General features: G+C 69.2%; 52 protein-coding genes (1 of these 52 running past the window's edge). 26 read left to right on the forward strand and 26 right to left on the reverse strand.

Going from position 1 to position 57,029, the window contains the following annotated elements; all coding sequences use genetic code 11:
- Window positions 1-225: 225 nt before the first annotated feature.
- Window positions 226-1,023: a metalloregulator ArsR/SmtB family transcription factor gene (locus tag AB0M48_RS43130; protein ID WP_363854399.1), complete on the reverse strand. Its 798-nt coding sequence runs from the start codon at window positions 1,021-1,023 to the stop codon at window positions 226-228.
- A 32-nt stretch (window positions 1,024-1,055) separates the two neighbouring features.
- The gene (locus AB0M48_RS43135) at window positions 1,056-2,498 is read right to left on the reverse strand and encodes a neutral zinc metallopeptidase (protein ID WP_363854401.1); all 1,443 of its coding nucleotides are present in this window, start codon (window positions 2,496-2,498) and stop codon (window positions 1,056-1,058) included.
- 183 nt (window positions 2,499-2,681) lie between these two features.
- Here AB0M48_RS43135 and AB0M48_RS43140 point away from each other — a divergent pair, with 183 nt between their 5' ends.
- The 3 genes from AB0M48_RS43140 to AB0M48_RS43150 are packed head-to-tail and all read left to right on the forward strand — an operon-like array spanning window position 2,682 to window position 4,386.
- A complete protein-coding gene (locus AB0M48_RS43140) occupies window positions 2,682-3,272 on the forward strand; it encodes a DUF6230 family protein (protein WP_266042351.1) in 591 nt (196 codons plus the stop codon).
- Window positions 3,263-3,682, forward strand: coding sequence for a DUF6114 domain-containing protein (locus tag AB0M48_RS43145; RefSeq protein ID WP_363854405.1), 420 nt, complete (start codon window positions 3,263-3,265; stop codon window positions 3,680-3,682). The genes AB0M48_RS43140 and AB0M48_RS43145 overlap by 10 nt, the downstream gene beginning before the upstream one ends.
- Window positions 3,679-4,386: a hypothetical protein gene (locus AB0M48_RS43150; protein WP_363854408.1), complete on the forward strand. Its 708-nt coding sequence runs from the start codon at window positions 3,679-3,681 to the stop codon at window positions 4,384-4,386. Before AB0M48_RS43145 ends, AB0M48_RS43150 begins: the two co-directional genes overlap by 4 nt.
- 945 nt (window positions 4,387-5,331) lie before the next feature.
- Here the strand turns inward: AB0M48_RS43150 and AB0M48_RS43155 are convergent.
- Window positions 5,332-6,702 carry a neutral zinc metallopeptidase gene (locus tag AB0M48_RS43155; protein WP_363854411.1) on the reverse strand — a complete coding sequence of 457 codons (1,371 nt, stop codon included), beginning with the start codon at window positions 6,700-6,702 and terminating at the stop codon, window positions 5,332-5,334.
- A gap of 133 nt (window positions 6,703-6,835) precedes the next feature.
- On the opposite strand from AB0M48_RS43155, the gene AB0M48_RS43160 reads away from it, so the two are divergent.
- Window positions 6,836-7,531, forward strand: a complete 696-nt coding sequence (locus AB0M48_RS43160) for a hypothetical protein (protein WP_363854414.1) — start codon at window positions 6,836-6,838, stop codon at window positions 7,529-7,531.
- Here the strand turns inward: AB0M48_RS43160 and glgB are convergent.
- Genes glgB through AB0M48_RS43180 form a run of 4 tightly spaced genes read right to left on the reverse strand, consistent with a single transcriptional unit; the run spans window position 7,454 to window position 14,765 of the window.
- A complete protein-coding gene (gene glgB / locus AB0M48_RS43165; protein WP_363854417.1) occupies window positions 7,454-9,625 on the reverse strand; it encodes a 1,4-alpha-glucan branching protein GlgB in 2,172 nt (723 codons plus the stop codon). The two genes, AB0M48_RS43160 and glgB, sit on opposite strands and share 78 nt — an antisense overlap.
- Before the next feature lie 3 nt (window positions 9,626-9,628).
- Window positions 9,629-10,939 (reverse strand): aminoglycoside phosphotransferase, encoded by a 1,311-nt coding sequence (locus tag AB0M48_RS43170; RefSeq protein WP_363854420.1) that lies wholly within the window; start codon window positions 10,937-10,939, stop codon window positions 9,629-9,631.
- A 7-nt stretch (window positions 10,940-10,946) separates the two neighbouring features.
- Window positions 10,947-12,755, reverse strand: a complete 1,809-nt coding sequence (gene treS / locus AB0M48_RS43175) for a maltose alpha-D-glucosyltransferase (RefSeq protein ID WP_266042342.1) — start codon at window positions 12,753-12,755, stop codon at window positions 10,947-10,949.
- A 33-nt stretch (window positions 12,756-12,788) separates the two neighbouring features.
- Complete coding sequence (locus tag AB0M48_RS43180; RefSeq protein WP_363854425.1) at window positions 12,789-14,765, reverse strand: alpha-1,4-glucan--maltose-1-phosphate maltosyltransferase; 1,977 nt, start codon at window positions 14,763-14,765, stop codon at window positions 12,789-12,791.
- 242 nt (window positions 14,766-15,007) lie between these two features.
- Here AB0M48_RS43180 and AB0M48_RS43185 point away from each other — a divergent pair, with 242 nt between their 5' ends.
- From AB0M48_RS43185 to AB0M48_RS43195, 3 genes are all read left to right on the forward strand, one after another.
- Window positions 15,008-16,579 (forward strand): protein kinase, encoded by a 1,572-nt coding sequence (locus tag AB0M48_RS43185; protein WP_363854428.1) that lies wholly within the window; start codon window positions 15,008-15,010, stop codon window positions 16,577-16,579.
- 121 nt (window positions 16,580-16,700) lie between these two features.
- A complete protein-coding gene (gene glgP, locus AB0M48_RS43190; RefSeq protein ID WP_319989632.1) occupies window positions 16,701-19,289 on the forward strand; it encodes an alpha-glucan family phosphorylase in 2,589 nt (862 codons plus the stop codon).
- Window positions 19,290-19,588: 299 nt separating this feature from the next.
- The gene (locus AB0M48_RS43195) at window positions 19,589-20,125 is read left to right on the forward strand and encodes a hypothetical protein (RefSeq protein WP_363854431.1); all 537 of its coding nucleotides are present in this window, start codon (window positions 19,589-19,591) and stop codon (window positions 20,123-20,125) included.
- An 83-nt stretch (window positions 20,126-20,208) separates the two neighbouring features.
- Here the strand turns inward: AB0M48_RS43195 and AB0M48_RS43200 are convergent, their stop codons facing one another.
- The 4 genes from AB0M48_RS43200 to glgX form a co-directional block, all read right to left on the reverse strand.
- Window positions 20,209-21,330: a hypothetical protein gene (locus tag AB0M48_RS43200; RefSeq protein ID WP_363854434.1), complete on the reverse strand. Its 1,122-nt coding sequence runs from the start codon at window positions 21,328-21,330 to the stop codon at window positions 20,209-20,211.
- Window positions 21,331-21,368: 38 nt separating this feature from the next.
- Window positions 21,369-21,758: a rhodanese-like domain-containing protein gene (locus tag AB0M48_RS43205; RefSeq protein ID WP_363854437.1), complete on the reverse strand. Its 390-nt coding sequence runs from the start codon at window positions 21,756-21,758 to the stop codon at window positions 21,369-21,371.
- Window positions 21,755-22,342, reverse strand: a complete 588-nt coding sequence (locus AB0M48_RS43210) for a cysteine dioxygenase family protein (protein ID WP_363854440.1) — start codon at window positions 22,340-22,342, stop codon at window positions 21,755-21,757. The genes AB0M48_RS43205 and AB0M48_RS43210 overlap by 4 nt, the downstream gene beginning before the upstream one ends.
- A 241-nt stretch (window positions 22,343-22,583) precedes the next feature.
- Window positions 22,584-24,698: a glycogen debranching protein GlgX gene (gene glgX / locus AB0M48_RS43215; RefSeq protein WP_363854443.1), complete on the reverse strand. Its 2,115-nt coding sequence runs from the start codon at window positions 24,696-24,698 to the stop codon at window positions 22,584-22,586.
- A 164-nt stretch (window positions 24,699-24,862) separates the two neighbouring features.
- On the opposite strand from glgX, the gene AB0M48_RS43220 reads away from it, so the two are divergent.
- The 4 genes from AB0M48_RS43220 (at window position 24,863) to AB0M48_RS43235 (ending at window position 28,691) form a co-directional block, all read left to right on the forward strand.
- Window positions 24,863-25,630, forward strand: coding sequence for an ABC transporter ATP-binding protein (locus AB0M48_RS43220; RefSeq protein WP_266042357.1), 768 nt, complete (start codon window positions 24,863-24,865; stop codon window positions 25,628-25,630).
- Window positions 25,631-25,803: 173 nt separating this feature from the next.
- Window positions 25,804-26,583, forward strand: coding sequence for an enoyl-CoA hydratase-related protein (locus tag AB0M48_RS43225; RefSeq protein WP_093592942.1), 780 nt, complete (start codon window positions 25,804-25,806; stop codon window positions 26,581-26,583).
- Window positions 26,573-27,529, forward strand: a complete 957-nt coding sequence (locus tag AB0M48_RS43230) for a class I SAM-dependent methyltransferase (protein WP_363854447.1) — start codon at window positions 26,573-26,575, stop codon at window positions 27,527-27,529. The genes AB0M48_RS43225 and AB0M48_RS43230 overlap by 11 nt, the downstream gene beginning before the upstream one ends.
- A 1-nt stretch (window position 27,530) precedes the next feature.
- Window positions 27,531-28,691, forward strand: a complete 1,161-nt coding sequence (locus AB0M48_RS43235) for a class I SAM-dependent methyltransferase (protein WP_363854450.1) — start codon at window positions 27,531-27,533, stop codon at window positions 28,689-28,691.
- Here the strand turns inward: AB0M48_RS43235 and AB0M48_RS43240 are convergent.
- Window positions 28,650-29,237: a TetR/AcrR family transcriptional regulator gene (locus AB0M48_RS43240; RefSeq protein WP_363854453.1), complete on the reverse strand. Its 588-nt coding sequence runs from the start codon at window positions 29,235-29,237 to the stop codon at window positions 28,650-28,652. The two genes, AB0M48_RS43235 and AB0M48_RS43240, sit on opposite strands and share 42 nt — an antisense overlap.
- A gap of 92 nt (window positions 29,238-29,329) precedes the next feature.
- Between AB0M48_RS43240 and AB0M48_RS43245 the strand changes: the two genes are divergently transcribed.
- Window positions 29,330-29,719: a DUF4267 domain-containing protein gene (locus AB0M48_RS43245; protein ID WP_266042329.1), complete on the forward strand. Its 390-nt coding sequence runs from the start codon at window positions 29,330-29,332 to the stop codon at window positions 29,717-29,719.
- On the opposite strand, the gene AB0M48_RS43250 is transcribed toward AB0M48_RS43245, so the two are convergent.
- The 5 genes from AB0M48_RS43250 to AB0M48_RS43270 all read right to left on the reverse strand — a co-directional run bounded on the left by AB0M48_RS43250 (window position 29,673) and on the right by AB0M48_RS43270 (window position 36,746).
- A complete protein-coding gene (locus AB0M48_RS43250; protein ID WP_363854456.1) occupies window positions 29,673-30,380 on the reverse strand; it encodes a nucleotidyltransferase domain-containing protein in 708 nt (235 codons plus the stop codon). The genes AB0M48_RS43245 and AB0M48_RS43250 overlap by 47 nt on opposite strands.
- Before the next feature lie 24 nt (window positions 30,381-30,404).
- Entirely contained in the window at window positions 30,405-32,246 is a 1,842-nt protein-coding gene (locus AB0M48_RS43255) for a hypothetical protein (RefSeq protein WP_363854459.1), read from the reverse strand.
- A 65-nt stretch (window positions 32,247-32,311) separates the two neighbouring features.
- Window positions 32,312-35,569, reverse strand: a complete 3,258-nt coding sequence (locus AB0M48_RS43260) for a GH92 family glycosyl hydrolase (RefSeq protein ID WP_363854462.1) — start codon at window positions 35,567-35,569, stop codon at window positions 32,312-32,314.
- Window positions 35,570-35,627: 58 nt separating this feature from the next.
- Window positions 35,628-36,482, reverse strand: coding sequence for a nucleoside hydrolase (locus AB0M48_RS43265; protein WP_363854465.1), 855 nt, complete (start codon window positions 36,480-36,482; stop codon window positions 35,628-35,630).
- 12 nt (window positions 36,483-36,494) lie between these two features.
- Window positions 36,495-36,746: a hypothetical protein gene (locus tag AB0M48_RS43270; RefSeq protein WP_363854468.1), complete on the reverse strand. Its 252-nt coding sequence runs from the start codon at window positions 36,744-36,746 to the stop codon at window positions 36,495-36,497.
- Window positions 36,747-36,830: 84 nt separating this feature from the next.
- Between AB0M48_RS43270 and AB0M48_RS43275 the strand changes: the two genes are divergently transcribed.
- Both AB0M48_RS43275 and AB0M48_RS43280 read left to right on the forward strand, forming a co-directional pair.
- Entirely contained in the window at window positions 36,831-37,580 is a 750-nt protein-coding gene (locus AB0M48_RS43275) for a DapH/DapD/GlmU-related protein (RefSeq protein WP_363854471.1), read from the forward strand.
- Window positions 37,577-38,110 (forward strand): GIY-YIG nuclease family protein, encoded by a 534-nt coding sequence (locus tag AB0M48_RS43280; protein WP_363854474.1) that lies wholly within the window; start codon window positions 37,577-37,579, stop codon window positions 38,108-38,110. Before AB0M48_RS43275 ends, AB0M48_RS43280 begins: the two co-directional genes overlap by 4 nt.
- On the opposite strand, the gene AB0M48_RS43285 is transcribed toward AB0M48_RS43280, so the two are convergent.
- The 5 genes from AB0M48_RS43285 to AB0M48_RS43305 are packed head-to-tail and all read right to left on the reverse strand — an operon-like array spanning window position 38,025 to window position 42,648.
- The gene (locus AB0M48_RS43285) at window positions 38,025-38,801 is read right to left on the reverse strand and encodes an SGNH/GDSL hydrolase family protein (protein WP_363854477.1); all 777 of its coding nucleotides are present in this window, start codon (window positions 38,799-38,801) and stop codon (window positions 38,025-38,027) included. The two genes, AB0M48_RS43280 and AB0M48_RS43285, sit on opposite strands and share 86 nt — an antisense overlap.
- Before the next feature lie 48 nt (window positions 38,802-38,849).
- Window positions 38,850-40,097 carry a glycosyltransferase family 4 protein gene (locus tag AB0M48_RS43290; RefSeq protein WP_363854480.1) on the reverse strand — a complete coding sequence of 416 codons (1,248 nt, stop codon included), beginning with the start codon at window positions 40,095-40,097 and terminating at the stop codon, window positions 38,850-38,852.
- Window positions 40,098-40,101: 4 nt separating this feature from the next.
- A complete protein-coding gene (locus AB0M48_RS43295) occupies window positions 40,102-41,565 on the reverse strand; it encodes a glycoside hydrolase family 57 protein (protein WP_363854483.1) in 1,464 nt (487 codons plus the stop codon).
- Window positions 41,562-42,290, reverse strand: a complete 729-nt coding sequence (locus tag AB0M48_RS43300) for a class I SAM-dependent methyltransferase (RefSeq protein WP_363854485.1) — start codon at window positions 42,288-42,290, stop codon at window positions 41,562-41,564. Before AB0M48_RS43300 ends, AB0M48_RS43295 begins: the two co-directional genes overlap by 4 nt.
- Window positions 42,291-42,300: 10 nt before the next feature.
- A complete protein-coding gene (locus AB0M48_RS43305; RefSeq protein ID WP_363854488.1) occupies window positions 42,301-42,648 on the reverse strand; it encodes a hypothetical protein in 348 nt (115 codons plus the stop codon).
- 120 nt (window positions 42,649-42,768) lie between these two features.
- Here AB0M48_RS43305 and AB0M48_RS43310 point away from each other — a divergent pair, with 120 nt between their 5' ends.
- Window positions 42,769-43,419, forward strand: a complete 651-nt coding sequence (locus AB0M48_RS43310) for a TetR/AcrR family transcriptional regulator (protein ID WP_363854491.1) — start codon at window positions 42,769-42,771, stop codon at window positions 43,417-43,419.
- Here the strand turns inward: AB0M48_RS43310 and AB0M48_RS43315 are convergent, their stop codons facing one another.
- Window positions 43,420-44,262, reverse strand: a complete 843-nt coding sequence (locus tag AB0M48_RS43315; protein WP_363854494.1) for a DegV family protein — start codon at window positions 44,260-44,262, stop codon at window positions 43,420-43,422.
- Window positions 44,263-44,577: 315 nt separating this feature from the next.
- Between AB0M48_RS43315 and AB0M48_RS43320 the strand changes: the two genes are divergently transcribed.
- The 4 genes from AB0M48_RS43320 to AB0M48_RS43335 all read left to right on the forward strand — a co-directional run bounded on the left by AB0M48_RS43320 (window position 44,578) and on the right by AB0M48_RS43335 (window position 48,057).
- A complete protein-coding gene (locus AB0M48_RS43320; RefSeq protein ID WP_363854497.1) occupies window positions 44,578-45,528 on the forward strand; it encodes a hypothetical protein in 951 nt (316 codons plus the stop codon).
- Window positions 45,525-46,079, forward strand: coding sequence for a hypothetical protein (locus tag AB0M48_RS43325; RefSeq protein ID WP_363854500.1), 555 nt, complete (start codon window positions 45,525-45,527; stop codon window positions 46,077-46,079). The genes AB0M48_RS43320 and AB0M48_RS43325 overlap by 4 nt, the downstream gene beginning before the upstream one ends.
- Window positions 46,080-46,090: 11 nt before the next feature.
- Window positions 46,091-47,152 (forward strand): hypothetical protein, encoded by a 1,062-nt coding sequence (locus AB0M48_RS43330; protein ID WP_363854503.1) that lies wholly within the window; start codon window positions 46,091-46,093, stop codon window positions 47,150-47,152.
- A 98-nt stretch (window positions 47,153-47,250) separates the two neighbouring features.
- Window positions 47,251-48,057 (forward strand): isocitrate lyase/phosphoenolpyruvate mutase family protein, encoded by an 807-nt coding sequence (locus AB0M48_RS43335; RefSeq protein WP_363854505.1) that lies wholly within the window; start codon window positions 47,251-47,253, stop codon window positions 48,055-48,057.
- Here the strand turns inward: AB0M48_RS43335 and AB0M48_RS43340 are convergent.
- On the reverse strand, window positions 48,054-48,203 hold the full coding sequence (locus AB0M48_RS43340) for a hypothetical protein (protein ID WP_170176162.1): 150 nt from the start codon (window positions 48,201-48,203) through the stop codon (window positions 48,054-48,056). The genes AB0M48_RS43335 and AB0M48_RS43340 overlap by 4 nt on opposite strands.
- Before the next feature lie 64 nt (window positions 48,204-48,267).
- On the reverse strand, window positions 48,268-49,110 hold the full coding sequence (locus AB0M48_RS43345) for a DegV family protein (protein WP_363854508.1): 843 nt from the start codon (window positions 49,108-49,110) through the stop codon (window positions 48,268-48,270).
- A gap of 215 nt (window positions 49,111-49,325) precedes the next feature.
- Between AB0M48_RS43345 and AB0M48_RS43350 the strand changes: the two genes are divergently transcribed.
- The 7 genes from AB0M48_RS43350 (at window position 49,326) to mnmA (ending at window position 56,519) form a co-directional block, all read left to right on the forward strand.
- Entirely contained in the window at window positions 49,326-50,108 is a 783-nt protein-coding gene (locus AB0M48_RS43350) for an electron transfer flavoprotein subunit beta/FixA family protein (protein WP_319989665.1), read from the forward strand.
- A gap of 13 nt (window positions 50,109-50,121) precedes the next feature.
- Window positions 50,122-51,075 carry an electron transfer flavoprotein subunit alpha/FixB family protein gene (locus tag AB0M48_RS43355; protein WP_363854511.1) on the forward strand — a complete coding sequence of 318 codons (954 nt, stop codon included), beginning with the start codon at window positions 50,122-50,124 and terminating at the stop codon, window positions 51,073-51,075.
- A 247-nt stretch (window positions 51,076-51,322) separates the two neighbouring features.
- Window positions 51,323-52,096 carry a GNAT family N-acyltransferase gene (locus AB0M48_RS43360; protein WP_363854514.1) on the forward strand — a complete coding sequence of 258 codons (774 nt, stop codon included), beginning with the start codon at window positions 51,323-51,325 and terminating at the stop codon, window positions 52,094-52,096.
- A complete protein-coding gene (locus AB0M48_RS43365) occupies window positions 52,093-52,965 on the forward strand; it encodes a lysophospholipid acyltransferase family protein (protein ID WP_363854517.1) in 873 nt (290 codons plus the stop codon). Before AB0M48_RS43360 ends, AB0M48_RS43365 begins: the two co-directional genes overlap by 4 nt.
- Window positions 52,922-54,265, forward strand: a complete 1,344-nt coding sequence (locus AB0M48_RS43370) for an MFS transporter (RefSeq protein WP_363854520.1) — start codon at window positions 52,922-52,924, stop codon at window positions 54,263-54,265. The genes AB0M48_RS43365 and AB0M48_RS43370 overlap by 44 nt, the downstream gene beginning before the upstream one ends.
- A complete protein-coding gene (locus tag AB0M48_RS43375; protein ID WP_363854523.1) occupies window positions 54,265-55,440 on the forward strand; it encodes a cysteine desulfurase family protein in 1,176 nt (391 codons plus the stop codon). The genes AB0M48_RS43370 and AB0M48_RS43375 overlap by 1 nt, the downstream gene beginning before the upstream one ends.
- A complete protein-coding gene (gene mnmA / locus AB0M48_RS43380; protein ID WP_363854525.1) occupies window positions 55,437-56,519 on the forward strand; it encodes a tRNA 2-thiouridine(34) synthase MnmA in 1,083 nt (360 codons plus the stop codon). The genes AB0M48_RS43375 and mnmA overlap by 4 nt, the downstream gene beginning before the upstream one ends.
- Window positions 56,520-56,841: 322 nt before the next feature.
- On the opposite strand, the gene AB0M48_RS43385 is transcribed toward mnmA, so the two are convergent.
- Window positions 56,842-57,029, reverse strand: the end of a protein-coding gene (locus tag AB0M48_RS43385) for a serine/threonine dehydratase (RefSeq protein ID WP_363854528.1). 664 nt of this gene lie beyond the right edge of the window; only the last 188 of its 852 coding nucleotides appear in the window; the start codon falls outside the window, past its right edge; the stop codon is at window positions 56,842-56,844.

Below are 57,029 nucleotides of genomic sequence, written 5' to 3' on the forward strand. Positions count from 1 at the left end.
GGGGCGGCCGGTTGGGTCGTTGGGTGGGTGGGGGTGGTGTCCCCCTCCCCCGCCCCACCCCGCGCGGCCCACTCGCAGGGGGGGTTGTCAAGCGGACGAAAAGCGTGTCCGCTTGACACCCCTCCTTGCATGCAGCAAGAGCTGTGGCGCGACTCGTGATGGGACCCCACCGCCCTGCCCGCTTGGTAAAGACGGCTCGCCTTCGGCTTCGCGGTGGGGTGGCTGCTAGGGGCGTCTGCGTTCCAAAAGGACGGTGTCTCGCCATTCGCCGTGGTGCTTTGCGATTCGTTCGCGTAGGCCCACTGTGCGGAAGCCTGCTTTGTGGTGCAGGGCGATGCTGGCTCGGTTCTCCGGGAAGATGACTGCTTGCAGGGTCCACAGGTCGTCTGCGTCCGCGGCTGCTACCTGGTGGTGCAGCAGGGTTTTGCCCACGCCCTTGCCCTGGGAGGCGTCGGCCACGTAGATCGAGGTCTCCACTACTCCGGCGTAGCACTCTCGGGCTGAGACCGGGGTGGCTGCTGCCCAGCCTGCGGTCTTGCCGTCCACCACGGCTATCCAGCGGTGGTCTGGCAGCCACTTGGATTCGAGCGTTCTGCGGGACGGGACTTCGGTTTCGAACGTGGCGTTGCCCGAGGCTATGCCTTCGCCGTAGATGCGGCGGACGTCTGGCCAGTCCGCTGCCGTCATGGTGCGGATGGTGACGCCCTGGGCCGGGGTCATCGTGCCTGATGAGGAGAGGGCGCCCATCACCGCGTCTGCCGCGTGGGGGAGGCCCGTGCAGCAGGCGGGGTTGACTGTGACGAGGGTGGTTGTGCCCTCGCGCTGGATGTGGAGGAAGCCGACCTCTGCCAGTTTGCGGACGTGGTGTGAGCAGGTGGACTGGCTCACGCCCAGCTGGGTGGTGAGTTCTCCTACGGTGACCGGGGCCGGGGACGAGGCCACGTAGTTCAGCAGGCGGACTCGGGTCGGATCGGAGAGCGTCGCGAACCAGGAGGCGTAGGTCGTGGCTTCGTCGGTTAGCACAAGGCAAGTATCGACGTTGGTCGATTAAAGGGTCAAATCGAGTACTTCTTCACGCAGAACGAGAGGCCTCGGAAGAAGCCGTCGCCGAACGCTTCCACGCGCGCGAAGCCCGAGGGGACCGCTTTGCCGTTGACGTCTGCCGCGATGAGGCTGTCGTCGGCCAGGAGCTCTGCCACCGCCTCGTCCAGGTCGCCTGGGGACAGGCGCAGGCCCGCTGCCGCGTTGGGGCGGTTGGTGAGGCCCGCCCAGGCTCCTGTCAGGCAGGCGGTGCGCTGGCCCGCCGCGTCGTCGTCCAGTTTGAAGCCCGTCGCGTGCTGGATGGAGAGGGAGAAGCGGGAGGCGATGACGGCGAACGCGGCGAAGTCGCCGATGCCGCCCTTCGTGCCCTTCTTCGGGGGTGTGCCGATCTTGACCAGTTGTGGGAGGTCCAGCTGGAGCTGGTTGAGCGCCGGGCAGTAGGAGGCGGGGGAGGTGGTCTGGGCGTTGGCGCAGGGCTTGATGCCTGCCTTGTCGAAGGCGGGGAAGGCCGCGCCGCTCGACTTGTAGGCGTCGCGCAGCGACTCCTCCAGGGCCCTGAGGTACTTGTCCTCGTTCACCTGGGCGTTGCCGCGGCCCTGACCCTGGTCGGTGTCGGAGAGGTCGAACGGGCGCTCGGTGATGCGCTTGGAGATCTCGGCCTCGTTGATCTCGGCGCAGCGGGCGGCGCCTCGGGTGAAGCCGAACTGGAAGGCGGAGACGCGGTCGAACGCGCTGCCGTGGGCGCCCTGCTTCTCGAACGACGTGCCGGCGCTGTCGCGGATGAAGAACATCGTCTGCAGGACCTGGTTCAGGCCCTCGCCGGTGGAGAGCTCGAAGTGCTTCGACTTGTTCTCGGCGATCCAGCGCATGAAGACGCCGGTGTAGCAGTCGGCCTGCTGCTCCTTGACGATCGACGGCGTGTTGGCGCCGATGTTCGAGGCCGGGCCGAGTTTGTACTGGACGGCGTGGCCCATCTCGTGGGCCAGGACGGTGACGACGGCCATCGGGCCGAAGGAGTCCTTGAGCATCGGCAGGAGTTCGCCGCGGTCCCAGGTGATGCTGTCGTCGAGGGCGCAGTAGAACGCGTTCGCGATGCCCGTGGTGTTGAGCTTGCAGACCTCGACGCCCTTGCCGCCCGAGTCGTAGGAGATGAAGCGCTTCACCGGTTCGAACGTCTTGCCCGCGAACGAGGCGGGGAACTCGGCCTTCCAGAACTCCTGCACGTCGGCGAGGGTGTTGATGGCCAGGCGGTCCATGTCGCCGCCGTCGCCGTTCTCCACGCCCAGGTCCGCGTCCGGGACGCCCTTCTTGGGGCCGGACGGGCCGTTGGAGATCTCCAGCCCCGCGACCTTCGTGGGGTCGGGGCGCTCGCCCTTCGGTTCGCCGTCGACCACGGAAGCGCACGCGGTCAAGGTTGCGGTCACGGCCAGCGCGACGGCGATTCGTCCGAATCCCATGAGGTCAGACCCTACTAAGCGCGTTGCGACGTCCTGCGGCAAGGACCTTCGGCCAAACGTGAAACTCTCTCACCCTCGGGGGTGATTTCAAGACTGCGCGGACTCGTTTCCGTTGTCCCGCCTGCGTTTTCGCGAGCACAGTCCCCCTCACGCAAGCCTTCAGTGTGGAAGGAGTCCGGGGGTATGGGTAGAACGCGCTGGGCACGGTTCGTCGGGGTGCTCGGCATCGGCGTGGTCGGTGCCGGTGCCCTCCTGTTCGGCATGTCCCAGGGAGCGCTGGCCGCCTCGTTCGCGGTGTCCGGCACCAATTTCAAGGTCTCCGCCGACAACTTGACGGGCCAGGGATTCGTCCAGTTCGGCGGTGTGGACGCGGGAGCGGGCAAGACCCACGTGGTCGCGGTCAGCGGCTTCAAGACGGCGAGGCTGGACAAGTTCTGCCAGTCGGTGTTCGTCGCCAACATGCCGATCGTCGGGGACGTCACGATGCGCATCACCGCGGACGGCGTGGGCGGCATGTCGGCGGAGAACCTCGTCGTCAACCTCACCGACCTCAACGGCGACCTCGTCCTCGGCAACCCCGAGATCGGCATCGACGCCAACAAGGTGACCAAGGGACCGCAGAACCTCCGCGGCTTGCCGGGCTCGTTCGGTCTGCAGGCCGACTCGGCCAACATCACGTCGTTGCAGCAGACCGCCTGGGCCACCACCGCCCAGACCATCAGGTTCAAGGGCATGAACCTGACCATCCGCCAGGGGAAGCAAGAGTGCTTCTGACGACCTGGCGCCGTTTCACGGCGTGGCGACGCGGCCGGCCCTTCTGGGCCGGTCTCTTCGTGGCCGTGGGCGCGCTCCTCATCCTGTTCCCGCCGTTCGCCGGGCTGAAGTTCGGCGACCTGATGATCTCGATGCAGACGCTCGGTGGCGTGTCCGCGCTGCTGATCGGGACGTTGCTGGGGATCTGCGCGGTCGCGCTGTGGGCGCAGCCGAGGTTCCGGCTGGCGTCGGGCATCGTCACGGTGCTGCTGTCGCTGGTCGCCGTCGTCGTGACCAACTTCGGCGGCTTCATCATCGGCACCCTCTCGAGCCTTCTCGGCGGTGCGCTCGCCCTGGCGTGGACGGACGAGCCGAAGAAACCGAAGCAGGCGAAGGAACCGGAGACGACCCAGGGGGGTCAGCCCACATGACGGCGGCGCAGTCGCTCGCCGCCGTCACGATGGTCGCGGTCCTGGCGCTGCAACCGCCATCGAGCACCGAACCACCACCGTCGTCGGACCCCGGCAGCAGTTCCCCGGCCCCGACCAGCACCACGACGTCGGAACCACCACCCGCGTCGAGCACCAGTGCCACCCCGCCGCCGGTGTCGTCCACCGTGCCGACCCCGCCGCCCAGCACGGAGCCCTCGACGCCGGCACCACCGCCACCGGCCCCTGCACCGGTGGCGGCGGGAGGGCGGGAGTGGACCCTCACGGCGTCCAGGCTCGACCTCGGTGGCCTCGACTTCGTCGGGATCGTCGACGCGCTGCTGAACGGGCAGGTCGTCAAGGTCCTGAAGTTCACCGCTGCGGACATGAAGATCAAGGACCTGGTGCAGACCGCCGAGATCTCACCGGGCTTCAAGCTGGTGACGGCGGCACGGCCGGGCAGCACGTCCACGGTCTCGCCGGGCCGGATCGAGCTGTTCACGGTGCAGCTCAAGGGCAACCTGGACATCCTCGGGATCAAGATCCCGGTGGACTACACGGCGGCGCACCCACCGCCGCTGAACGTGCCGTTCGTGACCTTCACCGAGGTCACGGTGCGCAACACGGACCTGGTCGGCGGAACGCTGAAGATCCCGGGCGCGCGGATCTCCGTGGTGTCCGACCAGGCTCCGGCCGCCCGACGCTGAAGCCCGCACCAGGCCTCGAGCCGGTGCGGGCTTCCGCTTGTCCTCAGTAGGTCTTGTTGTCCTTGTCGACGTACAGCAGGTCTTGTTGTCCTTGTCGACGTACAGCGTCGGCGCGTCATCAGCCGGCGCGACGGCTTGCGTCACCCAGAAGCCGAACTGGTCGGTTCCTCCGTCGGGGTCCGGCCCCACGTAGTGCAGCGCCGCGAACCCCTTGTCGACATCCAACTTGAACATGCGGTCGGGGATCTCCAGGACACCGAACTTCGGCAACTCCCAGGCGGCGATCTGAGTGGGATGAGGTTGCGCGTGGTCCGCCAGGTAGGCCAGCACCCGATCGAGCTCTGACGCGGTACGGACGGCCTCAGGCTCGTCGGCGCGGTTTTCGCCGTGGTAGTACCAAATGTCCAGCGTGTAACTCACCGCACATCCTTTCCGACTCCACGTGCTCCACACCACCCAGCCGCATGCGCCAGCCGACTTCGACCTCGACGTGTTTCGAAGCCTCGAGGCTCGCTCCTGGGCGGCCGATGCCCAGGCGAACCAGGTGATCGTTGATGCGGTCATGCTCGCCATCGGGTTCGCGCCCACTCGCGACCGCATGACCCACGGTTGCTCACGCGGCGACATCGGCTCTGCTGGAGGTGACACAGGGGCTGTGGGCCCCGGCTTCGTCTCGGACTCGAACGTCGCGCGGACCCGGGCAACACCTTCCAGCGCCGTCTTGGCCTCGCTGATCAGTGCCTGCGCGCCGTGCCCGGCTGCGCTGAACGATGCAACGACGGCATCGGCTTCAGCCATCTCCGCGGTTCCGGACATCGTCTCCGCGAAGTGGGATCGGCACTCGTCAGCGAGCACGGACACCTGCATCAGCCTGGCGATCGAGTCTCGACCTTCCGAACGACCTGATCCAGAACGGCGGCAACGTCCGCGAACGTGGTCAAGTCGTCAGACGCCGCACTTCTTCGCGCCTTCGAACACGCCCTCGCGGAACTTCGCCACCCGCTCGAACCCGGGGTCCACGGGGTTCGAGCCCAAGGTGTCACGGGCCGCGTAGTCGAACTGCAGCAGCACCGTCACGGCCTCGTCGAAGTCGCCCGGCGAGAGCCCGAACCCGTCCTGCCGCTTGAACACCTCGCCCGTGTACGCGCCGGCCAGGCACAACGCCGCGGCGGAGGCGCCCTCGCCCTCGGTCGGCTTGCCCAGCACGGCGAGCTCGGCCATCGCGTACCTGGTCGCGATCAGCGTGCCCGTCGCGTAGTCGCCGAACTCCCTGTGCAGCGCCGGTAGCTCGTCCTTGGTGTCGATCTTGATGGTCTTGTCGGCCGGGCAGTACGCGACGGGACCCTGGTCGCCGGAGCAGGTCGGCTCGGTCTGGGAGGCCTCCGCGCGCGGCGACGGCCAGTTCTTGCCGGCGGTCGTGGCGAGGTTCTTGAAGAAGCCGTCGAGGTCGGGCGTGACGGCTTCGAGCATGTCGTCGAACGGCAGGTTGCCGCCGTTCGCGCGGTCCTTCACGCTGGTGAACGCGCGCTGCGTGAACTGGCGGTTCTGGACCGTCATCGCGCCGCAGAACTTCGTGCCCTGCTCGTAGCCGTCCTGGAAGGCCGCCACGCGGTCGAACGCGCTGCCGTGCGCCTGCTCGTCCTCCGGGGAGGTGCCGACCGGGTCGCGGAACGTGATCAGCGCGCCGAGGGCCTTGTCCAGGGCGTCCGCGTTGATGTCCAGGCGCTGCGACTTGCCGTCCGTCACGTTGCGCACGAACGCGCCCGCGAAGCAGTCGGCCTGGGCCTCGGTGAGGATCGTCGGGTACCTCTCCGGCTCACGGCGCTCGGCCTCGGGCGTGATGCCCATGCGGTTCTGCACGGCGTGGCCGATCTCGTGCGCGAGGACGACGACCACGGCGGCCTCGCCGAAGCGGTCCTGCAGCACCGGCAGCAGGGACGCGCGGTCCCAGGCGATCGCGTCGGCGGCCGGGCAGTAGAACGCGTTGCCCTCCACGTCCGCGGCCTTCTGCGTGCACGGCGGCGGCTTCGCGGTGGCGTCGGCCGTGTCGACCGAGAAGTAACCGCCGCCCAGCGGCTTCCACGGCTTGTTGAAGGTCGTTTGGAACGACTCGGTCCAGAACTCCTCGATGTCCGTGAGCGCGGTGGCGGCCAGCTTGTCGATAGGGCCGTTGTCCGAGCCGCGCACCTGGACGGTGGTGGTGGACGCCTCCTTCTTCACCACCTTGGCGGCACGGGGCGTCCCCGGGATCTGGGCGGTGCACCCTGCGGCAAGCAGGGCGGTGACGACGATCAGCGCGATGCTCCGGTGCCGCATGGAACCATTGTGCCTGCCGGCCGGCTCCCGGGGCGTCCTAGTCGTCCAAGTCAGGCGCATACAAGGGGCAACGTGCGGCGGACTGATCAGGTTCACCGGGCCGGAGTCGCCCGATCGACTTACATTTCCATTCGTGCGCGAAGTGTTGTGCGCCCTGTTGCTCCTTCTGGGCCCTCCCACGGGGGCCGACCCGACCATGCCCGGTTGCCTCGGGGGCATCGCACCGGAGCCGCGGGCCGGCGTGATCGTCGGGCCCGGCACCGCCCACTCGGCGCTGGCAGCGGTGCCGGGAGGCGTCTACGACCTGTCCGTCTGGGCGGGCAGCCGGGCACCGGGACCCGCGACGACGACCGGGCTGCGGTTCCTCGATGGCGCCGGCGTTCAGACCGGACGCACCTACGCGCTGCGACCGGTCCGCGAGACGAAGCGCCAGAACAGTTACGGCATGGTCGCACCGCGTGACGCCGCCACGGTCCAGTTCTTCGCCACCACGACCACGGAGATCCACTGGGACTGCGTGTTCCTCAGGGTGTCCGCCTACGACGTCGCGCTCGAAGCCGGGCAGGACACCCTGGAGATCACCGTCACCAACACCGGCAGCGAGCCGCTGACCGGCCTGAAGCTCACCGTCACCGGCTGCGCGGACTTCCCGCCGTTCGACCTGGAGGACCAGGTCGTCCGCACCTGCGCGGGCACCGGGCCCGCGCAGGTGTCCGGTGCGCTCTACTGGAACGGAGCGCTGCCGGACGTCTCAGAGAGTCTCGATCTCGGTCACCGGGTCGGGGACCAGCCACAGCACCCCGGAGGGCGGCAGCTGCAGGATCGCTGAGTACGGCCGCCCGTGCCACGGCCTGGCCTCGGCCTCGACGCCACCGAGGTTGCCCACGCCCGAACCGCCGTAGTGCGTGGCGTCGGTGTTCACGAGCTCCTTCCAGCGTCCGGGGGACGGCAGGCCGACGCGGTAGTCGTGGTGGGGCGACCCGGAGAAGTTCGCCACGCAGGCGAGCGTCGAGCCGTCCTCACCGATCCGCAGGAACGACAGGACGTTGCCGCCCGAGTCGTTCGCGTCGATCCACTGGAACCCCTCCGGCGTGACGTCGTTCGAGAACAACGCCGCGGCGGTCTTGTACACCGAGTTCAGGTCGCGCGTCAGCGCCTGGATGCCCTGGTGCAGCGGCTCCTGCTCGACGAGGTGCCAGTCGAGCGACCGCGACTCCGACCACTCCTGCCGCTGCCCGAACTCGCCGCCCATGAACAGCAGCTGCTTGCCCGGATGCGCCCACATGAACGCCAGCAGCGACCGCACGCCGGCGGCCTTGTTCCAGTCGTCGCCCGGCATCCGGGTCCACAGCGAGCCCTTGCCGTGCACCACCTCGTCGTGCGAGAGCGGCAGCACGAAGTTCTCGCTCCACGCGTACACCAGCGAGAACGTCATCTCGTTGTGGTGGAACGAGCGGTGCACCGGCTCACGCGAGAGGTAGTGCAGCGTGTCGTGCATCCAGCCCATGTTCCACTTGAAGCCGAACCCGAGCCCGCCCAGGTGCGTCGGCCGCGTGACGCCCGGCCACGCCGTCGACTCCTCGGCGATCATGACGACGCCGGGGTGCCGCTTGTAGACGGTCGCGTTCAGCTCCTGCAGGAACCGCACCGCGTCGAGGTTCTCGCGGCCACCGAACTCGTTGGGCAGCCACTGGTCCGCCGGCCGTGAGTAGTCGAGGTAGAGCATCGACGCGACGGCGTCCACGCGCAGACCGTCGAGGTGGAACTCCTCGATCCAGTACAGCGCGTTCGCCACCAGGAAGTTCCGGACCTCGTTGCGCCCGAAGTCGAAGACGTACGTACCCCAGTCGAGCTGCTCGCCACGACGCGGGTCGGCGTGCTCGTACAGCGCCGTGCCGTCGAACTTCGCGAGCGCCCAGGCGTCCTTGGGGAAGTGCGCCGGCACCCAGTCGACCAGCACGCCGATGCCGCGCTGGTGCAGCGTGTCGACGAAGTACCGGAAGTCGTCCGGGGACCCGAACCGCGAGGTCGGCGCGTAGTACGAGGTGACCTGGTAGCCCCACGAACCACCGAACGGGTGCTCGGCCACCGGCAGCATCTCGATGTGCGTGAAGCCCATGTCCACGCAGTAGTCCGCGAGTTCCGTGGCCAGCTCGCGGTACCCGAGACCGGGCCTCCACGAGCCGAGATGCACCTCGTAGGTCGACATCGGCGCGTTCGCCCACTGCGTGGCCCCGCGCTTGGCCTCCCACTCCGCGTCGCCCCACTGGTACTCGGACCGCGTGACGACCGAGGCCGTCTGCGGCGGGACCTCCGTCGCGAACGCCATCGGGTCGGCCTTCTCGTGCCAGACGCCGTCCTGGCCGAGGATGCGGAACTTGTACCGCGAGCCCACCGCGACGTTCGGCAGGAAGACTTCCCACACACCGCTGGAACCCATGGAGCGCAACGGGTTCGCGCGGCCGTCCCAGCCGTCGAAGTCACCGGTCACGCGCACACCGCGCGCGTTCGGCGCCCACACGGCGAACGAGACACCGGTGACGTCACCGGCAATCGTCTCGTAGCAACGAACGTGTGCGCCGAGCACGTCCCAGAGCCGTTCGTGCCGGCCCTCGCCGATGAGGTGCAGGTCGAGCTCGCCGACGGTCGGCAGCCACCGGTACGGGTCGTCGACCTCGACCGTGTGGTCGCCGTAGGACACCAGCAGCCGGTAGTCGCCGGGCGCTTCGGGCAGTTCGCCCTCGAACAGCGCGTCGGCGATCCGTGGCAGCTCGACCTGCTTGTCACCCCACGAGATGGCGACCGACGTCGCGCCTGGGCGCAACGCCCGCGCGATCACCTGGTCGCCGACGGTGTGCACACCCAGCACCGAGTGCGGGTCGTGGTGCGCGCCTGACAGGAGTCGGTCCAGGTCGGCCTTCACGACTTACTCTCCTCCGCTAGTCATCCGGGCGATCGACGACAGCGGAACCGTCAACCACTCCGGCCTGTTGGCGTGTTCGTAAGCGACCTCGTAGACCGCCTTGTCCAGCTCGAAAGCGCGCAGCAGGTGCGCGTGGTCCCGCGGGTCGTCCGCCACCTCGGCGTAGCCGTCGCAGAACGCCGCCCGGTTGCGCTTCGTCCACTCCATCGCGCGGTAGGCGAGCTGGTCGTCGTCGGGCTGGCCGATGAGCAGCTGCCTGGCCGCGTAGTCGAACGACCTCAGCATCCCCGCCACGTCGCGCAACGGCGACCGCAGCGCGAGGCGGTCCTCGACCTTCGCCGCGGGCTCGCCCTCGAAGTCGATCAGCAGCCAGCCGTGCACGGTCCGCAGCACCTGGCCGAGGTGCAGGTCACCGTGGATGTGCTGGATCGGAATCGCGCCGATGTGCCGGCGCGCCTCCTCGAACGCGGCGCGCAACGGCACCTCGTGGCGGCCCAGTTCCGGCACCGCCTCCAGCACGACGTCCAGGCGCCGTTGCATGCCCTCGATGGCGCGGTCGATCGCGTCCTCGTCCGCGATCCGCGTGCCCAGGGCCTCGGCGAGATCGGCGTGGACCTTCGCGACGGCGTGGCCGAGGCGTTGCGCCTCGCCCGCGAAGTCGCCGCCGACCTCGAACGCGTGCAGGTCGGCCTCGGCCATCAGGTCGCGCACCGAGGTCTTGGCCATGTCCCAGCCCTCGACCGCGTCCGGCAGGAACTCCTGCAGCATCGCGAGCGTGATCTGCTGGTCGTTCAGGGTGGTGGAGATCGAGCCCAGCGGCAGCGCGATGTGCTCGCAGCCGACGGACCGCAGCGCGCGGTGCATCGTCAGGTCGCGGTTCTCGCCGTTCGCGAGCTTGCGGAAGATCTTCAGGATGTACTGCTGGCCGTAGATCAGCGACGTGTTCGACTGCTCGACGCCGATCGGCCGCCCGCGCAGGCCCGACCGCAGTTCGGTGCCGGGCTCGTGCGCGAACGTGATGCCGTCGGCGGTGTACCCGGACGCGATCCGGTCGAGCAGCACGCCGTTGTGCTCCGGGTCGAGCAGGACGTCCCAGGCGCCGGTGCTCAGGCTCAGCGCGCCCTGGTAGTTCTCGGTGCGTCCTGGCTGTTCGACCTCGAAGACCACGTGCACCAGGTCGCCGTCCACGACCGTCGTCCTCAGTGGACGGACGGCCGTGATCGGCCTGTCCTTGCCGCCGAACCACCTGGCGGCCGGGAGCAGATCGGGTAGCGAGGCGGCCAGCTTCTCGACCAGTTCGTGGGGATCGGTCACGCGCGATTCACCTCATCTCGCTGTCGTCGCCCGCCTCTACCAGCTGGAACCAGTAGAAACCGTGACCCGGAAGGGTCAGCAGGTAGGGGAGTTCCCCGATCGCGGGGAATTTGACACCTCCGGTGAGCTCCATCGGCGCGTAGTCGCGGTGCTCGGAGAGGTCCAGCTCGACGGGTTGCGGGAAGCGCGACAGGTTGTTCACGCAGAGCACGATGTCCTCGCGGCCGTCCGGGCGCTTCCACTGCCGCTTGTAGGCGAGCACGCTCGGGTTCGAGCCGCCGAGCTCGGTGAAGTCGCCCTCGGCGAACGCGTGGTGCTGCTTGCGCACCTCGATCATGTGCCGCGTCCAGTTGAGCAGCGACGTCGAGCTGTTGAGCTGCGCCTCGACGTTCAGGCCCTGGTAGCCGTAGACCGGGTCCATGATCACCGGCAGGTAGATCCGGCCGGGGTCGCAGCTCGAGAAGCCCGCGTTGCGGTCCGGGGTCCACTGCATCGGCGTGCGCACCGCGTCACGGTCCTGCAGCCAGATGTTGTCGCCCATGCCGATCTCGTCGCCGTAGTACAGAACGGGCGATCCGGGCAGCGACAGCAGCAGCGCGGTGAACAGCTCGTGCTGGTTGCGGTCGTTCTCCAGCAGCGGGGCGAGGCGGCGGCGGATGCCGATGTTCGCCTTCATCCGCGGGTCCTTGGCGTACTCCGAGTACATGTAGTCGCGTTCTTCGTCGCTGACCATCTCGAGCGTGAGCTCGTCGTGGTTGCGCAGGAAGATGCCCCACTGGGCGTTCTCGGGGATCGACGGCGTCTGGGCGAGGATCTCCGAGATCGGGAACCGCGACTCGCGCCGCACCGCCATGAAGATCCGCGGCATCAGCGGGAAGTGGAACGCCATGTGGCACTCGTCGCCGCCGACCGCCGGGTCACCGAAGTACTCGACCACGTCCGACGGCCACTGGTTCGCCTCGGCGAGCAGCACCCGGCCGGGGAACTCGTCGTCGACGACCTTGCGGCACTTCTTCAGGAACTCGTGGGTGCGCGGGAGGTTCTCGCAGATCGTGCCCTCCTCTTCGAAGAGGTACGGCACGGCGTCGAGGCGGAACCCGTCGATGCCCAGGTCGAGCCAGAACCGCAGGATGTCGAGCATCGCCTCCTGCACTTCCGGGTTCTCGTAGTTGAGGTCCGGCTGGTGGCTGAAGAAGCGGTGCCAGAAGAACTGCCCGCGCACCGGGTCGTAGGTCCAGTTCGACGTCTCCGTGTCGACGAAGATGATCCGCGCGTCGCTGTAGCGCGAGTCGTCGTCGCTCCACACGTAGTAGTCGCCGTACGGGCCGTCCGGGTTCTGCCGCGACTCCTGGAACCACGGGTGCGCGTCGGAGGTGTGGTTGAGCACCAGGTCGGTGATCACGCGGATCCCGCGCCGGTGCGCCTCCTCCAGCAGGTACACGAAGTCCTCGACGGTGCCGAACTCGGGCAGCACCGCGCGGAAGTCGCTGATGTCGTATCCGCCGTCGCGCAGCGGCGAGGCGTAGAAGGGCGGCAGCCAGAGGCAGTCGACGCCCAGCCACTCCAGGTAGTCCAGGCGCGAGGCGAGACCGCGGAGGTCGCCCGTGCCGTCGCCGTTGGAGTCGCTGAAGGCGCGGACGAGCACCTCGTAGAAGACAGCGCCCTTGAACCAGTCCGGGTTGGCGGATGCCGGTTTCGCCGACTTGAAGTCCTCAGCCTGAGGTTCGACCAGGAAGCCGTCGTCGTCGATGGCTTCTCCGGTGTGCGGTGTTCCTTCCAGCCCGAGCGCAGCGTCGGGACGGGAGTCGTCGGCCATGGTTCCCACCTCGTCGGGGGTTGTGCGGGTTGATCAGCTGAAACGGCGCTGCAAGCTCACGACGTGCGCGGTGGCACGCCACGGCTCGAGGCGGACGTAGTTGGCCTGTCCCCAGTCCCACGTCTCGCCGGTGACCTCGTCGTGCGCGATCACCCGCTCGTGCCAGTCGAACCCGAGGTCGGGCAGGTCGAGGTACAAGGTCCCCTCCTGCGTGTTGTGCGGGTCGAGGCTGACGACGACGACGACCGTGTCGCCCGTTTCCGGGTCACGCTTGGAGTAGGCGACCAACGCGTCGTTCTCGATGCTCTGGAACTTCAGCGTGCGCATCTGCTGGAGCGCGGGATGCGCCTTGCGGATGTGGTTGAGCTTGCGCAGCCACGGTTCGAGACTACGGCCGTCCGCCAGTGCACGGGCGTAGTCGCGTGGCCGCAACTGGTACTTCTCGGAGTTGAGGTACTCCTCGCTGCCGGGCTTCACGGCCTCGTGCTCGAAGAGCTCGTAGCCGCTGTACACGCCCCACGTGGGGGAGAGCGTGGCCGCGAGGGCCGCGCGCAGCCCGAACATCGCCGGGCCGCCGTGTTGCAGCGACTCGTGCAGGATGTCCGGCGTGTTCACGAAGAGGTTCGGCCGCGCCTCGTCCCAGTGGTCGCGGACGTCCTCCCCGAACTCGATCAGCTCCTGCTTGCTCGTCCGCCATGTGAAGTACGTGTAGGACTGGGTGAAGCCGAGCTTGGCCAGGCCGTAGAGGCGAGCCGGGCGGGTGAAGGCCTCCGCCAGGAACAGCGTGTCCGGGTAGACCTCCTTCACCTTCCAGATCAGCCACTGCCAGAAGTCCGGCGGCTTGGTGTGGGGGTTGTCGACCCGGAAGATCCGCACCCCGTGCTCGGCCCAGTACAGGACCACGCGCAGCACCTCGTGGTAGAGGCCCTGCGGGTCGAGGTCGAAGTTGATCGGGTAGATGTCCTGGTACTTCTTGGGCGGGTTCTCGGCGTACGCGATCGTGCCGTCGGGCTGCGTCGTGAACCACTCCGGGTGCTTGAGCACCCACGGGTGGTCGGGCGCGCACTGCAGCGCGAAGTCGAGCGCCACCTCGAGGCCCAGTTCCTTGGCGCGCGCGACGAGCGCGTCGAAGTCCTCGATCGTGCCGAGCTGCGGGTGGATCGCGTCGTGCCCGCCCTCGTCCGCGCCGATGGCCCACGGTGACCCCGTGTCCTCGGGAGTCGCGACGAGCGTGTTGTTGGGGCCCTTGCGGTTGACCCGGCCGATCGGGTGGATCGGCGGGAAGTAGACGACGTCGAAGCCCATCGCCGCGACCCGGTCGAGCTCCTTGGTCGCCGTGGCGAACGTGCCGTGCACCGCCTGGCCGGTCTCGTCGATCCCGCCGGTGCTGCGCGGGAAGAACTCGTACCAGGAGCCGTAGGCGGCCTTCTTCCGGTCGCACCAGATCTTGTACGTCTTGCCCTTGGTGATCAGCTCGCGCACGGGGTGCTCGAACATCACCTTCTGCACGTCGGCCGCGAAGGCCGGCGCGACGCGTTCGGCGAGCGGCCGGTTCTCGTCCCGCAACGCCGCCGCCGCGGAAGTGAGGAGTGCTCGCTCTTGACGCCTATCGGGTCGCCTTGCCACCCGATCGAGTAGCCCTGCTCCGATTTCAAGATCGTTTGCGAGATCACCGGGACCCTGTCCCGCCGCGATCTTCACCTCAACGGCGTGGTTCCAGGTGCCCCAGGGGTCACTCCACGCATCGATCCGGAACGTCCAGGCGCCTTCGGCGTCCGGAACCACGGTTGCGCCCCAGCGGTCGAGGCCGATTCCGACCTCGTGCATGCGGGTCTGACGAGCGACTCGGTCGTTCGGTCCGCGCCAGCTGACTGTGGCCGCGAGTTTGTCGTGTCCCTCGCGCCACACCGTGGCCGCAACCGGAATGTGTTCTCCCACAACGGCTTTGGCTGGATACCTGCCAGCCGACACCACCGGGGATACCTCGTCGATACCGAGCCGTCCGCTCATCGGCAGCGCCCTTCCGCCGTATCGCTTCGCGTTGATGCGTCAAATCCTGCCTTGCTCGATCAAGCCGTCTGACAGCGGGTTACCCCATCTAGATCCGTACCCCGCCACCGCCGATCGCACACCTCGAGCGTTGATCGTGTCCAGGGTCTCTCGGCCACGTTCCCGGCGCTTGGCGGCTTTCTCATTGGACACTTCCCGTACAACTCACCGTGTTAAGGGTGCGCTACAGGTACCGTGCGCGCGTGAACAAGCTTGGAGGCCGCTACGTCCTGCTCGATCAGCTCGGCGCCGGTGCCATGGGTGTCGTGTGGCGAGCACGCGACGAGTTCCTGCACCGTGACGTGGCGGTCAAGCAGCTGCTTCTGAACGACGTCGAGTCGAACGAGTTCCACGAGGCCGTGCAGCGCGCCATGCGCGAAGGCCGCATCGCCGCCCGGTTGCAGCACCCGAACGCGATCGCCGTGTACGACGTCGTGGTCGAGGACGGCAAGCCCTGTCTTGTCATGGAGTATTTGCCGTCCCGCAACCTCTCCTCGATCCTGGAGCGCGGCCCGATGCCTCCGCAGGAGGCGGCGCGGGTCGGTTCGCTGGCCGCGGGCGCGCTGGCCGCCGCGCACAGCGCGGGCATCGTGCACCGCGACATCAAGCCGGGCAACGTCCTCATTGGACGCGACGGCACGGTGAAGATCACCGATTTCGGCATTTCGCGCGCTTTGGGCGATGTGGCCGTCACCAAGACCGGCATGCTCGCGGGCACGCCCGCGTACCTGGCGCCGGAACTGGCCCGCGGTGCCGAGCCCGCGCCGCCCTCGGACGTGTTCTCGCTCGGCGCGACGATCTACGCGATGACCGAGGGCGAGCCGCCGTTCGGCAAGAGCACGAACGACCTGGGCCTGCTCTACAAGGTCGCGCGCGGCGAGACCCGCCCGCCGACGCGCTCCGGCCCGCTCACCGGCCTGCTGACCCGGCTCCTCGCGAACGAGCCGTCGCAGCGCCCCACCGCCGCCCAGGCCGCCGAGGAGCTGAAGGCGATCGCGTCCGGCGCCCCGGTCCCCGTCACCCGCGTGATCCCGCCGCGCCCGATGACGCCGCCGACCGGCACCGCCGTGATGGGCGCCGCGGGTCCGGGCACCATGCAGGGCCCACCGCGCACGATGCCCCCGCAGGCACCGCGCACCCGCCCGCCCGCGCCGTTGCCCGCGACCTACGACGACTACGAGCCCGAGCCCGAACCGAAGAAGAGCAACCGGGGCCTCGCGGTCGCGGCCGCGATCCTCGGCGTGCTCCTGATCTCCGGCGTCGCCTACGCGATCATCTCGAACCTCGGGGACAACTCGACCGCGGGCGGCCCCAGTTCGACGCCGGTGACCACGTCGGAGACCCCGGAGCCCACCTACGAGCAGACCACCAACCCCCCGGCCAAGACGACCGAGAAGCAGACGCCGTCGCAGACCAAGCCGAGCCCGCCGCCGTCGTCGAAGCCGCCCGCCACCAAGTTCACCGTCGCCCAGATCACCACCTTCGTGAAGCAGCACTACGCGAAGCTGCCGGCGAACGTCGACGCCGCCCGCGGCGACTGGGACCCGGGCCAGGCACCCGGCGCGGCCGAGGAGAAGGAGTTCTGGGGTCAGTACTCCAAGATCGCGATCAAGGAGGGGCCGCTGGTGAACGCGAACGAGGACGGCACGTTCACCGTCACGACGCTGCTGGAGCTGACCGAGAAGGACACCAACAAGGCGACGGCCGAGGAGCACACGCTCAAGATCTCGGGCAAGGGCGACAAGCCGCTGATCACCGACGAGCAGCGGGGTTGATCGGCGATCGAAGTATTCGCTGCTCACGGCCCGTCCCCGTCTTGACCGGTTCTGCAAGTCGTTGCAGGTCTGACCGGGAACGTTGTCAGGTACTCAGGGGTGGCAGGTAAGTTCGCTCGTCATGCGAGCACTTCGCCGGTTCACCGTCCGAGCCAGCCTGCCGGAGCCCCTGTCCGCGCTGAGCACGCTCGCCACCAACCTGCGCTGGACGTGGCACCCGCCCACGCAGGACCTCTTCGCCTCGATCGACCCCCGCGTCTGGTCCGAGGTCGGTGGCGACCCGTTGCGTCTGCTCTCCGTCGTCGACGCGGGCAAGCTGGAGTCGCTGGCCAGAGACGAGCAGTTCCTGCTCAAGCTCCACGCGCTCGCGAGCGACCTGGAGCGGTACGTCCAGGGTCCGCGCTGGTACCAGCGCAGGCAGGACGAGATCGCCCAGCGCCGCGAGCACGGGGCACCCGACACGCCGCTGCCCACGAGCGTCGCGTACTTCTCGATGGAGTTCGGCGTGCACGAGGCGCTGCCCAACTACTCGGGCGGTCTCGGCATCCTCGCGGGCGACCACCTCAAGGCAGCCTCCGACCTGGGCGTTCCGCTGATCGCCGTCGGTCTGCTCTACCGGTCCGGGTACTTCCGGCAGTCGCTGTCGCTCGACGGCTGGCAGATCGAGCACTACCCGACGCTCGACCCGCGCGGACTGCCGCTGGAGCTGCTCACCGAGCCGTCCGGGCTGCCGTTGCTGGTGCACGTGGCCATGCCGGGCGACCGGATGCTGCGCGCGAAGATCTGGAAGGCGCAGGTCGGACGCATCCCGCTGCTCCTGCTCGACTCGGACGTGGAGCAGAACGACGAGGACCTGCGCGGCGTCACCGACCGGCTCTACGGCGGCGACCAGAACCACCGGATCCGCCAGGAGATCCTCGCCGGCATCGGTGGCGTGCGCGCCGTGCGCACGTTCTGCGAGCTCACCGGCCACGCGCAGCCCGAGGTCTTCCACACCAACGAGGGCCACGCCGGGTTCCTCGGCCTCGAGCGGATCCGCGAGTACATCACCAACGACGGTCTCGACTTCGACCAGGCGTTGACGGCCTCGCGCGCGGGTGCGGTGTTCACGACGCACACGCCGGTGCCCGCCGGCATCGACCGCTTCCCGGTCGACCTGGTCCAGCACTACTTCGGCGCCGAGAACCTGGTTCCCGGCGTGAACACCCAGCGCATCCTCGCGCTGGGCGCCGAGGAGAACCCCGGCATGTTCAACATGGCGCACATGGGCCTGCGGCTCGCCCAGCGCGCGAACGGGGTGTCCAAACTGCACGGTGAGGTCAGCCGGGACATGTTCCGCGGCCTCTGGCCGGGCTTCGACACCACCGAGGTGCCGATCGGCTCGGTCACCAACGGCGTGCACGGGCCGACGTGGGCCGCGACCGAGATGAGCAAGCTGCTCGGAGCGTCCGAAGCGGACAACCAGACGAGCAACGGCCTCGGCATCGGCGCGTTCGAGCCGGTCACCGACGCCGGGCTGTGGGAGCTGCGGTCGACGCTGCGCGGCCGGCTCGTCGACGAGGTGCGCCGCCGGGTCCGCGAGTCGTGGCTGCAGCGCGGCGCGTCGGCGCTGGAGCTGGGCTGGACCGACTCGGTCTTCGACCCCGACGTGCTGACCGTGGGCTTCGCACGGCGCGTGCCGACGTACAAGCGCCTCACGCTGATGCTGCGCGACCCGGAGCGGCTGCGTTCGCTGCTGCTGCACCCCGAACGGCCCGTGCAGCTCGTCGTGGCGGGCAAGTCGCACCCGGCCGATGACGGCGGCAAGGCGCTGATCCAGCAGATCGTGCGCTACGCCGACGAGGCGGGCGTGCGGCACCGGATCGTGTTCCTGCCGGACTACGACATGTCCATGGCCCGGTACCTGTACTGGGGCTGCGACGTGTGGCTGAACAACCCGATGCGCCCCCTCGAAGCGTGCGGCACGTCCGGCATGAAGGCGGCGTTGAACGGCGGCCTCAACCTGTCCATTCGCGACGGCTGGTGGGACGAGCTTTACGACGGCTCGAACGGCTGGGCCATCCCGACCGCGGACGGCGTCAACGACCCGGTCCGCCGGGACGACCTGGAGGCCAACGCGCTGTACGACCTGCTCGGTTCGCAGGTCGCGCCGCTGTTCTACGACCGGGGCGAGGACGGCGTGCCGACCCGCTGGATGTCGATGGTCCGGCACACGCTGGCCTCGCTCGGCCCGGTGGTGCAGGCCTCGCGCATGGTCCGCGAGTACGTGGAGACCTACTACGCACCGGCCGCCGCGTCCGCGCAGAACGTCGTCGGCGAGGGCTACCGGGGCGCCAAGGAGCTCTCCGCGTACCGGCACCGGCTGCGTGCGTCGTGGACGCGGGTACGGGTGCTCGACAGCGACCTGGTCATCAGCGGCTCCTCCGTGCCGGTGCTCGGAGCGCCGGTCATCGTGCGCGCACGGGTCGAACTGGCCGGGCTGGAACCGTCCGAAGTGGACGTCCAGGTCGTGCTGGGCAAGGTGTCGCACGACTCCGACGAGCTCAAGGACATCGTGTCCGCGCCCATGAACTACGCGGGCAACGGCAACTACGAGGCCGAGGTGCCGCTGCCGCACGCCGGAGCGCTCGGCTACACCGTGCGCGTGCTGCCGCGCCACGGCCTGCTGGCGACCTCCGCGGAACTCGGCAGGGTCGTTCTCGCCGGCTGATCGCTTCACGGCATTGACACAGGGCATCCAGCCCGCCTGAAAAGGCGGGCTGGATGCCCTGATGTGTCTGTCTTCCTTGTTGCCTGTTCACTGCTCGTGACCTGAGTCAGGCCTGTACCCCTTTAGGTCCTTCGCTCAAACGAATGACCCCTTTTTCAAGTGGGTGAATTCAGGATCTCCGCTGGTAGGGGGCCTAGATGCGGGCTTACGCTCCTCTGCATGGAATGAACCGCACGGGAATTCGTCGAAGCTTTCTCGGAGTGGCTCCAAATGAATTGTGTTTGAGGAAGAAGGTAGCCGTGAAGAAGACGATTACCGCACTCTCGCTCGTCGCAGCTCTGTTCACCGCCTCGACCATCCCGGCTGCCAGTTCGTCGCCCGCCGCGCCAGAACTCCCCGCCGCCTGCGCCGCTCTCGTCACGGACTTCGCCGCCAAACTCAAGAAAGCGGTCGGCAGCCTCGTGCCCGTGCCCAACGTGGAGGCCGTGAAACCGTTGATCGGTGACCTCCTCGCCCTCGTGACAGCGCTGCAGAACGCCGGATGTCTACCGACACCTCCTGTCAGCGCGCCGGGCGCACCTGTGCCGGCGAGGGCCGCCGAGTACACAGGTCCGGCCGACCAGTGCCTGCCCGTCGTGCTGAACCTGATCTCGGCCGTCGCCGGGCTGGGCGGCACGGTCCTCGGGGCCGCGGCCGGGCCGCCCGACGCCGCCAAGATCACCGCAATGCTGAACACGGTGCTCGACACCGTCAAAGAACTGCTGGGCAAGTGCGGCCTGCCGGCACCTCCCGGAGGCCTGCCCGCGATGCCCGGCCTGCCGGTGCAGAACAGCTGATCTGTCCGCGGGGTGCGAAGGGCCCGTCACCGTTCCCGGTGACGGGCCCTTCGCCGTGAGTCTTCCGTGGTGCAGGCCGAAGGTCAGCCGATCTCCAGGCGGGCGCGGGTCGCCGCCACCCGCGGACTCCAGCCCGCCAGATCGTGCGCCTCGGCCACGAACTCGCGGGCCTTCGCGTTGTCGCCGTCCGCCATCCACGCCCGCGCGATGGTGATCAGGTCGTCCGCGCGGCCCTGCGCGTTCTCGCTCGACTCGGCGGAGTAGCCCGCGAGTTGCCTGGCCTTCGCGGTGTCGCCCTCGATCAACGCCATGATCGCCAGCGTCCCGTTCGCGCGCGATTTGGGATATCCGGCCTCATAGGCGTTGTCGAACATGTTGCGTGCGGTCTCCAGCCCCACCTCCGCGGGGAACTGCCCCGCCTCGACCGCCAGCACGGCGACCCCCGCGGTGGTGGCCATGACGAACGCCAGGTCGCGCTTGCTCAGGTCCTCGCGGCCGGTCAGCCCGATCACCGTCTGCAGCGCTTCGAGGTACCGCTCGCGGGCGCACGACGTCACGACCTTGAGCCCGACGACGGTGAGCAGGTCGGGGTGCTCCCGCACCAACTCGGAGTAGACGCGCTCGGCCTCGTCGAGGTCACCGCGCTGGTAGGCGTCCATGCCGGCGAGCACGCCGGGCCGTGCCTCCAACTCGCCGAGCGGCCGTCCGGAGAGCTTCGGCAGCGAGAACACGAACCAGCCCAGGCTCGTGTTGCCCGGTCCCTCGACCGGCACGAGCTGCCAGAGGAAGCAGACGGTCGCGGCGAGCGCCATGCCCTTGCCGAACGCGCTGCCGGTGGCGAGCCACGTCACCGCCGCGACCGCCGCGCAGAAGACGATCGCGAACGCTCCGGCGAGGACGGTCCGCCGGCGCACACCCGGCTTCAGGCCGGTGATCCCGACCGTCGCGAGCACGGGGATCTGGCGGAGGACGAGCCGCTGGTGCGTCCACGTCCACGACTTGAGCTCACCGCCGACACCGATGATCACGTGCGTGATCCGGAGGCCGAACAGGACCGCGCCGAGCGCCAGGCCTGCCTGGGCCGCGGTCAGCTCCACGATCAGGCCGACCAGTGCTCCGGCCAGGCCGAGGTGGAACTCCGGGAGGGTCCAGCCGATCGTCCCGGCCACCACCAGTGCCGTCACGATCCAGCGCACAACTGTCACGATCACCAGACGTTACCGGCGTGACCGCGGTTCCCCGGTCAGACCACGGGCTGCGAGCCGCCCTCGCGGATCGGCAGGCCGGCCGCGCGCCAGCCCCGGTACCCGCCGACGAGGTCCGTCGCGTTGGGCAGGCCGACCCGTTGCAGGTCCCGGGCCGCGAGCGACGACGCCCAGCCCTCGTTGCACACCACGACCACGGTCGTGTCGGCGGTGAACCCCGGCAGCCGCCAGTCGCCGGCCGGGTCGAGCCGCCACTCCAGCACGATCCGCTCGACCACGACGGAGTTCTCGATCTCGCCCTCGGCCAGCCGGTTGTGGGCGGGCCGGATGTCGACGACGAGCACGTCCTCCAGCGCGAGCACCTCGTGCGGTTCCAGCCGCTCGAGGTGCGACCGGGCGTCTTCGAGGATGGTGTCGAGCGTGCTCACGGGCCCTCCAGGTCGGCCAGCTGACGCAGTTCGGCCAGAGGCAGGCGCTGCGCGGGCAGCGGTGGGATCGAGTCGGGGATGTCGTGCAGCGACGCGTACTCGCGGGTCGGCACGAGCGGCGGCGAGTAGGCGTGCACGGTCGCGGCCGGCCTCTCGAACGGGTTCAGCACCTGGTGCGCGCGCCCGGACCCGAAGCCCAGCGCGTCACCGGTGTCGCGCACCGCGGACCGGATCGGCCCGGCGGGGTAGCGGTAGTCCTCCCGCAGCTTGCCGGTCAGCACGGTGAACGACCCGGCCGACCCGCCGTGGTCGTGCGGCTCGGTGCCCTGGCCCGGCAGCCACGACAGCAGCCACAGCTCGACGCCCTCGGTCAGTCCCAGCCGCGCCCACCAGCGGCGTTCGGTGGAGTAGTCGAGGATCTGCAGCAGCCCGGTGGTCAGCTCGCTCGCCACGAACGAGGTGAGGTCGCGCAGCTCGCGCGGCGTCCACAGGTCGCGGGACGGATGGATCACGTCACGCAGCAGCCGGCCGTCCAGTACCGGGTGGAGGTCGAATTGATCTTGGTCTGCATGCGTCGAGGTCACGCACTCGCTCCTGAAGGCCGCGTCGGGTACGGGTAGCGATCAAGACGCGACGCAGGGCGCTGTCAGCGCGTGCGTCGCGTCGAGCTACACCCGCACGACGCCACGAGCACGAGGTCGATCGTGCGGTCCGTCCAGCAGTAGACGACCACGAGCGTGATGGTGCCAGACGCGCTCGGAATGTGGCTAGAGCGTCCATTTGCCGGAAGAACCTCGGACACAGAGTCAAGTGACCGCAAGGAGTTCAGCGCGGGATGCGGAGCAGCAGCAACGAGCGCGCGGGCACGGTGAGCTTCTCCCGTGCCGTGAAAGAACCGGGATTCGCGGGGGAGCCGTCCGCCGTCGTCGTGTCGAGGAACGGCTCGTACGACGGCCCGTAGCGCTCGTGCGGCAGCGTCACGGTGATGGCGTCCGCACCGGCGTGCATCAGCATCAGCCACGAGTCGTCGGACACGAGCTCTCCGTCCCGTGTGCGGGAGAGGCAGTTCGAGCCGTCGATGAACATGCCGAGCGTGCGGCGGCCCTCGTCGAACCAGTCCGTCTCGGCCATCTCCCGCCCGTCCGGCCGGAACCACACCAGGTCCGGGTTGCCGCTGGGCGTCGTGCGGCCCTCGAAGAACTCGGGCTGCCGCAACGCCGGTGACGACGCGCGCAGGTCGATCAGCCGCTGCGTGAACCCCAGCAGCGCCTCGCTCGCGTCGCTCGTCGTCCAGTCGACCCACGACACCTCGTTGTCGAGGCAGTACGCGTTGTTGTTGCCGCCCTGGGTGCGCCACATCTCGTCGCCGGCCGTCATCATCGGCGTGCCGGTCGACAGCAGCAGCGTCGAGAGCAGGTTCCGCGCCTGCTGCGCCCGCAGCGCGAGGATCCCGGGATCGGACGTCTCACCCTCGGCACCGCAGTTCCACGAACGGTTGTCGTTCGTGCCGTCGCGGTTCTCCTCGCCGTTCTCCTCGTTGTGCTTGTCGTTGTACGACACCAGGTCCCGCAGCGTGAAGCCGTCGTGCGCGGTGATGAAGTTGATCGACTGCCACGGTCGGCGCAGGTCATCCGCGTACAGGTCGCTCGACCCGGAGAGCCGGTACGCGAGATCGCGCACGGACGTGTGGCCACGCCAGAAATCCCTCACCGTGTCGCGATACCGGCCGTTCCACTCCGCCCACTGCATGCCGAAGTCGCCGACCCGGTACCCGTCGCCCGTCGCGTCCCACGGCTCGGCGATCAGCTTCGACCGGCACAGCACCGGGTCCGTCGTGATGGCCGTCAGCAGCGCCGAGTCGCGGTCGAAGAACCCGCCGCCCGGCCGGCCCATCGTCGAGGCGAGGTCGAACCGGAACCCGTCGACGCCCATCTCCTCGGCCCAGTACCGCAGCGAGTCGGTGACCAGCCGCACGACCTGCGGCGACCCGGCGTCCAGCGTGTTGCCGCAGCCCGTGATGTCGACCGTGCTGCCGCCGCCGGCGTGCAGGTAGTACCCCGGCGCGTCGTAGCCGCGGAAGCAGATGGTCGGCCCGCCGGGCCCGCCCTCGCAGGTGTGGTTGTAGACGACGTCGATCAGCACCTCGATGTTCGCCGCGTGCATCGCCGCGACCATCGTGCGGAACTCCTGGACCTCGTTGCCGGGTTCGCTCGCGTACGCGGCGTGCGGCGCGCAGTAGCCCAGCGGCGAATAACCCCAGTAGTTCGTCGCGCCCCTGCTCAGCAGCGACGGCTCGTCCTGGAACGCCTGGACGGGCAGCAGTTCGACACTCGTGACACCGAGGCGCGTGAGGTGCTCGATCGCCGCCGGGTGCGCGAGCCCGAGGTAGGTGCCGCGCAGCTTCTCCGGGATCTCCGGGTGGTTCTTCGTGAAGCCCTTGACGTGCATCTCGTAGATGACTGCCTCTTCGAACGGCACGTCGGGCTTCACGCCCGTGTCCGCGCCGCCCGGTGAGCTGACGACGGACAGGGGCACGCTGCCGAGCGAGTCGACCGCGGACGGCGGCCCGTGCATCGGGTCGCCGACGTAGCCGAGCGAGGCCTCCAGGTTCGTGATCCCGCCCTCGATCTGCCGCGCGTACGGGTCGACCAGCAGCTTCGCCGGGTTGCACCGGAGCCCGCGCCCCGCGTCGTACGGCCCGTGCACCCGGAACCCGTACCGCTGGCCGGGTGTGACGCCGGGCACCAGACCGTGCCAGACGCCGAACGTCCGTTCGGTCAGCTCGACCCGTTTCTCGGTGCCGTCGTCGTCGACGAGGCAGACCTCGACCGCGTCGGCGACGTGGGACGTCACCGCGAACCGGACACCGCCTGCTTCGGCGTGTGCCCCCAGCGGGAACGGTCGGCCTGCCAGCACCTCGGACTCGGGTCGCGTAGCCATGCCTCCGATCTTGGCATCCGATACCGACAAAAAACTTGAGAGTTCACACAGGCGGCGCAGCGGCGTCACCCCGCGCGAGGGACACCCCGATGAGTGGTCGGTGCGAGGCCGTTCGGAAGAATGGGGGCGTGGCGGACGTCGACGTGACAGATCTGGTCGTGCACATGGCGGGCGTGTCGGTCCGCCGAGGCAAGAACACGCTGGTCGGAAACATCGACTGGAGCGTGGAACTGGACGAGCGCTGGGTGGTGCTGGGCCCGAACGGTGCCGGCAAGACCACCCTGCTGAGGCTCTCCAGCGCCGACCTGCACCCGACCAAGGGCAAGGTCCACCTCCTGGGTGAACGACTGGGCAAGACGGACGTCCAGGAGCTCAAGCCCCGGATCGGCCTGTGCTCCGCGGCCCTGGGCGGCCGCATCCCGCCGGACGAGACGGTCGTCGACCTGGTCGTCTCCGCCGGCTACGCGGTGCTCGGCCGCTGGCGCGAGGAGTACGGCAAGCAGGACACCGACCGCGCCCGCGAGCTGCTCGGCACCCTCGGCATGGCGCACCTCGCCGACCGCCTCTACGGCACGCTGAGCGAGGGCGAGCGCAAGCGCACGCTGATCGCCCGCGCGTTGATGACCGACCCCGAGATGCTGCTGCTCGACGAGCCCGCCGCCGGTCTCGACCTGGGCGGCCGCGAGGACCTGGTCGCGAAGCTCTCGGAGCTGGCGATGGACCCGGACGCGCCCGCGATGGTGCTGGTCACGCACCACGTCGAGGAGATCCCGCCCGGCTTCACCCACGCGTTGCTGCTGCGCGAGGGCTCGATCGTGGCCCAGGGCCTCCTGGAGGACACCCTGACCGAGGAGAACCTCTCGAAGACCTTCGGCCAGGATCTCGAATTGCAGAAGTCCGGGGACCGCTTCTTCGCCCGCAGGAAAGTTTGAGAAGCTACCGCTAGGTAACGTGACGGCAGTCGGACGGCATCGCGAGTTCGCGTCGGTCGTCCGGCCGACGATTCAGGTCAACCGCCGCAGGCGATTCGGCCCGAATCGTCGGCCGGACGACCGACTTCCCGGCGAACTCGCCGCCGTCTGCGAAGCAGCGGCAAAGGAGCACAGTGGCTGAGTTCGTGAGGCTTGAGGTCGAGGACGGGATCGGCACGATCCGCCTGGAGCGGCCGCCGATGAACGCCCTGAACCGGCAGGTGCAGACCGAGCTCCAGGCCGCCGCGAAGGAGGCCTCGGAGCGTTCTGACGTCTACGCGGTCATCGTCTACGGCGGCGAGAAGGTCTTCGCGGCCGGCGCGGACGTCAAGGAGTTCGCGCAGATCTCCCACGCCGAGATGACGCTGCGGGCCAAAGGCCTGTCCGACGCTCTCGGCGCGCTGGCCTCGGTGCCGAAGCCGACGGTCGCCGCGATCACCGGGTACGCGCTGGGCGGCGGCTTCGAGGTCGCCCTCGGCTGCGACCGCCGGATCGCCGGCGACAACGCGAAGGTCGGCCAGCCCGAGATCCTGCTCGGCCTGATCCCCGGTGGTGGCGGCACGCAGCGCCTCGCCCGCCTGATCGGTCCGTCGAAGACCAAGGACCTGCTCTACACCGGCCGGTTCGTCGGCGCCCAGGAGGCGCTCGAGATCGGCATGGTCGACGAGGTCGTCGCGCCCGACGACGTGTACGCCGCCGCCGTGCGGTGGGCCAAGCAGTTCGTCAACGGGCCCGTGCTCGCGCTGGCCGCGACGAAGGCCGCGGTCGACGGTGGCCTCGACACCGACCTCGAGTCGGGCCTGAAGCTCGAAAGCCACCTCTTCGCGGCGCTGTTCGCGACGGAGGACAAGAAGAACGGCGTGGAGTCGTTCATCGCGAACGGTCCCGGAAAGGCGAAGTTCAGTGGCAACTGATCCGGCACCGAACCCGCACGCGACCGCGGAAGAGGTCGAGGCGGCGTACAAGGACACCAAGCTCGCGCAGGTGCTCTACCACGACTGGGAAGCGGGCACGTACGACGAGAAGTGGTCGATCTCGTACGACGACCGCTGCATCACCTACGCGACGGACCGCTTCCGCGCCGCCTCCGGTGACGTCGGCCCGTACGAGCACGCGCTGGAACTGGGCTGCGGCACGGGCTTCTTCCTGCTGAACCTGATGCAGGGCGGAGTGATCAAGAAGGGCTCGGTCACCGACCTGTCGCCCGGCATGGTCGAGGTCGCGCTGCGCAACGCCGAGCACCTCGGGCTGGACGTCGACGGCCGCGTCGCCGACGCCGAGCGCATCCCGTACGACGACAACACGTTCGACCTCGTCGTCGGTCACGCGGTGCTGCACCACATCCCGGACGTCGAGGCGGCGATGCGCGAGGTGCTGCGGGTGCTGAAGCCCGGCGGCAAGTTCGTGTTCGCGGGCGACCCGACGAACATCGGCAACTTCTACGCCCGCAAGCTCGGCCAGGCGACGTGGTGGCTGACCACCAACATCACCAAGGCCCTGCCGGTGCTGGGCGACTGGCGTCGTCCGCAGGAGGAGCTCGACGAGTCCTCCCGCGCGGCCGCGCTGGAGGCCGTGGTCGACCTGCACACGTTCGACCCGGACCAGCTGGAGGCCACGGCTCGTCGCGCCGGCGCCGTCGGCGTCCGCGCGGTGACCGACGAGCTGTCCGCGGCTCTGTTCGGCTGGCCGGTGCGCACGTTCGAGGCCGCCGTGCCGCGCGAGAAGCTGGGCTTCGGGTGGGCGATGTTCGCCTACCGCACCTGGCAGAACCTCACGTGGGTCGACCAGAACGTCCTCGCGAAGGTGCTGCCGCGCGAGGTGTTCTACAACGTGTCGATCACCGGCAAGAAGACCTCCTGAGTTGGGGTACGCGTTCACCTTCGCCGACGTGGCCTTCCTGCGCTCCGCCGCCGGGACCGCCGCGCTGGCCGAGGTGGACGCGTTGCCCTTCTCCGACGCCTCCCGGTTGCGCGACGTCGAGACGGCCCGCAAGCGGCTGGGCCCCGGGTTTGCCCCGGTCGTGGAAACCGTGCTGCTGCGGCGTCGCGCGGTGTCCAAACTGGACTCTGCCTCGTCGTGGCTCTTCACCGACGACGCTTTGCAACAGGCCACGGCTTCCGCTGTCGCCCGGCATCGCGCGCTGCGGTTCGCCGGTCGCTCGGTGCACGACGTCACCTGCTCGGTCGGCGCGGATCTCTTCGCGCTGAGCGAGGTGGCCTCCGTCTGCGTCGGCTCGGACCTCGACCCCGTGCGAGTCGCCATGGCGCGCAACAACGTCCCGGGTCAGCTCGTCGCCATCGCCGATGCCCTGCGTCCCGTGTCGCGTGCTTCGGCCGTCACCGCGGACCCCGCTCGCCGCGACTCGTCCGGCCGCCGCAAGTGGAACCCCTCGGACTTCGTGCCGCCGCTGGACGAGCTGTCCGAGGTGTACTCGGGTGTGGACCTCGCGGTGAAGTGCGCTCCCGGCATCGACTTCGCCGTCGCGCCGTGGGCGGCCGAGATCGAGGTCGTGTCCCTCGACGGCGCGGTCCGCGAAGCCTGCCTGTGGACGCGAGGCCTTGCCACGCCTGGAGTCACGCGCCGCGCCTCCGTGCTGCACGGCTCCGACTCGTGGACCCTGACGGACGCCGAGCCGGACGACTGCCCGGTCGCTCCGCCCGGCGAGTGGCTCATCGATCCGGACGGCGCGGTCGTGCGCGCCGGGTTGGTGCGTCACTACGCGGCCCGGCACGGGTTGTGGCAGCTCGATGAACGCATCGCGTACCTGAGCGGGGCCAAGCCTCCCGCGGGCATCCGGGCGTTCCGCGTGCTCGAACACGGGCACTACACGGAGAAGTCGCTCAAGTCGTTGCTGAAGACGCGGTCGGTCGGCCGGCTGGAGATCCTGGTGCGCGGCCTGGACGTCGACCCGAACACGATGCGCAAACGTTTGAAGCTCTCCGGCTCCGCGTCGGCCACGGTCGTGCTGACCAGGATCGGCTCAAAGCCCGTCTTCGTGCTGTGCGAGGCTGAGCGCACCTAGCAGCAGGTCGAGGCGGGTCTCGTCGTGCACCGGCCGCAGCCTCCCGCCCTGCATGAGCGTCGCGATGCCGTGCAACGAGCTCCAGAAGACCTCCGTCAACGCTTCCAGGTCTCGTTCGCCCTGGACGGGTTCGACCGCGGCGACCAGTTCTCCGAACGCGTCGCGCAGTTCCTGCGGCACCTCTTCCGTGCCCCACGGGATGTCGGACTGCTGCACGAACATCGCGTCGTAGAGCGCGGGCCTTCTCCGCGCGAACTCCAGGTACGCCTCCGCCGCGGCCCGCAGCCGTGACTCGCCTCGGGACGGACGGGCCTTCCGCAACAGTCGGGCCAGCTCACCGCACCCCTGGATCGCGACCGCGCGCACGATCGCGTCCTTGCCCTTGAAGTGGCTGTAGAGCACCGGCTGGCTGTACTCGACCTTCTCGGCGAGCTTGCGCGTGGTGACCGCGTCCCAGCCCTCCGCCTCGGCCAGGTCCCGGGCGGCGTCGATGATCAGCTGATGGCGTTCGGCGCGCTCGCGCTCACGCCGGTTCTGGATGGTCACGCCGTTGAATCTAGCACTGCTAGACATTCGAGCGCCTCTAGTGTTAGCGTTGCTCTTGTCGCTAGCACTGCTAGATTTTCGCGGAGGATGCAATGCGTTTGGCCACGATCATGGGTTGGCTCGTCGTAGCGGCGGGCTTCTACTTCGGCCTGAGCTACCTGCTCAACGGCGACGGATCGGCTGCGGGCTTCGGCATCACCGACCCGGCCGGCTACTACGTCGTGAAGGGCGTGCGCGACCTCGCCTACGCGCTGACGGCCCTGATCCTGCTGCTGATGGGCCAGCGCCGGGCCCTGGGCTGGGTGGTCCTCGCGGACTCGATCATCCCGATCGGCGACTGCCTCGCGGTGATCACGCACGGCGGCACAGTGGGCTACGCGCTCGCGGTGCACGGCTCAGCGGCAGTGCTCGTCCTGTTCACAGCGGCATTGCTGCTCAGGGAGACAGCGCCCGCACGGCCTCACGCAGTTCCGGCTCAGTGATCTCCTCGAGCAACAGCCCGATCAGCACCTGGAACGCACGCCGCAACTCGTCGGGATGGGTGGACAACACCAACGTCCCGGCGAACGCGTCCGCGTCCCGCAGGTCGTCCAGCCCTCGCCCCTGCACCGCGTTCACACCTTCGCGCAGGCACCACAACGACATCACGTGGTCCCTCATGCCGTTGATCATGTAGAGCGCCTGCCACCCGCGCCCGCGCGCGATGGACGACCGCGCGTGCAGGGCGTACAGCCAGGCGAGCCCGATCAGCCCGTCCCGGTCGGGCTGCCCGGCCTGCGGCACCTGGTTCGCCTCACCGAACAACAGCTTGAACGTCGGCCCGGTAGCCCCGAACTCGTCCGAAGGCCAGAACGCGATGTCCACCTGCAGCGTGGACCTCATCAGGAACACGCGGAACAACGTCTTCCCGCTCCGCACGTCGAGATGACCGACCGCCCCGCACGCGTACATCAACGCGGTCCAGTCGACCACCACCGCGTCGACGTCCCGCTCGACCGACAAGGCGAAGTCGATGTCCGACCAGCGATCTTCCCGCCCCACCGCGGCGGACCCTGTCAGCGCGGCACCGACCACTCGCGGATCGACGTCGGCGGCGTTGACGAGATCACGACGCAACTGGTCGCGTTCGGAAACCGAGAACACGCTCCCACCCTATTGGCCCCGGCTTCAGCCAGGCTTGCGAACCAGGTTCGTGTACCCGGCCAGCGCCAGCGTCGCCAACCCCCACACGGCCAGCTGCACCAACCAGATGGCCGCCGTGAACGCCTGCCCCTTCTTCGACGCGCTGTCGAGGTCGCACCTCGCCCGCATCCCGGTCATGGCCAACGGCAACCCGCGATCCAGCCCGAGCCCGATCAACTCCACCGTCGAACAGGGAGTTCCGGCCACCCCGGTCGCACTCGTGACCCGTTCCGCGACTAGATGCCCAGGCCGGGTCTGCACCTGCCCTGCCCACCAGCCGATCGCCCCGGAGACGGCGAGAACCAGCAGCAGCGCTGCCGCGGTCCGCCGCGCCCGGTAGCCGTACCCGGCCAGCACTCCCCACAGCCAGTGGAACCACCGGGTCAACGGCCCACCCAGGGACTGGGGACTGCGGCGGCGCAGATCGGTCTGCTGTGCCATGAGAATCCGGCGCACCGTGCCGTCGTGGCCTGCCGCCCGCTCGACCGCGGCCAGCCGCTGGTAGGCCGAAGCGTGATACGCGGGAGTGTGGCAACGGATCAAATGGAGCCACTGTTCCCAGTTCCATCTCGACGCGAGAGATGCATAGGTGAAGTCGCTCAGTGTCACGAGCTTTCTGTGTTCGCACGCCGCACCACGTTCGAGGCCGGGGCACAATGCCTCCAGTGGCAACCGCACGGACGCTTCGACCGTGGCGTCCTGAAGGTTCAGCACTGGACTCGACTCCGAACTAGCCTCCAGTTCGACCGTGTCCGCACAGCCCAGCCTGCCGGTGATGTGGGCGCTGACCAGGCTGAGTGAGGGTCCATTGCCTGCATTGAGCTGTGTCCGGCCGAACAGCGCCAAGACACTGCCGATGCGTATCCGGTTGGCGTTGATCGCGGGACCACCGGTGTTCGTGATGTTTGTGTTGGCGAGTTCGAGGATTTCTCCGATGCGGGCGTTGACCAGGTCGACCGCACCGATGTCGTCGTGTCCGGCGATGGAGAGCTTGTTCCGCAGTAATAGGCTTCCGCTGATCTGGACGCCGTGTGCGTCGAGCGCGATTCCAGCAGCGTTGGTGATGTCTGTGTCCGTCAATTCGACATGACCTGAGATGCGAGCGTTGATGAGGCAAAGTGAGCCTGTGTCACCACGTCCGGTTATCCGATTGCCATACCTTAGAGAAAGGTCACCGTCGATTTTAGCGTTGTCCACCTGCATCGCAGGACCAGTGTCATTGCTGATCTCGGTTCCCGACATGTCCAGGTTCGACCTCAAGTGGGCACCTATGAAGTTGACCGCACTCTCGTCGCCGTGCCCGATGATGCGGACACCGTCTCGAAAGATCACCTGACCACCGACTTCGAGGCCGGAGGCATTCAGGGCAGAGCCTGATGCGTTCGTGATCTGCGCGCCATCGAGATCGAGGTCACCTGAGACATGAGCATCGAAAAGCCTGACGGTGCCGTAGCTGTGGTCGCCCGACATGCGGACACCTCGGCGCAGGAACAGGTCTCCATCGACCTTGAGACCGTCCGCTTGGATCCCAGCGCAGCTTCCCCCGTGGAAGTACAGATACGGCAAGCCTGCGGAGCGCGCCTTGATCGGCTCGTTGATCACGCAGTTTCTGAAGGTCAGGCCCGCCACGGCTTGCACTCGGTCGAGGTTGAGAGTGCCTTCGATCCGGGCTCCGCGCAGTCTCACCCCGCGCGGGTCGAGTTCACCGTGGCGGCCGAGCAGCAACTCCCTGATCAAACCCGCCCGCACCACGTTGCCCGGCTCGTCGCACACCAGCCATTCGCCGGCGCGGGCCGCCTCGATGAGCCGCTGCTCGATGTCGGTCACCGCAGGATCATCCGTGCGGCAGGGGCGGCTCAGCCGGCGAACCGAGCCGCCCCCACCGGTTCGGACTAACCCAGTGCCACCGCGAAGACGTGCATGTTCACGTCCTCCGGCAGCACGACGCTCGCCAGCGTCTTGCCTTCCGGAGCCACGTACGTCTTCGTCGCGAAGATGTGCGTGGCGACCTTCTCGTTGCCGCCGCCCAGCGTGTTGCGGTACGGCGTGGTCGCGAGGACCACGTTGCCGAAGCTCGGCGTCGCCCCGCCGCCGCCCAGCGTCCAGTCGCTGAAGCCGATGTCCACCGACGCCGTGGTGCCGTCCGTGAACGTCACCGTGGCCGGCTTCGTCCGCGCTCCGTTGGCCGCGGAGCCGACGAAGGCGAGCTTGGTTCCGGACAGGGCAAGCGTTTGCTTCGCCGCGGTCGCGTTGTCGGGACGGCCAGGGGGCGACGACGGCCAGGTGAACGTGAGACCGTCGACGGTGCTCGTGCCACCCGGCGTGAGACCGGCCGTGGCCAGCGCTTCCCGCGAGTAGCTGTAGCCGCCGCCGTCGAAGTCGCCCTCGCCGTCGGCATCGGCGGACGCACCGACGTTGTTCACCGCGGCGAGCATGCTGCCCGCCGGAGCCACCTTGATCGTCTGGGGGAGCACGACCGGCTTCGCGGCACCCTCGACGGTCACCGTGACGGTGATGTCGTAGAAGCCCTGGGGCGTATCGGGTTTGGCCGTGACCGTGAACTCCGACGGCACGGCGCCGCTGGCCGGCGTGAACGTGAGCGAGTCCGGGCCGGTGATCGTGTAGGTCGCCTTCGGGTCACCGTCGTAGAGCTTGACGGCGTCGACCTTCGCCGTGACCGACCCGCCCGGCTCCACCACGAGCTGCCGCGGCTCGACCGTGAGGAAGTACGGCTGGTCGTGCTTGATCGGCTTCTCGCCGTCGCGGAACGACGGCGGGGCGTCCGAGGCACCCGTGCCCCACGCGGAAGGAGCCTTGCCCAGCACGAAGTCCAGCTTGCCGCCGCGTTCCACGAACGACTCGGGCAGCCAGGTCTTCGTGCTGTCCCTGCCGTTGACCTTCAGCGACTGCACGTACTTCGTGGCGGTGTTCGCGGCGGGTGCGGTGATCGTGATGTCCTTGCCACCGCCACGGTTGATCTTCACCGACGTGAACAGAGGACTGCTCAGCACCAGTTCGGCGCGGGACGGCACCTGCGGGTACATGCCCATCGCGGTGAACACGAACCACGACGACATGGCGCCGAGGTCGTCGTTGCCGGGAATGCCGCCGGGGGTGTTCTTCCACAGCGTGTTGATGGTCTCGCGCAGCGTCTCCTGCGCCTTGGCGGGCTGGCCGGTGTAGTTGTAGAGCCACGGCACGTTCACCGACGGCTCGTTGTCCAGTTCGGACTTGGCGCCACCACGGCCCGTCAACGCCCAGGTGCCGTCGGCGTTGTGGAAGAAGTCGTCCAGCCGCTTGTTGGCGCGCTCACGGCCACCCAGCGAGTCGACGAGCCCGGCGACGTTGTGCGTGACCATCCACGTGTACTGGGCGCTGCTGCCCTCGACGAACCCGTTGCCGGTGTCCGGCGTGAAGTCCTTGACCCACGTGCCGTCGGCGTTGCGGTTGCGGATGTAGCCGCCGGTGGAGTCCGCGACGGGGTCGAAGTTGTTCTGCCACCACTGCGCGCGTTCGGCGAACGTCTTCGCGGTCTTCTTGTCGCCCGTGCGCTCGGCCAGCTGGCTGATCGCGAAGTCCGCCGCGGAGATCTCCAGGGTCTCCGCCGCGCCACCCCAGGCGTTCGACACGGCCGGCATGTACTTGTGCTGCAGGTACTTGTCGAGTGACGGCCGCTGCCCGACGGACATGACGGCCCAGCCCTCCTTGCTCAGGTCCAGCGCCGTGGGCACGGTCGCGGCCTTGACCAACGACTTCAGAGACGACTTGAGGTCGTACTTGTCGCCGCCGAACGCCGAGATGGCCGCCAGCGCGATCGGGGCCGGGTCACCGTTCATGACGTGGGTGCCGCCACTGTTGTGCGTCCAGCGGTCCCACACGCCGTTGTTCTGCTCGGCCTGGTTGAGCAGCGACTGCGCGATGTCCGAGCCGATCTGCGGTTCGAGCAGGGTGAGCAGCTGCAACTGCGAGCGGTAGACGTCCCAGCCGGAGAACGTGCCGTACTGGGCCTTCTGCCGCCGCTTGTCGATCTTGTGGGTCTTGCCGTCGAACCCGGCGTACTCGCCGTTGACGTCGCTGAACAGGTTGGGGTGCAACAGCGAGTGGTACAGCGCGGTGTAGAACTTGGTCCGCTCGTCATCGGAGCCGCCGCCGACCTCGATGCGCTTGAGCTGCTTCTGCCACGCGATGTACGCGTTGTCCCTCATGTCCTCAATGGACTGGCCCTTGTTCTCGGCCTTCAGGTTCTCGCGCGCGTTGTCCAGGCTGACGTAGGAGATGCCGACCTTGACGCCCACCTGGCTGCCGGGCGCGAACCCGAGGTACGCCCCGGAACCCTTGCCCAGCACCGGCCAGCCGTTCGTCCCGTACGTCGTGCCGCCCTTGGAGGACGTGCTTCCGGGCGTGACAACGTTGTCCTGGTACGTGCCGACCTCGGTGAACTCCTGGTCGAACTCCGCCACGAAGTGCAGCGTGTAGTAGCTGCGGCGACCGGCCTGGTTGATGTAGCCGCAGAAGTTCCCGCTGGTCACAGAGCCGGTGATGGTTCGCTTGTCCTTGTCGACCACGGTCTGCGCGTCACTGCTGCCGACCTGCGACTTGGACGTGTTGATCAGCACCGTCGCCGGCTTGTCGGCGGGGAAGCTGAACCGCGCGGCGCCGGTGCGTTCGGTGGCGGACAGCTCGGCCTTGGCGCCGGACTTGAGCGTGACGTCGTAGCGGCCGGGCTTGGCCACCTCGTCCGCGTGCGCGAACTCGCTGGCGTAGATCGCGTCGGTCGCGTCCGTGGTCGGCGACGTCGTGACGCTCCCGACGTGCGGGAAGATCGGGATGTCGCCGCTGCCGCCCGCACAGCCCGTCCCCGACATGTGGGTGAGGCTGAAGCCGCGGATCTTCGTGGCGTCGTACCGGTATCCGCCGGGGGCCGCGGCGCGCAGGGTGTTGCCGCGGCTGGCTTCCGGGCTGAAGGAGAACATGCCGAACGGCACGACCGCGCCGGGAAAGGTGTTCCCGAGGTTGGTCGTGCCGATGAACGGGTTGACGTGTGCCGCCGGATCCGGCACCACCTGAACCTGGGGCTGAGCGGAGGCAGGGACCACTCCGAACGTCATGGCCACCGCCACCGCAGCTGTCGTGAGGACTCTTCGCTGCATGGTCGCGGACCCTACTTACCGTGCCCGCTCAACCCCAGAGAGCGACACGAAGTTGTCGTCAAACGGACAAGCGCTGCTCCATGAAGGCCCTCAGCGCGGGCCAATCGCAGTCCTCCGCGACCTCTACCTGGTGCTTTCCTTCGACGAGCGCGCCCTCGTCGTCGATGTCGAGCCCGTGCGTCTTGAGGCTCAGCGTCCCGGGCACGATCGCCTCGGCCACCGCGACGGCGTCGTGGACGAGGATGCCCTCCTCGCGTCCCGACATGTTCTGCTCGGAGTGCCGCGCGAGGTACTCCCGGTAGGTGCCGGTGAGGTTGCTGAGCACCGGGTCGACGTTCGCGAGGAACTCGGTGTCCGCGATGCACCGCTGCGTCAGGTTGAGCGGCACGACGATCGGGTTGCCCTTGCGGATCACCGTCCGCGCGGCCTTCGCGTCCGCCCAGAAGTTGAACTCGGCGCGCACCGTCATGTTGCCGATGCCGAGCCCGCCACCCATGACGATCAGCCGCGGGAACTCGATGCCGGCGTCGAGAGCGGCGGCGATGTTGGTGAGCGGCCCGATCGCGGCGACCACGGTGTCCGGCGTGAGGTTGTCGGCGAAGAACCGCACGGGATCCTCCCCGTGCAGGCCCTTCGGGTTCTCCGGCAACGTGAGCGCCTGCCCGCCGAGCCCGTCCTCACCGTGCACGTCCGCCGCCCCGCCCGGCCCCTCGAACCCCCGCACCACCGGCACGTCGGTGCGCCCGAGGTGCGCGAGCAGGCGCAACGCGTTGGCCGTCGTGAGGTCGAGCCCGACGTTGCCGAAGACCGTGGTCAGCCCCCGGAGGTCGACCTCGGGACTGCGGGCCGCGAGCGCGATCGCGAACGCGTCGTCGACGCCGGGGTCGGTGTCGATGATGAGAGGAATCGCCATGCGTCCAGCTTGTCAGCGAAAGGCCTCCGGCACCCTGTCGAGCTGGTCACCCCACTCCCAGCCGTCCGGCCGAGCCCCGCGGTCGAACCACGGCGTGCCCGCGGCCAGCCATCGCTCGCGGTGGCCCCTGGCCGCTTCCGGGGTCACGTCCTCGTAGCCGGCTTCGCACCCGCAGCAGTCGCAGACGTCGAACGAGCCGACGCCGTCCTCCCAGCGCACGCCGCCGTCCGACCACCCGCAGACGCGGCAGAACACTTCTCGCACGTGCCCAGGGTGCCCCAGCGCCGACTTCGGCCACTGCAGAACCGTTGCCCGGCCGCCGACGGCCCGAAGTTAGAGTCTTCGTCCATGACTTCCATGTGGGGCGCTCCGGTCTGGACTCGCTGGCGCAGGTCGCGCCGTGACCCGATGCAGGCGCGGTTCCTCACGCCGGCCTCCCTGCGCTGGGTCCTGCGCCACCGCGCCTACACCCCCTGGTACCTGGTGCGGTACTGGCGGCTGCTGAAGTTCCGCCTGCTCAACCCGCACGTCGTCCTGCGCGGCATGGTGTTCTTCGGCAAGCGCGTCGAGGTCATGGCCCGGCCGGGCTTCGGCCGCCTGGAGATCGGCCGCTGGGTGCACATCGGCGACGGCAACGCCATCCGCTGCCACGAGGGGTCGCTGCGCATCGGCGACAAGGTCGTGTTCGGCAAGGACAACACGGTCAACTGCTACCTCGACATCGAGATCGGCGCGTCGTCGCTCGTCGCGGACTGGGTCTACATCTGCGACTTCGACCACAAGGTCGAGGACATCACGCTGCCGATCAAGGACCAGGGCATCGTGAAGTCGCCGGTGCGGATCGGGCCGGACTGCTGGCTCGGCGCCAAGGTGACGGTGCTGCGCGGCACCCGCGTCGGTCGCGGGTGCGTGCTGGGCGCGCACGCCGTGGTGCGCGGGGACGTGCCGGACTTCAAGATCGCGGTCGGGATGCCGGCCCGGGTGGTGCGGGATCGGCGCGCCGACTACGAGGCCGACGCGCAGCGGCGGGCGGACATCGCGGACATGGCCCGCAAGGCCAAGGAGGCGCTGGACAGGTCGATGGACAGCCCCGCGTGATCGACTTCGACCGCGTCTACACCGCGGCCGACTACGCGACGGCGCCGAAAGAGCCCGGCGTCTACGTGTGGTTCTTCGACGAGATCCCGGACGGCGTGCCCACCGAGGACTGTCGCGTCACCGAGCACGGCACCGCGCTCTACGTCGGCATCGCGACGGTGAAGCGCACGCTGAGGTCCAGGCTGCGCAACCACTTCCGCGGCAACGCGTCCGGCTCTACGCTGCGCCTCACCCTCGGTTGCCACCTCGGCCTGCCGTTGCGTGAGGTGGGGTCGCGACTGACATTCGGCGACCAGGAACCGGTCGTGAGCGAGTGGCTGGCGGCACACGGCCGCGTCGCCTGCGTCGCCGATCCGGATCCTGAACGGTACGAGGACGAGCTGCTCCTGTCCGGCCGGTTCCCGTTGAACATCAAGGGCAACCCGCACCCGTACGCGAAGAAGGTCAGCGAGAGACGCGCTGCGGCCAGGTCAGCGGCGCGAGCTGCGGGCGCTTGGGCACGAAACCGTCACCCGGCTGCCGCCCGATGAGCTTGTTGCGCGTCCGCGAGTACGCGACCGGCAGCACCTGGTCGCGCAGCCACCGCCAGTGGTCCAGCACCGACGCGGACGCGGCCTTGCCCTCCAGCGGCGCCAGCCAGGACTCGTCGAACGGGATGCCGAGCGCCGACATCACGTGGCCGGCCAACCGCCTGTGCCCCAACGACGACAGGTGCAGGCGGTCCGGGCCGAAGTAGCGCGAGTCGTGCACGCACTCGTCGGCCTCCACGTCGACCAGGATCGCGCCGTAGCGGGAAGCCGCGGTGCGCATGGCGGAGTTCAGGGTCTCGATGCGGGGACGCATGCGCCGGCCGAACGGCATGCGGTGCGAGATGTCGCTCAACGTGAACACGGCGACGGTCGGCGCGAACGACGTCACGGCGCGCACCATCGCGTCTGCCCGTTGCGCGATCTGCTCCTGGGTCGCGTTGGACATCACGTCGTTGCCGCCGCCGAAGAGCACCACCAGGTCGGGTTCCAGCGCCGCGGCGGCCGGGACCTGCTCCACCAGCATCTGGTCGAGGCGACGGCCGCGCACGGCGAGGTTGGCGTAGCGGAAGCCCGGCGCGTCCAGTGCGGACGCGACCCGGTCCGCCCAGCCGCGGTACTGGCCGTCGGGGAGCAGGTCGTCCAGGCCCTCGGCGCAGCTGTCCCCGAGCGCCACGAAGCGTTGGTAGTTCATTCAGTCCTCGGTCACCTTTTGTTAACGGGACCGGCGACTGTAGCGGATCTAGGTGAACAGATTTCCCGTCGCGATCTTGGGGCGGCCGAGGACGCGCGGCTCGCGCACGACGGCGGACTCGTAGACCGACGCCGTGCCGGTGGCGATCTTGGCCCAGTTGAAGTCGGAGACCAGACGTGCCTTGGCGGCGCGCGCGCGAACGGCGGCCGAGGCCGGGTCGGACAGCACGTCACGCACGGCGCGAGTGAGTCCGTCGACGTCACCGGGGGCGAACGACAGTCCGGTGACCCCGTCCAGGACGACCTCGCCGAGTCCGCCCGCGGTCGACGCGACCAGGGGCGTTCCGGCGGCCGCCGCCTCCAGGGCCACGATGCCGAAAGGTTCGTAGCGGGAGGGGAGCACGACGGCGTCGGCCGCGGTGAGCAACGCGGCCAGCGACCTGTCGGAGAGGTGGCCGACGAACTCCACGGCCCGCAGCACGCGGTGTTTGCGCGCCTGGTCCTGCAACCACTCGGTCTGCGACCCGCCGCCGGCCACGACCACGCGCGTGCCGCGGTGGAACCGGCGGATCCGGGGGAGCGCGGCGATCAGGTCCTGGATGCCCTTCTCCCACTCGATCCGGCCGAAGAAGAGCAGCAGCGGATCACCGTGCGGCGAGTACGTGCGGCGGGCGGCGCCGACGTCCTTCGCGCGCACCTTCCAGCCGCCCGGCTCGATGCCGTTGTGCAGCACGGAAACCTCGGCGGTGTCCACTTCGAACAGATGTCCGACCTCGGCGCGCATCGCCGACGAGCAGGTGATCAGCGAGTCGGCGCGGTTCGCCAGCCACCACTCCACCGAGTGCACCTGCTGGTTCAGCGGGTGCGACAGCCAGCCCGAGTGCCGGCCCGCCTCGGTCGCGTGGATCGTCGCGACCAGCGGTACGCCGAAGGCCTCCGCCAGCGCGACGGCCGGATGCGTGACGAGCCAGTCGTGCGCGTGCACGACGTCCGGGCGCCACGAGCCCAGGGCCAGCCCGGCGCGCGTCATCGCGTGCCCCATCGCGAGCGTCCAAGCCAGCAGGTCCTTCTCGAACACGAAGTGCGCGGGGTCCTCGGCGACGCGGATCAGCCGCACGCCCTCGCTCACCACGTCCACGGTGGGGTGGGTGATCGCGTCGGTGCCGGAGGGCTGGCGGCACAGCACGACGACGTCGTGCCCCTGCGCGGCCAGCTGTGTCGCGAGCGCGTGGACGTGCCTGCCCAGCCCGCCGACGACCACCGGCGGGTACTCCCACGACAACATCAGCACGCGCATCCCGTTACCCCATTCCTCGCGCGTCCAGATGCCCGAACGGGCCGTCCGCCGCGCGGAGCTCCGTTGCTCTGCCCAGTCCGCGACCGCTTCGCGCCAGCGAAGCGAGCTCGCTGAAGCGATCGCTGTGAATCTTCGCGCGGTAGCGGGCGTAGTCGGCGGCCGAGTCCTTGGTGACCATGAAGGCCCAGTCGCTCGACAACGCCAGCAGCGCCTCGCGCACCGCCTGGTCCAGCACCGGGTTCCGCACGCCGGCGGAGAAGTCCAGCCCGAGCAGTTCCTTCTGCACGGACTCGTTCAACGACACGATGTCGGACACCTGCGCGCCGTCCCACACGCGCCAGTCCTTGCCGCTGCCCCACGACGACGCCGGCAACTCGACCGGCGCACCCACGTGACCGGCCTCGACGGCGCCTCGCAACGTCGTCACGCGCACGCCCGCCTCCGGCAACGCGCGCAACACGCCCTCCAGCCACAACGGACCCTCGTGCCACCAGTGCCCGTACAACTCGGTGTCGTAGGCCGCCACGACGAGCCCGCCGTCGATCGCCCGCAGCCGACGCACGACCGTCTCCACGAAATCGGCCACGTGCCGGTCGAGAGCTTCGCGCGCCAGCGACGGGTCGTACGGCCGCTTGTCCTCCGGCGCCACGTTCTTGCCGGTCACCCGCGACGGCTTGAGGCCCGTCGGGTGGTCGTAGGTGTGAAAATCCCGGTACGCGGCATCGCCCGGATAGCCGACCTTCGGCGACCAGACGCGGTACGAGACCTCCAGATCGCGCCCGAACGCCAGCACGTCCGACGACCCCACGGGGTGCGCGGACGACGTGTCGCCGTGCAGCGCGGGCCCGTCGACCAGGAACCGCCGCACGCCCGCCGCCGCGTAACCCGCCTCCATGCCGGGCGAGTAACCGCACTCCGGCGCCCAGATCCCCTCCGGCGCGCGGCCGACGCGCAACGCGGTGTCGTCCAGACCGGTCCGCAGCGCGAAGGCCCGCACCCGCGGGTCCAGCAACGGCTGGAACGGGTGCGTGGCCGGTCCGCCGAGCAGCTCGATCGTCGAGGAGTCCACAAGGGACCTCAGGACGGGCGAGAACCCGTGCCGCCACTGGCTTTCGAACTTCTCGAGCGCCCAGGAGGACGCGCGGTGCTCGTACGCGGACAGCTCCCGCAGCCGTTCCCCGGCGAGGTGCGAGCGCAGGTGCCAGTTGCCGAGCCAGTCGTGCATGCCCCGCAGGCAGTACGGGTCGTCCAGTTGCGCGGCCAGGACCGGGGTGACGCCGAGCGTCAGCACGTCCGAACGGCCCTCGTCGGCGAAGCGCCGCAGCATGTCCACGACGGGCAGGTACGAGTGCGCCCACGCCTGGTAGAGCCACTCCTCGCCGACCGGCCACGCGCCGTGGTGCGCGAGCCAGGGCAGGTGGCTGTGCAGGACGAGGCAGAACGTGCCTTCCGAAGCTCCTGTGGTCACGCGCGCACCGCCACGGCCACGAGGTCGAGGCAGCCGTCCATGTCGTCAGGGGTGATGTCGAAGTCCCGCACCGTCACCGACTCCACAGCCTCCTTGAGCTCGGCCGGCCACGGCGCACCGGACAGCGCGACTTCGACCTGTGCGTCGATGATCTGTCCGTTCAGGAGCGTGTCAAGCCTCCGTCCGTGACGCAGCCCAGTCAGTTCGTCAACGCGGAAACCTGCGTCACGCAGCATCTCGTCCAGTTCGGACGGTGCGAGTTCCCTGGTGTGGAACGGGTTCAGCGGCGTGTCCTGGCCGGGTGAGAACGTCAGCCTGTTCGGCGTCGTCACGATGAGCTTCCCACCGGGGCGCAGCACCCGCCGGCACTCCGCCAGGAACCCCTCCTGGTCCCACAGGTGCTCGATGACCTGCAGGTTCGCCACGACGTCGACGCTGCCGTCGCGCAACGGCAGGGTCGCCAGGTTGCCGCGCAGCACGTCGAGCTGCGGGTACGCCTGCGACACATGCCGCGAGGTCAGCTCGTCGTAGTCGAGGGCGATCACCCGGCGCGCGACGGTGCGGATCAGCTGAGCGCCGTAGCCCTCGCCGCAGCCCGCCTCCAGCACGACGGCGTCCGCGCAGTGGCCGATGAGGTGCAGATACGCCGCCTCGTGCCGCCGGAACCAGTAGTTCTCTTCCGCGATACCGGGCACGGTGCGTTCGCCGGTCAGGGGGAGGGTCACGCCCGCCAGGTTACTTGTGAGTAGACCGCCTGCGAACTACCTGGTGCGCGAGGGCGGTGGCGACACCGGTCGCGGCGAGGGCCGCGGTCATCGCGGGGCTCATGTACTTCGACAGGCTGGGAGCCTCGCTCGGGCCGGCGAGCCACATCGTCAACGGGATGGCGTAGGCGAGCGTGAGCGCTCCCGTCCACCAGCGGAGCACCCGCGATCGGCGGTCGCGCAGGCTGGCGACGAGCACGACGGCGATCGGGATCCCGGACAGCAGGCCGAACTGCCCGATCACCATGACTGGCGCGGCCCACCCCGCGACCAGGGCGGACTTTGACGGGTGAGCGGTGTTGATGGTGGTCGTCGTCATGACGGTCCCCCTCGATCGTTAGTGGTAGTCGCTGAAGTTAGAGGGTCTAACCGTTGTGACATGTCGAAGCTAGGCTGTAGCAGCCGTGACTGTCAATCACGAATGTGAGAGGCTCTAACCATGGCGACGGAGTCTGCGACCGATGCGAGGCGGAACCCTCGCGAGCGCTACCGGGCCCAGGTGCGCGACGAGGTCAAGCGGCACGCGTGGGAGCAGATCGCCACGGCCGGGGTGACAGCGTTGTCACTCAACGCCATCGCCAAGGAGATGGGTATGAGCGGGCCCGCGCTCTACCGGTACTTCGCCGGCCGCGACGAGCTGATCACCGCGCTCATCCGGGACGCCTACCGCAGCCTCGCCGACACCGTCCGAGCCGCCCACGAGGCGGGCACCACCGTCGTGGGCCTCGCCGCGGTCATCAGGAAGTGGGCGCTGAGCGACCCGCACAGGTACCTGCTCATCTACGGCACGCCCGTGCCCGGCTACCACGCGCCCGACGACATCACCGCGATCTCGGACGAGATCCTGGCGGTGCTGCTGGAGGTCTGCGGCGGCTCGCCGGACGAGCAGCCGCGGTCCCCGTTCGACGTCGTGCTGAGCCTGAACCACGGGTGGGCGGGCGCTCTGCCGGCGTCGTCGCCGGCGGTGCACCGCGCGCTGTCCTTCTGGACCCGTCTGCAGGGCGTGCTCTCGCTCGAACTCGCCGGGCACCTCACGCCCATGGGGTTCGATCCGGGGCTCCTCCTCGCGGAGGAGGTCGCGGACCTCTGATCAGAACGGCGAGACCGTGACGGCCAGCGCGCCCGGCCCCACGTTCGCGCCGATCGCCGCGCTGACCTGCGTCAGGACGATGTCGCGGGCGTGCGGGATCCGCTTCTGCAGCATCTGGAGCAGCTCGTGGCCCTCCTTCTCGGCCGCGAAGTGCTCGACCGCGAGGTCCACGTTGCGTCCGTAGGCGAGCGCCACGGCCTTGTCCACGAGCTTCGCCAGCGCCCGATCGCGGCCGACGACCTTGTCGAACGGCTCCACCTCGCCGTTCACGACCGTGAGCAGCGGCTTCACCGAGAGCGCGTCGCCGAAGAGCTTCGCCGCCGCGCTGACCCGGCCGGCCTGGCGCAGGTAGTGCAGGGTGTCGACGTAGATCAGCACGTTCGCGTCGCGCCCGCGCTGCTCGGCGACGCTGCGCGCGTTCTGGACGTTGCCGCCGCTCTGCACGATCCGCGCGGCCGCGAGCGCCGCGAAGCCGAGCGTCATGCCCGACGAGTGCGAGTCCACGATGAACACCGGCACGCGCGACTTGGCCGCGGCCGCCTTCGCCGCGTCCGTCGCGGGGGAGAGCTTCGGGCTCACGTGCACCGAGACGATCGTCTCCGCGCCCTTCGCCCACGCGTCCTGGTAGGCCCAGAAGAACGCGTCCGGCGCCGGCGGTTGCGTCGTGATCGGGATCTGCGCCTCCATCGCCTGCAGCAGCCGATCGGTCGGCACGTACGCCTCGTCGATCAGCTCCGACCCGATCTTGAGCTGCATCGGGACCGTGATGATGTTGAACCGATCCGCCAACCGGGCCGGGAGTGACGCGGTCGAGTCGGTGACGACGGCTACTCGTGAGGACACGAACGAGGAGGTTAACGAAGCGTGATCGAAGTAGCCACGACCGATGGTTGGCAATTCGTGTGATCTGGGCCTGGATGGTCGCTTTCCGTGCACGGCGAACGCACGGAGTGAACACGCCGGAAAGGCGTCCTACTTGACACAATCGGGTGACTGGCCGGTGTTTGGTGTTGATCTAGGGACAACTCGTTTTCGCAGGAAAAAGCCATTATTCCACGTGTTACATCATGGACGTCCGTCCACTTTCGACGCTGGTTGGCCACATCGGCCGTGGGTAAGCTCGCACAATCTTCAGCCCGGTTGAGTGAGTAGGTGACCATGGGTGCAAAAGAGCAGGAACTAGTTCCGCTGCACGCCGGTTTTGACGTTGTCTACCGAGGTTTTCACCGACGTCAGGTCATCGAGCACCTCGAGAATCTCGAGGAGCAGCTGCGCTTCACGAGCCTCGACAGGGCCGAGGCGCTGGCGCAGGCGGCGGATTTGCGCAAGCTGCTGGAAATGACGCGCCAGGACCTGGAGGACGCCCGCGCCAGGATCGAACGCCTCGAATCCACCTCGGGCACGCACGCCAGCGCCACCGAAAGAATGCACCGCATGCTCCGCCTCGCCGAGGACGAGACGGCGGAGATGCACCTGCAGGCCGAACGCGAGTGCGCCGATCTTCGTGCGCGCACCGACGTCGAGGTGGCCGCGCTGCGTGCCGAGGCCGAGCGCGAGTCCGCCGCCATGCGCGCGGAGGCCGAGTCCGAGCTGTACGCCTCACGTCAGGACTGCGCCACCCGTGCCGCCGCCATGGAACGCCGCGAGCTGGAGATGGAACGCCGCTGCGCCGACCTCGAAGCCCAGCACCGCCAGCGCGCCGACGAGGTGGAGCGCGAGTGCGGGGAGGCGGTCGCCCAGGCGCAGACCGACGCGGACATGCTGCTGCGGGAGACCGCTCTTCAGTGCAACTCGCTGGAGGCCGACTCCGAACGCAAGCGCGAGAAGGCCCAGCAGTTCTTCGAACTCACGATGACCCGGCGCCGCAACGAGGCCGCGCAACACCTGCGGGAGCAGGAGGCGCTGGCCAGGGCGCGCTCGGAGTTCATGGTGAAGATGGCGTGCCGTGAGGCGCAACGCCGTTTGGCCGAGGTTGCCGAGCGCACCGACGAGCTGCACGAGCTCAAGCGCGTCGTCCACTCGCAGCTCTCCGCGGCCCGCGCGGCCCTGTCCGTGGCCGCTGACCGCGTCGCCCCGATGCACATCCCCGAACAGGTCGCCGCGTCGTGAAGCGCTGGGTCCCGCTCGTGGTCGGTGCACTGATGGTGCCCGCGTCGGTGACGGCGTTCGGGTTCTCCGTGTACGGCGACGAGCTGGAGACGGCGCTGTCGTCGTCGCCCGCGGTGCCGGCCGTCCTCGCGGGCCCCGTGCCGGTCACCGACTTCGTGGCACCGCTGCGAATGGAGCCTCCCGCACCGGTTCTGCTGTCCGCGGCGGTCGCGCAGCAGGCGGTGCGCGACCTGTTCTCGGCGCACGCCGTCAAGGGCATCACGTTCGCGCCGGGCACCGCGTCGCTGGCAGGACGTGGTGAGGACGTGCGGCGGTCGCTGGCCGGCGTGCTGCGCAACGCCGCCGGCTCGGTGACGTTGGTGGCGCACGCGTGGAACGGCGAGACGGCCTCGCACCGCTGTGACGTGCTCGCGATGGAACGAGCGGGCCTGCTGCGGCAGTACCTGGCCGAGCAGGGCGTCGACAAGGTCGTAGCTACTCGCGTGATCGTGGACCCCGTGTGGGGCCCGCCCACGGATTTCGGTCCTCAGATCGACGTCCTCGTCAGCTAGGAGCCTTCGCAATGGCAGGGGCAGTCGGGATCGTCTTCGGGCTGTGCGTGCTGTCCTTCACGTTGGGGGCGGCCCTCATGTACGTGCTGGTGCGGCGTCGCGAGGACGCCGACTCCCAGGTGCCTGTTCCTTCGGAGGCGCCGGACGGGCGGACGTGGGTGGAGAAGCCCATCGCCGTCGAGCCGGTGGACGACGAGTACGACTCGCGGCCGATCCACCGCAATCCCGTGATGGGTTTGCCGCAGATGGAACCGGCGCTGGCGGCGCTGGCCGAGCCGATGGTGAAGCCGGTGCTGGTCACGAAGCCTGAGCTGGTCGGTGAGTCCGGCCCGGTGCCGAAGCTCGAACCGGTGGCGAAGCCTGATCTGCTGACGAAGCGCGCGTCGGTGTTGAAGCGTGCGCTGGCCGCCGAACCCGAGCGGTCGGTCGAGCTCGCGTCGGTGGTCAAGCCCGAGCGGGTGGTCGAGCTGACGCCGGCGCCCGAGTTCGCGCAGGCGCCCGAGTTCGCACCGGTCACGAAGGCCGCACCGGTCACGAAGGCTTTGCGGATGACCGAGTCCGAGTCGGCGGTGGAGCCCGAAGAGCTCGCAGTGCCCGAAACTGTCGGTGCTGCTCGATATGATTGGGATGGGGACCTCGTTCCCCCCATCGGGGATTTCGAAGCCCCTGAATCAACCGTAGCGCCGAGCACCGACAGTCCTGAGACCGTCGCGAAGCCCAGCGCGCCCACGAAGCCCACCGCGCCCATGAAGCGCGCCAAGCGCACGAAGCCCACCAAGTCCACAAAGCACTCCGAACCCGCGGAGCACCCTGAACTCGCGGAACACGCCGAACTCGCGGAACACGCCGAAGTCGCGAAGCGCGGAACCGAGCCGCTGGCCGAGGCGACTGTCGACGCGTCCGTGGAAGAAACCGAGCCGGAACAGGCCCCGCAGCTCGTCGCGCCGACCGCGCTGCCCCCTCCCGCCTCCCCCCAGCCCGCCGAGCACACGACGTGGGTCGAACGGGAGGACTTCCGCCAGCGCTACCTGCGGACGTTCGAAGAGGTGCGCCGCAAGGCGGGCAGCAACTAGGGAACCAGCGCGGCACCCCGGCGGGAATGTCGGAAAGTCGTCGGTACCTGTCCGATTTTCGCCGGACTTCCACCGGTGCCTGCTGATATCAATCGATCATGACTTCCGCCTCTGATCGAACGAAGCTCTTCCACGCGCTGCACAAGCCCGGCCCGCTCGCCCTCCCCAACGCCTGGGACGTCGCCTCCGCGCTCGTCGTCGAGGCCGCCGGCGCGACCGCTGTCGCCACCACGAGTGCAGGTGTGGCGTGGAGCCTCGGCGCTGCCGACGGCGACCAGCTCGCGCGGGACCAGGCAGTCGATCTCGTGGCCAGGATCGTTGCCGCCGTGGGGATTCCGGTGAGCGCGGACATCGAGACCGGCTTTGGCGCCACGGCCGGCGAGGTGGCCGAAACGATGCGCGCGGTCGCCGAGGCGGGGGCGTCCGGGGTCAACATCGAGGACGGGCTCGGTGCGGGGCAGCGCGACGTCGCGGAGCAGGCCGAGCGGTTCGCGGCGGCGCACGAGGCCGCGCCGGAGTTGTTCATCAACGCGCGCATCGACACGTTCCTGCGCGGTGTCGGTGACCCGGCCACGAGGCTCGAGCGGACGCTGGAGCGCGCCGCGAAGTTCCTCGAGGCCGGGGCGAGCGGCATCTTCGTGCCGGGTGTGACCGATCTGGAGACCGTCGCGGAGCTGGCGAAGGGAATCGCCGCACCGCTCAACGTTCTCGTGGGGCCCGGCGCGCCCGCCGTCGACGAGTTGGCGAAGGCGGGCGTGGCGCGGGTCAGCCTCGGCTCTGCGGTGGCCGGGGCCGCCTACGCCGTCGCCAGGCGGGCAGCGGAGGAGATGCTGACCAAGGGCACGTACAGCAGCGTTGAGAACGGCATCGCTTACGGCGATCTCAACGCGCTCTTCAAGAGTTAGTGCTTCTTGCCGCGGAACTTGCGCAGCAGCTGCTCGGCCTGCGCGCGCTTGCGCGGGTCTTGCGCCATCTGCCGTGCCTTCGCTTGCAGCTTGTGGCCCTGCGGACTGCGCAGGAACCTGGTGATCTTGTCCATGAAGCCGGCCATCGGTCCTCCAGGTGTCCGTTACGTCCATTTCAACGGACGAAACCGCTCCCGGAGTTCCCGGCGGTCAGACCGGCGAAACGGTGATCCCCAGCGCACCGGGTCCCACGTGGGCGCCGATGGCCGAGCTGACCTGCGTCAGCATGAACTGGCGGACGTTCGGAACGCTGCGCCGGAGCTTGCGCAACAGCCGCGACGCCTTCTCCTCGGCGTCGAAGTGCTCCACGGCGACGTCCACGGTGTCGGTGCCCGCGCGCTTGATCGCGATGTCCAGCATCCGGTTGAGCGCGCGGTCGGCGCCGATCACCTTGTCCAGCGGCGTGATCTGGCCGTCCGCCATCGTCAGCAGCGGCTTCATCGACAGCACGCCACCGACCAGTGCGGCGGCGGCACCGATGCGGCCGCCGCGGCGCAGGTACTCGAGGGTGTCGACGTAGATCAGCTCGGTGGACCTGTCGAAACGGCGCTGCGCGGTCGCGAGCACCTTCTCCACGCTGCCGCCCGCCTCGGCCACCTTCGCGGCGGCCTGGACGGCGTAGCCGATGCTCATCCCGCAGGTGTGCGTGTCCACGACGTGCACGGGCACGCGGACCTTGCCGGCGGCTTCCCGGGCGGCCTCCACGGTCGCGGACTGGCGGCTCGACACGTGCACGGACACGATCGAGCGAACGCCCTGCGCGGCCAGTTCGTTGTACGTCCAGAGGAACGCGCCGGGGTCCGGCGGGATCGTCGCGACGGGCACGTTCGAACGCATGGCCGAGACCAGGTCGGGAACGGGGATGCGGGACTCGTCGTCGGTGTGGTCGCCGATCCGCACCTGGATCTGCACCACTTCGATGCCGAGTTGATCAGTCAGCTGCGCCGGGAGACAAGCGGTGGAGTCTGTCACGATCGCTACTCGCCGGTACATGTCCGCGCAGCCTAGTCCCCCGAATGGGTTAGGTCTCAGTTGGTGGCGCCGACGGGTGACAACTGTCACGCTAGCGGGGTGCTTGCTGCTGTTTGCGGGGGTGCTACTGGCGGGTAACATCCGGGTGATGGCAGGGTCGTGAACACCCGGCGGCGCGGTTTGACAGTCCTCCGCGCAAGCGTCGCCGCCCGTCCGCAGGAGGTCGAAGAGGACCTATGAACATTGTTGTCCTGGTCAAGCAGGTGCCTGACACCTGGTCCGAGCGCAAGCTCACCGACGCCGACCACACCCTTGACCGCGAATCCGCGGATGCCGTGCTCGACGAGATCAACGAGCGCGCCGTCGAAGAGGCCCTGCAGCTGCAGGAAGCCCACGGCGGCGAGGTGACCGTGATCGCGATGGGTCCCGACCGCGCCACCGACGCCATTCGCAAGGCGTTGTCGATGGGTGCGGACAAGGCGATCCACGTGAGCGACGAGGCGCTGCACGGTTCGGACGTGCTGGCGACGGCGAAGGTCCTCGCGAAGGCGATCGGCACGGTCGAGAACGTCGACCTGGTCATCGCGGGCAACGAGGCCACCGACGGCCGCGCGGGCGCCGTGCCGGCCATCCTCGCCGAGCTGCTCGGCCTGCCGCAGGTCACCCAGCTGCGCAAGGTCACCGTCGAGGGCACCACGATCAAGGGCGAGCGCGAGACCGACGAGGGCGTCGCGTTCCTCGAGGCCTCGCTCCCGGCCGTGGTCTCCGTGACCGAGAAGATCAACGAGCCGCGTTACCCGTCCTTCAAGGGCATCATGGCCGCGAAGAAGAAGCCCGTCTCCACGCTCACCGTGGCGGACCTGGGCATCGACGCCTCCGAGGTCGGCCTGTCCGGCGCGTACACCCAGGTGCAGGAGGCTTCCCCGAAGCCGCCGCGCAGCGCGGGTCAGCGCGTCGAGGACGGTGGCGACGGCGGATCCAAGATCGCCGAGTTCCTCGTCGGCCAGAAGCTCATCTGAGGGAGGGGAAGTCATGTCTGAAGTTCTGGTTCTGGTCGACCACGTCGACGGCGAGGTCAAGAAGGTCAGCTACGAGCTGCTGACGGCCGCGCGCCGCCTGGGCACTCCGGCCGCAGTGGTCGTGGGCGCTCCCGGCACCGCGTCGAAGATCCGCGAGTCGCTGGGCAAGTACGGCGCCGCGAAGGTCTACGCCGTCGAGTCCGACGACGCCGCCGGCTTCCTCACGACCCCGAAGGTCGACGCGCTGGCCGCACTCGTCCCGAACGCGTCCGCGGTGCTCGTCTCCGCGACGATCGAGGGCAAGGAGGTCGCGGGCCGTCTCGCCGCGCGCATCGACTCCGGCTGGCTGGTCGACGTCGTGGACGTCGAGGCCGACGGTACCGGCGTGCAGTCCATCTTCGGTGGCGCGTTCGTCGTCAAGGCGAAGGTCAGCAAGGGCACCCCGGTCATCACCGTCCGCCCCGGCGGCGTGGAGTCCGAGGAGTCCGCCGCGGACGCCGTGCTGGACGAGTCGGTCTCCATCTCCGTGGACACCGCCAAGTCCGCCCGCATCACGTCGCGTGAAGCCGTCGTCGGCGGCGACCGCCCGGAGCTGACGGAGGCCTCGGTCGTCGTCTCCGGTGGTCGTGGTGTCGGCTCGGCCGAGAAGTTCTCCGTCGTCGAGGAGCTCGCCGACTCGCTCGGTGCCGCCGTCGGTGCCTCGCGCGCCGCCGTCGACTCGGGCTACTACCCGCACCAGTTCCAGGTGGGCCAGACCGGTAAGACGGTCTCGCCGCAGCTGTACGTGGCGCTGGGCATCTCCGGTGCCATCCAGCACCGCGCGGGCATGCAGACCTCGAAGACGATCGTCGCGGTCAACAAGGACCCCGAGGCGCCGATCTTCGAGATCGCCGACTTCGGTGTCGTGGGCGACCTGTTCAACGTCGCGCCGCAGCTGACCGAGGACGTCAGGAAGCGCAAGGGCTGAGCACTTCAGTCCGGTAGAACGGCCGTCCCGCCCTCGTGGCGGGGCGGCCGTTCGTCATTCCCCCGTCGGACCGGCGCATGATCTGCTGGAACGGCCCGCAACGCGGCCGTCGTGACCGTCTCGCAATCGGAACCGCCGCACATCACCCCGACGGAGTGCGGCACTACCTCGGGTTAACCCGACTGCCACTGACCGGCCATCGTTCTGACCTGCTGCGATTAGCCAACCCGGCTTCACCCTGGTTCGCATGACGCAGCCGGAACTGCTTGTCAGCACCCCCGTCCAGCAGGACGGGGACGCACCCCGCTACTCCCTCCTCGTCGCCCGTGACAGCGACGAGGTCGTCGCCGCGCAGAGACTGCGCTACGAGGTGTTCGCCGGTGAGATGGGGGCGACGCTGCACACCAGCGTGCCCGGCCACGACGTGGACGAGTTCGACGAGTACTGCGACCACCTCGTGGTGCGCGACGACCGCACCGGCGAGATCGTCGGCGGGTACCGGATGCTGCCGCCGGAGCGCGCCAAGGAGGCCGGGCGGCTCTACGGCGACGGCGAGTTCGACCTGACCAACCTCGACGACATCCGGAGCTCCACGGTCGAGACCGGCCGCTCGTGCGTGCACCCCGACCACCGCAACGGTGCCGTCGTCAGCCTCGTGTGGGCCGGTATCGCGCGGTACATGCTGCTCAGCGGCCACAAGTGGCTCGTCGGGTGCGCGTCCATCCCGCTGCAGGACGGTGGCAGCTTCGCGGCCGGTGTCTGGGACACGGTGCACGCCAAGCACTACGCGCCCGAGCAGTACCGGGTCACGCCGCACAACCCGTGGGACGTCGACGCGATCGCGCGGCCGGACAAGACCGTGCTGCCGCCGCTGCTCAAGGGCTATCTGCGGCTCGGCGCCAAGATCTGCGGACGGCCCGCGCTCGACGCGGACTTCGGCGTCGCCGACCTCTTCATCCTGCTCGGCATGGACCACGTGGACCAGCGCTACCTGAAGTTCTTCCTGGGGGAGACGTCATGAGCCACGCCTGGATGCCCGCGTCGCCCTGCGGTGACGGGTGCGTCGGCAGTGCGCCCGGCGAGGTCGGCAAGCTCCGGCAGACCTGGCGCGCGGTCACGGCGATCACCGCGATCCTGTGCGGCGCGTGGATCGCCCTGGCGCTGCTGCTGCCGGGCAAGCAGCGTGAAAGCGTTGTCCGCCTGTGGTTCCACGCCATCCTCCGGGCGTTCGGCGTGAGGCTGGAAGTGCACGGCGCCCGGAAGTTCCAGGAGATCCCGAAGCGCGGTGTGCTCGTCGCGAGCAACCACGTGTCGTGGCTCGACGAGCTCGCGATCGACTCGGTGCAGCCGGTCAAGATCGTCGCCAAGAAGGACATCAAGAGCTGGCCCGTGCTCGGCCCGATCATCACCGCGGTGGGCACGGTCTACCTCGACCGCGAGAAGCTGCGCGAGCTGCCGCAGACCGTGAACGAGCTGGCCAGGACCCTGCGCAACGGCAGCGCGGTCGCCATCCACGCCGAGGGCACGACGTGGTGCGGGCTCGCGTCCGGGCACTACAAGCCGGCCCTGTTCCAGGCGGCGCTCGACGCCGGCGTGCCGGTGCGGCCGATCGTGCTGCGCTACCGGATCGGCGACCACCTGACGACGCAGCCCGCGTTCGTCGGCAGCGACACGCTGATCGACTCGATCCGCCGGGTGATCAAAGTCCGCGATCTGGTCGTCGAGGTCCACGTGCTGGACGAGATCGCTCCCGGACGCGCCGGAACCCGCCGCGAACTAGCGAAACTTGCCGAAGAGCAATCAAACCGCTTGACCTCGACCGAGCTGGAGATTGCACCATCTACAGGTGACTCTCACCGCGCCCGTCCCGTCTCGCCTCTGGTCGCCTGAACGCCGCTGGCCCACGACGGGCATCCTGCTGCTGGTCACGCTCGTCGCCTTCGAGGTGATGGGCGTCGGCACCGCGATGCCCACCATGGTCCGCGAGCTGAAGGGCGAGGCGCTGTACGCGTGGCCTTTCCTCGCGAACCTCGCGGCGAGCGTGATGGCGACCGTCTTCTCCGGACGGCTCTCGGACCGCAGAGGCCCCAAGCCCGCGATCCTGATCGGCGTGGTCCTGTTCCTCGCCGGGCTCGTGGTCGCGGGCATCGCCGAGAACATGGCGGTGCTGCTCGCCGGCCGGGTGTTGCAGGGCTTCGGCGTGGGCTTCCTGATCGTCGCGATCTACGTGCTGATCGCGCTCGTCTACCCCGAGGACGACCGGCCCGCCGTGTTCGGCGCGCTGTCCGCGGCCTGGGTGGTGCCGTCGATGGTGGGGCCGGCGGTCGCGGGCTGGGCGACCGAGCACCTCACGTGGCGGCTGGTGTTCGTCGGCATCGTGCCGTTGGTGCTCATCGGCAGCGTGCTGCTCGTTCCCGTGCTCAAGAAGCTTCCGCCGCACGCTGACACGCCGCCGCAACGCAAGTACCTGCCTGTCGCGGCCGTGGCGGTCGGTCTGGGCGTGGCGGGCCTGAGCTGGTCACTGCAGCACCGCACCTGGTGGATGCTCGTGGTCGCGTTGCTGCTGCTCGCGCCCGCACTGCGCATCCTGCTCCCCAAGGGCACGCTCCTCGCCCGGCGCGGCCTCCCGGTCACGATCCTGGCGCGCGGCCTGCTCGCGGGCACGTTCTTCGCGGTGGAGGGCTTCATCCCGTTGACGCTGACCGTCGTGCACGGCTACTCGCCCCTGGAGGCGGGCATTCCGCTCACGCTGAGCGCGCTCGGCTGGGCGAGCGCGTCGATGTGGGCGTCGCGGCACCCCGAGATCGAGCGCCACACGCTCGTTCGCGCCGGGTTCCTGCTCTCCGCGACCGGCATCGCGGCCGTGACGCTCATCGCACCCACGTGGGGGCCCGCCCACCTGACGCTGGTCTTCTGGGCCGTCGCGGGTGCGGGCATGGGCGTCGCGACATCCAGCGTGGGCGTGCTGATGATGGCCGCATCACCCGAGGCCGACCGGGGTTTCAACTCGGCGGCGCTGCAGATCTCGGACATGCTCTTCTCCGGGGCCATGATCGGACTCGGTGGTGTGCTCGTCGTGGCGACGGCGCCGACCGCGGGCGTGGTGGTGCTCAACCTGTCGATGGCGGCGTTGGCGGTGCTGGGAGCGATTCTGACCGGGCCCCGGATGCGGGCTACCCTGAAGGCCTGATGGCTTATCTCGACCACGCGGCCACGACGCCCATGCACCCGCAGGCGGTCGCGGCCATGACCGAGGCGTTGTCCACCACGGGCAACGCCTCGTCGCTGCACACCTCCGGCAGGCGGGCGCGGCGGGCGATCGAGGAAGCCCGCGAGAACATCGCCGACGCCCTGGGCGCCCGGCCGTCCGAGGTGCTGTTCACCGGCGGCGGCACGGAGAGCGACAACCTCGCGGTCAAGGGCATCTACTGGGCCAGTGGCCGTCGTCGTGTGCTGGCCTCGGCCGTGGAGCACCACGCCGTGCTGGACGCCGTCGAGTGGCTGGAGCAGCAGGGCGCCGAGGTCACCTGGCTGCCCACCGACCGCTTCGGGCGGGTGTCGCCGGAGTCGGTGGCCGAGGCTCTGGACGCGTCCGACGACGTCGCGCTCGTCACCACGATGTGGGCGAACAACGAGGTCGGCACCATCAACCCCGTGCACGAGATCGCTGCCGTGTGCGCCGCACGCGGTGTGCCGTTCCACACGGACGCGGTGCAGGCCGTGGGTGCGGTCCCGGTCGGCTTCGCCGCGTCCGGCGCCTCCGCGCTGACCATGACCGGCCACAAGGTCGGCGGTCCCTATGGCGTGGGCGTGCTGCTGCTGGCGCGGGACGTGAAGTGCACGCCGTTGATGCACGGCGGCGGCCAGGAACGCGACGTGCGGTCCGGCACCCTCGACGTGCCGTCGATCGTCGGCCTGGCGCGCGCGGTGCGGATCTCGGTGGAGGAACAGGCTTCCCGGGCCGTCGAGATCGCGGCGCTGAGGGACGAGCTGATCGCGTCGGTGCGAGCGGTGGTGCCGGACGTGATCGTGAACGGCGACCCGGTGGACCGCCTGCCGGGCAACGCGCACCTGACGTTCCCCGGCTGTGAGGGCGACAGCCTGCTGATGCTGCTCGACGCCCGCGGTGTCGAGTGCTCGACGGGCTCCGCGTGCACGGCCGGCGTCGCACAACCGAGCCACGTGTTGCTCGCGATGGGCGTCGAACCGGCGCTGGCGCGCGGCTCCCTGCGGTTCTCGCTCGGGCACACGTCGACGCACGCGGACGTGGAAAAACTGGTGTCGGTCATCGGACCGGTGGTGGAGAGGGCCCGCACGGCGGGCCTGGCAGGCATGAGGCGTTCCCGGAAGGTGGTCAAGCAGTGAAGGTCCTCGCGGCGATGAGCGGTGGTGTCGATTCCGCGGTGGCGGCGGCGCGCGCCGTCGAAGCGGGACACGACGTGACGGGCGTGCACCTGGCGTTGTCGGCAAAGCCCGGCACCCTGCGCACCGGCGCGCGTGGCTGCTGCACCGTCGAAGACGCCCACGACGCTCGTCGCGCGGCCGACCTCATGGGCATCCCGTTCTACGTCTGGGACTTCGCCGAGCGCTTCACCGAAGAGGTCGTCGAGGACTTCGTCGCGGAGTACGCGGCCGGTCGCACGCCGAACCCGTGCCTGCGCTGCAACGAGCGGATCAAGTTCGAGGCGCTGCTCGACAAGGCGATCGCCCTCGGCTTCGACGCCGTCTGCACCGGCCACTACGCGCGCCTGCAGATGGTCGACGGCCGTCCCGAGCTGCGCCGTTCCGCTGACCTCGGCAAGGACCAGTCGTACGTGCTGGCGTCGCTGACCGCGGACCAGCTCGCGCACGCGATGTTCCCGCTGGGCGACACGACGAAGGACGACGTGCGCGTCGAGGCGGCGTCGCGGGGGCTGTCGGTCGCGAAGAAGCCGGACAGCCACGACATCTGCTTCATCCCGGACGGCGACACGCAGAAGTTCCTGGCGGGCCGCATGGAGACCAAGCCGGGCCTGCTGATCGACGACGCGACCGGCGCGGTGCTGGGCCGCCATGCGGGCGTGCACGAGTTCACCGTGGGACAGCGCAAGGGCCTCGGGATCGACGGTCCCGCCGCCGACGGCCGCCCGCGGTACGTGCTGGCGCTGGAGCCGGTGTCGGGCAACGTGCGGGTCGGCGCGGTCGAAAAGCTCGCGGTCACGGGGATTTCCGCTTCGTCGCCGGTCGCCCACGTCGAGCTCGACGGGCCTGTCGAGTGTGTAGCGCAGGTGCGTGCGCACGGCGGCACGGCTCCGGCCGTCGCCGAACTGGTCGACGGTGTGCTGCGGGTGCAGTTGCGCGAACCGCTGAAGGGCGTCGCGCCCGGCCAGGCCGTGGCGATCTACCGCGAGGACGCGGCGGGCGACATCGTCCTGGCCAGCGCGACCATCGACGCCACGAGCTAAATCGCTTGTAGGGCCGGGAAAGCGGATCTAGTGGCGTGGCCCGGACGTTGCCGGGGGAATTCGCGGTCAGACGGGGGCGGTGCCGCGAGGCGCCCTGCCGAGCGTGAATTGCCTCGCCAACGTCCGGGTCGCGCCACTAGCGTTCGCTGCGTGACGTTCATTGACACGGAGTTCGACCTCGCCGCGCGGGCTCGGAGCGCGTTTCGGTGCTTCGTCAGTCCTGCGGACCGGCGGAAGCTGAGCGCTCAGGCCCGTCGCGACGACATGCCGGTGTGGGTCGTGTCGCCGCTGCGGCGACTGGGGGCGCGCCGGTTCCGGCGGGCTAGCTGGGACGCCACTCCGAGTTCGCTCCGCACAGGAGCACGCAGGGCAGCTCACTCGACACATCGCCCCTGAGGAACGCCGCGAACGCCGCCGCGCCCGCCGGTTCGACCGCGATCCGGAACTCCTCCCACAGCCGGTCACGTGCCGCGAGGATCTCCTCGTCGGTGACCAGGGCTGAGGAAACGT

Origin of the sequence: Lentzea sp. NPDC051208 (assembly GCF_040682435.1) — a bacterium.
GTDB classification, from domain to species: domain Bacteria; phylum Actinomycetota; class Actinomycetes; order Mycobacteriales; family Pseudonocardiaceae; genus Lentzea; species Lentzea kristufekii.

What these genes read in the sequence shown, in the direction of transcription:
- AB0M48_RS43135 (WP_363854401.1), bottom strand. Translation starts at nt 2,498, where the DNA reads ATGGGATTCGGACGAATCGCCGTCGCGCTGGCCGTGACCGCAACCTTG.
- AB0M48_RS43140 (WP_266042351.1), top strand. Translation starts at nt 2,682, where the DNA reads ATGGGTAGAACGCGCTGGGCACGGTTCGTCGGGGTGCTCGGCATCGGC.
- AB0M48_RS43150 (WP_363854408.1), top strand. Translation starts at nt 3,679, where the DNA reads ATGACGGCGGCGCAGTCGCTCGCCGCCGTCACGATGGTCGCGGTCCTG.
- AB0M48_RS43155 (WP_363854411.1), bottom strand. Translation starts at nt 6,702, where the DNA reads ATGCGGCACCGGAGCATCGCGCTGATCGTCGTCACCGCCCTGCTTGCC.
- treS (WP_266042342.1), bottom strand. Translation starts at nt 12,755, where the DNA reads ATGGCCGACGACTCCCGTCCCGACGCTGCGCTCGGGCTGGAAGGAACA.
- AB0M48_RS43180 (WP_363854425.1), bottom strand. Translation starts at nt 14,765, where the DNA reads ATGAGCGGACGGCTCGGTATCGACGAGGTATCCCCGGTGGTGTCGGCT.
- glgP (WP_319989632.1), top strand. Translation starts at nt 16,701, where the DNA reads ATGCGAGCACTTCGCCGGTTCACCGTCCGAGCCAGCCTGCCGGAGCCC.
- glgX (WP_363854443.1), bottom strand. Translation starts at nt 24,698, where the DNA reads ATGGCTACGCGACCCGAGTCCGAGGTGCTGGCAGGCCGACCGTTCCCG.
- AB0M48_RS43220 (WP_266042357.1), top strand. Translation starts at nt 24,863, where the DNA reads ATGGCGGGCGTGTCGGTCCGCCGAGGCAAGAACACGCTGGTCGGAAAC.
- AB0M48_RS43245 (WP_266042329.1), top strand. Translation starts at nt 29,330, where the DNA reads ATGCGTTTGGCCACGATCATGGGTTGGCTCGTCGTAGCGGCGGGCTTC.
- AB0M48_RS43260 (WP_363854462.1), bottom strand. Translation starts at nt 35,569, where the DNA reads ATGCAGCGAAGAGTCCTCACGACAGCTGCGGTGGCGGTGGCCATGACG.
- AB0M48_RS43265 (WP_363854465.1), bottom strand. Translation starts at nt 36,482, where the DNA reads ATGGCGATTCCTCTCATCATCGACACCGACCCCGGCGTCGACGACGCG.
- AB0M48_RS43275 (WP_363854471.1), top strand. Translation starts at nt 36,831, where the DNA reads ATGACTTCCATGTGGGGCGCTCCGGTCTGGACTCGCTGGCGCAGGTCG.
- AB0M48_RS43285 (WP_363854477.1), bottom strand. Translation starts at nt 38,801, where the DNA reads ATGAACTACCAACGCTTCGTGGCGCTCGGGGACAGCTGCGCCGAGGGC.
- AB0M48_RS43290 (WP_363854480.1), bottom strand. Translation starts at nt 40,097, where the DNA reads ATGCGCGTGCTGATGTTGTCGTGGGAGTACCCGCCGGTGGTCGTCGGC.
- AB0M48_RS43305 (WP_363854488.1), bottom strand. Translation starts at nt 42,648, where the DNA reads ATGACGACGACCACCATCAACACCGCTCACCCGTCAAAGTCCGCCCTG.
- AB0M48_RS43310 (WP_363854491.1), top strand. Translation starts at nt 42,769, where the DNA reads ATGGCGACGGAGTCTGCGACCGATGCGAGGCGGAACCCTCGCGAGCGC.
- AB0M48_RS43320 (WP_363854497.1), top strand. Translation starts at nt 44,578, where the DNA reads ATGGGTGCAAAAGAGCAGGAACTAGTTCCGCTGCACGCCGGTTTTGAC.
- AB0M48_RS43330 (WP_363854503.1), top strand. Translation starts at nt 46,091, where the DNA reads ATGGCAGGGGCAGTCGGGATCGTCTTCGGGCTGTGCGTGCTGTCCTTC.
- AB0M48_RS43335 (WP_363854505.1), top strand. Translation starts at nt 47,251, where the DNA reads ATGACTTCCGCCTCTGATCGAACGAAGCTCTTCCACGCGCTGCACAAG.
- AB0M48_RS43340 (WP_170176162.1), bottom strand. Translation starts at nt 48,203, where the DNA reads ATGGCCGGCTTCATGGACAAGATCACCAGGTTCCTGCGCAGTCCGCAG.
- AB0M48_RS43345 (WP_363854508.1), bottom strand. Translation starts at nt 49,110, where the DNA reads ATGTACCGGCGAGTAGCGATCGTGACAGACTCCACCGCTTGTCTCCCG.
- AB0M48_RS43350 (WP_319989665.1), top strand. Translation starts at nt 49,326, where the DNA reads ATGAACATTGTTGTCCTGGTCAAGCAGGTGCCTGACACCTGGTCCGAG.
- AB0M48_RS43355 (WP_363854511.1), top strand. Translation starts at nt 50,122, where the DNA reads ATGTCTGAAGTTCTGGTTCTGGTCGACCACGTCGACGGCGAGGTCAAG.
- AB0M48_RS43360 (WP_363854514.1), top strand. Translation starts at nt 51,323, where the DNA reads ATGACGCAGCCGGAACTGCTTGTCAGCACCCCCGTCCAGCAGGACGGG.
- AB0M48_RS43365 (WP_363854517.1), top strand. Translation starts at nt 52,093, where the DNA reads ATGAGCCACGCCTGGATGCCCGCGTCGCCCTGCGGTGACGGGTGCGTC.
- AB0M48_RS43375 (WP_363854523.1), top strand. Translation starts at nt 54,265, where the DNA reads ATGGCTTATCTCGACCACGCGGCCACGACGCCCATGCACCCGCAGGCG.